Here is a 45,814-nt window from a genome sequence, read left to right as displayed (position 1 = left end):
GGCCCGTGCCGGTGGGCCTCCCGCTCCGCCGTACCGCCTCCCGTGGCGGTGAGGGCGGTGAGGTGCGGCGGGGTCAGTAGGGCAGGGGCCGGTTCTCGCGGGCCCACGCGCGTTCGGCCTCGCTGCGGGGCGGGGGCGGGGCGATGCCGTCCGTCATCCACAGGTCCTGGGGCGTCTCGTCGATGTGGAACTCGCAGTACAGGCCGCGCTCGGCGGTGTGGGGCGCGAGGAGGGCGGCGAGGCTCTCACGGGTGTGCCGGCGCGCCTGCGGGTCCGCGTTGTGGCGGGCGATGTGCTCGACCACGATGCGCACCGCGCTGTCGGCCGGTTCGCCGCCGACGTGGAAGGAGTCGGCGGCGATCTCGTGGAAGAGGGTCATGACGTAGAACCTCGGCAGCCCGATACGGGTGTAGAACCCCGTGACGTCGCCGGCCAGTCGACGCTTCTGCTCGGGGGTGTAGGTGCCGGGAGGGTGGTAGACGTGCCACAGCGGCATGGGGTGTGCTCCTCGGTGTCGGTGTCGGTGTCGGTGCGTGCTGGTGTCGGTGCGCGTCGGTGCGTGCCGGCCCCGGTGCGCCGGTCCCGGCGCGGGGGTCAGCGGCCGATGCGCACGGTGAGGCCCTCCACCGGCCCGGACAGGGCGGCCTTGACGGCCCGGGTGGCGTCGTCGACGAGGACCTCGCTCTCGCCGCGCGCCAGGGCGTCCAGCACGATCCGGGCGACCTCGGCCGGCGGGACCTTCTCGACCGGGAGGGCCGCGACCATGTCGGTGTCCGCGAAGCCCAGGTGCACGCCGAGGACCTGGGTGTGCTGGGCGGCGAGCTCCAGACGCAGGGAGTTGGTCAGCGACCACAGTGCCGCCTTGGACGCCCCGTAGGCCCCGGCGCCCGCGCCCCAGGACAGCAGCGAGTGGATGTCCACCATCGCGCCGCCGCCGCGCGCGGCCAGCACCGGCGCGAACGCCCGGGCGACGCGCAGCGGGCCGAGGACGTTGGTCTCGAAGGTGGCCCGGACCTCCTCCAGGTCACCGGTCAGCAGCGGCCCCGGGTACAGGACGCCGGCGTTGTTGAAGACGATGTCGACGTCGTCGGCGGTGGCGGCCGCGGCGGCCACCGAGGCGTCGTCGGTCACGTCCAGGGCGAGGACCTCCACCCGCGGGTCGCCGCCGGCGCCGGGGGCGGGGGTGCGGGCGGTGGCGTAGACCTTCCCCGCGCCGCGCGCCAGCAGCTCCGAGACGAACGCCCGGCCCAGGCCGCGCAGGCCCCCGGTCACCAGGACGGTGGAGCCTTCGATCACGGTCATGCGCATCTCCTCGCTCTCGGGGCGGCACCGGCCGTGACTGGCGGCGCCGCAGCGTTTAGATTATTACCATCATCTAAACGGGATGGGAAAGTGGACCCCGGGAACACCACCCGGGAGCACCGCCCGGGAGCACCGCCCGGAGCACCGCCCGGGAACACCACCGCCGTCCGACACGAGGAAGGGAGCCGCGGCATGCCCCGCGTCTCACGCGCCGAGGCCGAACGCAGCCGCCGCCGCGTCATCGACCACACCGCCCGCCTGATCCGGGAGAAGGGCCCCGACCAGGTCAGCGTCCCCGAGGCGATGGCCGCCGCCGGACTCACCCACGGCGGCTTCTACCGGCACTTCGCCTCCAAGGACGACCTCCTCGCCCAAGCCCTCGCCGCCGCCTTCACCGAACGCCGCGAAGCCATGGAACGACTCGCCGACCAGCCCGCCAACCAGCCCGCCGACCGGCCCGGCGACGACCGCACCCCCCGCGCCGAGTTCCTCGACCGCTACCTGTCCGAACCCCACCGCGACCACCCCGGCCACGGCTGCGCCGCCGCCGCACTGGCCGCCGACGCCGCCCGCACCGAACCCGGCTCCCCCCTGCGCACCGCCTACACCGCCGGACTGCGCGAACTCGTCGACGCCCTGGCCGCACTGCCCGAAGGCGCCGGACGGCAGGAGACCCTTGCCGACCTGTCCACCATGGTCGGAGCGCTGCTGCTCGCCCGCGCCAGCGACGACACCGCACTGTCCGAGGAGTTCCTGGCCGCCGCCCGCCACCGCCTGGCCGACGGGGCGGACCGCGGGGACGGGGCGGACGGGGGCGGCGACGGGGCACCGCGGACCGCATAGGGTCCGTACGTGACCGGGCGGACCCGGACGGAACCAGCGGAAGGACGGACCGTGCCGATCAGAGGCGTGATCTTCGACGTCGACGACACCCTGTTCGACTACTCGGGCTCGGAACAGGCAGGCATCCTCGCCCACCTGCACCACCTCGACCTGCTGCACCGCGTCCCCGACCCGCAGAGCGCCGTGACGCTGTGGCGCGAGGTCATGCAGGAGCAGTACGCCCGCTTCCTGGCCGGCGAACTGACCTTCGCCGGACAACAGCGCGAACGCGCCCGCCAGTTCCTCGCCCGCCTCGGCGAGGACACCACCACCATGCCCGACGAGACCGCCGCCGCCTGGTTCGCCGGCTACACCGCCCACCGCAACGCCGCCTGGACCGCCTTCCCCGACGCCGCCCCCACCCTCGCCGCCCTCGCCCCCACCCACCGCCTCGGGGTCGTCTCCAACGCCCCGATCGACCAGCAACGCCCCAAACTCCACGCCACCGGGCTGCTGCACCACTTCGACGACACCGCCCTCGTCGGCTCCGACCGGCCCGGCGAGGCCAAACCCGACCCCGCCATCTTCTGGACCGGCTGCGCCCGCCTCGGCCTGCCCCCGCACGAAGTCGCCTACGTCGGCGACAACTACGACCTCGACGCCCTCGGCGCCCGCAACGCCGGCCTGCACCCCTTCTGGCTCGACCGCACCGCCACCCGCACCGACCCGGCCGACGACGGCATCCACGTCCTGCACACCCTCACCGCCCTGCCCGCCGCCCTCCACCCCTGAGCCGGGCCGCCCCCGCACACAGAAAGTCGGCCGGGCCGACTTCTGGCGCACGCAGGAGGAGAAGCGGGGTCGGGCGAGCGCACGGAAAGTCGGCGGGGTCGACTTTTGGCGCGTGCGGGAGGTGGGGCGGGGCTGGTGGCCCAGGCCCGGCCCCGGTGCCGGTGCTCGTCGGCGGTGCCGGGCGAGCGCGCGGGAAGTCGGCCGGGCCGACTTCCCGCTCCTCGGGGCGTGTTGGCCGTTGGCCGCTCACGGGCCGTTCGCCGGTCGGTCCGCTGCCTGTGCATCTGGCACGGCCACTGCCTCGCACGGAAAGTCGGCGGGGCCGACTTCCCACTGCCCGGCCCGTTTTCCGGGAATCGCCGGCTGAGCCGCCCCGCTGGCGGGGCCGACTTCCCACGTGCGGGGCCGCAACGCCACGCGGTACCCCAACTGCGGGGACCGTTCGCCGAGCGCCGGAAGTCGGCCCGGCCGACTTCCGGCGTCGAGGCATGGAGCGGAGCCGAATCCCTCGTCCGCGACCTGGGCCCCGGCTGACGGCGATTCCCGTGCCGACCAGTCCGGCCCTCGTCAGCAGGCCCGCGCCTCCCGCGGCTGTCGCGGGTTGTGGGGGAGTGGGAAGTCGGCGGGGTCGACTTCCCACTCCCCGGGCCGCGTTGGCCGCAGGCTGCTCGCTGATGGGGAGGCGTGAGCGCATCGGAAGTCGACGGGGCCGACTTCCGCCGTCGAGGAAGGGCTTGAACTCGAAGCTCTCGTCGGGCGCCTGGCCTTGGGCTGCTGGCGATTCCCTGGCCGAGCTGCCCGATTGCCGCTGGTCGGCCTGTCTCCCCTGGGGCTTTCCCTTCGGCCCGTGCCGCGCGCCGGCTCTGCCCGTCGGCCGGGCCGACTTCCGGTGTTGAGGCCGGGTTGGGACCTGATGCCCTCGTTCGCCGCTTGGGCCGTGGGCGGATGGCGATTCCCAGTGCCGAGCTGCCCGGTGCTCGCTGGCAGGCCCGCGTCTCCCGCGGCTGTCGCGGGTTGTGGGGGAGTGGGAAGTCGGCGGGGTCGACTTCCCACTCCCCGGGCCGTGTTGGCCGCAGGCTGTTCGCTGGCGGGGAGGGGTGAGCGCGCGGGAAGTCGGTGGGGCCGACTTCTCGCGCGGGGAGATGGGGCTCGGGGGGGTCCGAAGCTCGTTCACCATCCGGGCCCGTGCTGCGTGCGGTTGTTGCGGGGGAGTGGGAAGTCGATGGGGCCGACTTCCCACTCCCCGGGGCGTGTTGGCTACCGGCCGTTCGCTGGTGGGGTCAGTCGGTGAGGCCGAACATGGTGCGGCAGTCGGCGCTCAGGCCGGTGACGGTGACCGGGGTGCGGGCGTGTTCGGCCCAGGCCTCGGGGCTCAGGCGCAGGCGTTCGGAGACCACCACCCGCCCGTCCAGGACGTCGCGGTCGATGCCGTCGCCGCGGTAGCCGAGCTTGCGCGAGACGGCCAGGGAGGAGTGGTTGTCGGTGAAGGAGAGCGAGGTCGCCGAGCGCGCGCCCAGCTCCGCGAAGGCCAGGTGGAGCATCGCGGCCCGCATCTCGGTGCCCAGGCCCTTGCCCTGGTGCTCCAGGCCGAGCCAGGAACCGGAGACGATCTCGCGCCGCACGCCGAACTCCTTGGCGCGCATGTCCTGGATCCCCACCGGGCGCCCCTCGTGGAAGGCGACCAGGTCCAGCGCCCAGTGCTGCGCGCTCCAGCGGCCCAGCCGTGCCCAGTGCGACTGCATCACGTGCCGGGCGCGTTCGGCCGGGGGCAGCTCGCCCCACGGCGTCAGGAACGGACGGTCCTGGGGCAGGTGGACGCCGCGCGCGGCGACGTCCGCCACCTCGGCGAGTTCGTCCTCGGTGGGCAGGCGCAGCTCCAGGCGGGGCGAGGTCACGCGCAGCCCCCGCAGGGGCCAGTGGTCGGTGATCATCGAACCAGTGTGCCCAGCGGGCGCGCGACCCGCACCGCCATTTCCACCCGGCTCGCCGCCCCCCGCGTCCCGCCCCGGCTCGCCACCAGCGCATCCCGCCCCCCGCTCGCCACCAGCGCATCCCGCCCGCGTGTTCCGCCCCGCTTTACACCGTCCGGGCGACACCGTCAGTGACCCGACTTGACGCACAGTCACCTAAGGTCATGTTATGAGTGCACGAAGTGATGCTCTGCTCGTCGGAGAACCGCCACCCCCGCACCGCCTGCCCACCCTCACCGCCCTGCGCTTCGCCGCCGCCCTCGCCGTCTTCCTCTTCCACGCCTTCCTCATCACCGACCCGCTGCGCCCGCGGGCCCCGCTCGGCTTCTTTGCCGACCCCCGCCTCGCCGCCGCCCTCGCCCACATCACCTCCAAGGCCGGCTACGCCGGGGTCTCGTTCTTCTTCGTCCTCAGCGGCTTCGTCCTGACCTGGTCCGCGCGGGACGGCGAGCGCCCCGCCGCGTTCTGGCGCCGGCGCCTGGCCCGGATCTACCCCAGCCACCTGGCGATGTGGGCCGCCGCCGCCCTCCTGTTCGCCTGGGCCTGCCCGGTGCGGGTCTGGCTGCCCAACCTCCTGCTCGTGCACGCCTACTCGCCCGACCCGAACATCAACTCGGGTATGAACATGCCCAGTTGGTCGCTGTGCTGCGAGGTCCTGTTCTACCTGCTGTTCCCGCTCCTGCACCGCGCCGTACGGTGTCTGCCCGATCGCGCCCTGCGCCCGGCCCTGGCCGCCGTCCTGCTGGTGGCCGCGGCCGTCGCGGGAGCCGACGCCGCCCTGCTGCCGTCCTACCCCCGCATCCCCCAACTCCCGGTGTCGCTCGACCAGTTGTGGTTCGGCTACCTCTTCCCGCCGGCCCGGCTGCCGGAGTTCGTCCTGGGCATGCTGCTGGCCCGGGCCGTCGCCGCCGGTCTCGCCCCGCGCATCCCCCTCGCCCCCGCCGCCCTCCTGGTCGCGCCCGCCTACGCGCTCACCCTCGCCGTCCCCTCGCCCTACGACTTCGTCCTGCCGATGGCCCTGCCGATCGCCCTGGTCATCTGCGCCGCCGCCCACCGCGACCTGCACCGCGGCGGCCCGCGCCCCGCGCCGCGCCGCCTGGCCCAGTGGCTGGGCGGCGTCTCCTTCGGCTTCTACCTCTGCCAGGGCGTCGTCCTCTTCCACGGCCGCCCCCTCGTCCTCGGCGACCGCACCTACCCGACCCCGATCGCGGTCCTGCTGACGCTCGCCGCGTTCGCCGCGACCCTGGCCGCCGGGGCCCTCGTCCACACCCTGGTCGAACGCCCGGCGGTACGGCGCCTCGCCCGCCGCCGTGGCACGGCGGGGGGCGAGGTGGATAGGCTCCGCCCATGTCGAGCCGGCACCGATCGAGGGGATTCGCCGCCGCCCAGCTCTCGATCGTCGACGAGCTGAGCATCCTCCCGTTTCCCGAGCGGGAGGTCCGGCCGGGGACGGACCGTCGATGGGGTGGGCCCGGACACCATGTGGCAGTGCTCGGGGAGAGCCGGGACTTCTGGGAGGACCGCAGCGAAGAGATCGTCGAGGCGGCCGAACGGGAGCTGGAAGCCGATCTCCACGCGCTGACGGCCGTTCTGGCCGACCGCTGGGGAGATCCGGCGACGGTCGAACTGTGGCCGTATCTCGGGTTCGACGACCCGGATCCCGAATCGGCGGCTCCGGAGCCGCTGGGCTTCCTGTGCAACGTCGCCGGCACCATGCGCGTGTGGTGGCTGCCGTCCGGCGGCCGTTGGCTCGCGCTGGCCGTCGGCCAGGCCGATCCGGAGTTCCCGTTCGAGCTGCTGGCCGCCGTCGGTGAGGAGTCCTCGCTTCCGCGCTGAGCCGCGGCGTGCAGGGCCGCCGTTCCGGCGGGCCGCCCGGCGGTGCCCGGTGGCGGCAGGTGGCGGCAGGTGCCTGTGCCGGTGGCGGCCGGTGCGGGTGCGGGGGCCGTCAGCGGCCGGAGGCGGGGCGGTCCAGGGCGGCGACCTCGCGGACGGCGTCGGCGATGGCGCGGAAGTCCTTCTTCAGGATCGCGCCGTGGTTGCTGGGGACCTTCGCGCTGATCTCTATGTGCCGGTTGCGCTCGGTCACCGCGGGCAGGGCCGCGCGGATGATCTCCTGCTCCTCGCCCTTGCTGCCCAGGGACACCCCCGAGGCGACCACGTACCGGGTCGGGACGGTGACGGCGTCCAGCACCGGGCCCAGTGCGCCGGCGCTGCCGATCCTGCCGAGTTCGATGTTGCAGTCGGACATCTGCCGGTGGGTCATCCGCGGGGTCAGGCCGGTGGGGCGCATCAGCGCCATGAGCGGCGCCCACTGCCGGAACTGCCTGCGGATGCGCTGCTCCATCTCCTCGGTGAGCCAGTCGTAGGGCTGCGCGCCGTCGACCAGGACGGCGCCGATGGTGCGCCGCGGGTTGCGCGAGGCCTGGTGCGCGCCGAGGAACGCCCCGTAGGACCAGCCCACCAGCAGGGCCCGCTCGACGCCGCGGGCGGTGAGGACGGCGTCGATGTCCCGGACGGCGGCCTCGAAGGAGTAGTCCGCGGAGCGCTTCGACCTGCGGCCGCGGGCCCGCTCGTCGTAGGTGATGTGCCGGAACCGCGGGCCGAGTTCGGTGATGACGCGGCGCCAGTGGCCCTGGGTGGCGAACTGGCCGTTGAGGTAGAGCACGGGCAGGCCCGGGCCGCCGGTGTCGGTGACGGCGAGGGCGGTGTCGTCGACCGGCAGCATGCCGGTCCACGCGCTCGGACGGGTGGTGGGTGTCGCGTTGCCGGTCATGGTGTCCCCCTGGAACTGGATGGTGTCGGCCCGGGCGGGGCCGGGGTCAGAGGCTGCGGGCGGTGATGTCGCCGTGGGAGGTGGTGGCGCGGATGTCGAGCACGGTGGTGCCGTCGTTGCGCAGGGCGTTGGCGATGCGGCCGTGGCCGGTGCCGGCGTCCAGGGCGGCCGGGACGCCGGCGGCGGCGCCGACGGTGATGCTCCCGGCCTGGGTGGTCAGCTCGACGGTGCCGCGCCGGGCCTCGGTGATCCGGATGTCGCCGCGGGTGGTGGCGATCCGGGCGGGCCCGGTGAGCCGGCCGACCTCGACGTCGCCGTCGACGGCGGTCAGGTCCAGGCTCGCGGCCTCGTCGACCTTGGTGGTGCGGTACGCGCCGTCGAAGGCGACGTCGCCGAGGCGGCCGACGACGCGCAGTTCGGCGGCGGCGGCCCTGCCCCGGACGGCGGAGCCGGCCGGCAGCTGGACGGTGACCTCCAGGGAGCCGGTGGGGCCCAGGAACTGGTTCCCGGCCGCGGCGGTGGTGATCCGCAGGACGCCGTCGGCGAAGGCGACGTCGGTGCGCTCGGCGGCCTGGACGTCGCGGTTCTTGCCGGCCTCGGCGGGCCGGACCTCGACGGTGGTGTCGCCGCGCTCGGCGGCGATGAACCGGACGCGCCCGCCGGGGATGTCCAGGACGACGGTGATCGGGGCGGAGGTGTCGAACTTCTGCATGGTGCGCTCCTGGGTGGATGCGGGGGTGGGTGCGGGCTCGGCCCGGTTCCGGGCCTGCCCCGTCGGTGTTTCCGACGTTGGAAACGCTACGTTGCTTTCAAGATCTCGGCAACTAGTTCGTTGCGTCAAAACAGCGTTGCAGCAGGTGAATGACGGGAAACTGTTGCAACGGATGTGTCAATGAATGCAACGGCGACCGTTGCGACCATTGCAATGGGTGAAAGGTGAACGCTATGGTGGGGCCGACCGGTGACCCCACCGGCAAGCACGCCGCGAACCGTGCGGCGACGACCACCGAGGAGAACGCGATGCCCGGAGGCAGGCTCACCCAGCAGGAACGCCGACAGATCGCGCTGGGGCTGGCCGACAGCCTCCCCTACGCCGAGATCGCCCGGCGCCTGGAACGCCCCACCTCCACCGTCACCCGCGAGGTGATGCGCAACGGCGGCCCCCTCGCCTACCGCGCCGACCTCGCCCACCGCGCCACCGAGCACCGCGCCCAGCGGCGCCGGCCCGCCACCCCCGGCGCACAGCAGTCCGGTCCGCAGCCCCACGGGCGCGACAGCGAGGCCGTGGCCGCCTACGAGGAACAGCTCACCACCGTCCTGATGGGCTCGGGCCTCAACCGGATGGGCGCCCGGGTGATCACCTGCCTGTCCACCACCGACGCGGGCAGCCTCACCGCCGCCGAACTCGCCCAGCGCCTGCAGGTCAGCCCGGCCTCCGTCTCCAAGGCGATCGCCTTCCTGGAGAGCCAGAGCCTGGTGCGCCGCGAACGCGACGAACGCCGCCGCGACCGCTACATCGTCGACGACGAGCTCTACTACCAGGCCGTCATCGCCAGCGCCCGCGCCAACGACCGGGTCATCGAAGCCGCCCGCCAGGGCGTCACCGTCCTCGGCCCCGGCACCCCCGCCGCCGTCCGCCTGGAGAACATCGCCCGCTTCCTCGACTTCATCAGCGAGAGCATCGTGCGCGCCGCCGACCAGGCCCGCGAAGTCCTCCACACCAAGCCGGCCTCCACCGCGGGCAGGGAACCGGAGTAGGAAGCCGGAGTGGGAAGTCGGCGGGCTCGACTTCCCACTCCGCGGCCGTGAGGGTCAGGCCGCCCGGCGCACGGCGGCCTTCTCGATCGTCCGGATCCGCCGCCACGTGTACACCCACGCGTCGATGTCCCGCACCCCGCAGATCTGCAGGTAGTGCCGCACCTTCTCCATCTGCGGAAGCACCGAGGCGTTGAGCATGTCGGAGATCGTGCTGCGCCGCAGGACCTTGCCGTACGCCGTGTGCCGCTGCCGGTGAAGCCTCTCGCTGCGCTCCTCCAGCCGGCGCAGCGACGGCTCGCCGGCCCAGACCCTGACGTCCTCCAGGCCCGCGACGAACTCCCGCACGGTGGAGAACAGCACGGGGTCGGGTTCCCCCGCGGCCGGGACCGGCACGCGCCAGTCGGGGGCGGGACGCTCGTCGGCGGGGGGCTCGGTGGCGGGGGGTTCGGCGGCGGGGGGTTCGGCGGGGGCGCGCCGAGCGAAGGTGCGGGCTGCCGAGGCCGCATCGCGCAGGAGCAGCGCGTGCTGCTGGTCGCGACTGCTCACGCCCATGCCGTCCAGCAGTGCCTTCAGTGCCTGCTCCGAGGGAAGAAGCCTCCCCGTGAGCATGCTGCTCACGGCGCTGACCGACAGATCGCTCCCTCTGGCGATCGAGCTCAGGGACGGCAGGCCTGCCAGTAGGCGCTGGTGCTGCAGCTCGGCGACGAGCCGGGCGCGGGCGGGAGGGATCCCCGTGCGATCCGGCGTGCTCATCGCCGCCCCCGGGCGGCCGTGCCGGAGGCCTCCACCGCGGCGGTGACGACGACGGTCACCAGCGCCTCGACGGTGTACCCGAGGACGATCAGGGCGATGACGCCGGCCAGGGCGACCGCGAGGAACGCGGCGGACGGCGCGGCGCGCCGCAGGTCGTGGCTCCCGGCGTACTGGGCGGGCGGCGGTGTGCGCCGCACCGCGCAACGGAACTCGAACAGCACAGTGATCCCTTTCTGAACTCTCAACCCGGACGTGGGGATTGCCGTCCCCTGGGCCGCCCGGCGGGCGGCTGGGTCAGATCATGCGCGGGCCGCGAAGGCCGGTGCAAGTTCGTGTCCGCGGGCGCTGCCGGAAGCAACACGGCTTCGGAAGAGGTGATGTGACGGGCTTTCGGGACACCTTCGGACACCGCCGCGCCGGCACCGGGGCCCGCGCGTCCGGGGCCGTCCGAAGCCGTCCGCGTACCTGCGGGCGCAGTCGCGGGATCGCGCCTGCTCAGGGCGTTCGGGCGTCCGAAGGCGTCCGGGAGTGTCCGAAGTCGTCCGGCCGGCTTGGTCGGAGCCCCGCCGGCTGCCACAGTGCAACCCGAGAGCCCTTCCCCTCAACCCGGACGGTCTCCCCGGGCGGAGCGCTGTTGCCGCAGTCCCGCCGTGACGCGGATCACATCGAAGAAGGCCTGCCCCGTAACGGGAGCAGGCCTTCTTTCCGTTCCCCGGGGGCGGCGGCTCAGGGGGTGAGGACCAGTCGGCCGCGCAGGTGGCCGGCCTCCAGGCGGCGGTGGGCGTGGGCGGCGCTGGTCAGGGGGAGGGTGTCGGCGACCCGCAGGGTGAGGCGGCCGTCGGCGGCGAGGGCGCAGAGGCGGGCGAGGGCGGGGCCGTCGGCGGTGATCCACACGTTGGCGACCCGGATGCCGCGCAGGGCCGCCGGGGCGCTGCCGGCCGCGACCGCGACGAAGGCGCCGCGACCGCGCACCGCGCCCAGCGCCCGCACGCCCAGCAGGGCGGCGTCGATCGCGCCGTCGACCCCGCCGGGCACCGCCTCCCGTACGGCGGCGGCCGCATCGGGCGCCGTGCGCGGCACGAACCACTCGGCGCCCAGCCCGCGCACCAGCGGCTCGTCGCCCTCCCCGGCCAGTGCGACCACCCGCAGGCCGCGCAGGACGGCCAGTTCGACGGCGAAGCCGCCGACCGCGCCCGCGGCGCCGGTGACCAGGACGGTGGAGCCGGCCGGAAGGTCGAGCAGGTCCAGGGCCTGCAGCGCGGTGAGGCCGTTCAGCGGCAGCGTCGCGGCCTGCGCGAGGGTGGCGCCCGCCGGGGCGGGGGCCAGGGTGTCCGCGTCCAGGACGACCTGGTCGGCGTAGGTGCCGAGGTCGGTGTCCAGGCGGTCGCGCAGGCCCACCACCGGCTGCCCGGGGGCGAATCGCGTCACACCGGGGCCGACGGCGTCCACCGTCCCGGCCACGTCCCAGCCGATCCCGGTCACCGCCCGGGGCGCCATCAGCCCGGCCCCGGCGAGCACCCCGGAACGGGTGACCGCGTCCACCGGGTTGACCCCGGCAGCCGCCACCCGCACCCGCACCTGCCCGCGGCCCGGCTGCGGCAGCGCCACCTCCACCAGCTCCAGCACCTCGGGACCACCGAACCCCCGCACCACCACGGCACGCATCGCACCCACACCCCTCGCGCCTCGGCTCGCGCCGTCGGCTCATCCATCGGCAACCCCACCCAACCTAAGGAGAGTTACTCTCCACGGGGAAGGACGCACCCGAAGGTGCGTACCGTACGGAAAGGAGAGTGGGCCGGTGCCCACCACGACCGCCGCCCAGCGCCGCGCCGCCGAGGCCGCCGACTACGACGCCTACCTCGCCGAGTGCCCGGCCCGCCAACTCCTCGACCGGATCGGCGACAAGTGGGCCAGCCTCGTCGTCAACGCCCTCGCCGACGGACCGCTGCGCTACAGCGGCCTGCGCCGGCGCCTGGCCGGGGTGAGCGAGAAGATGCTCACCCAGACCCTGCGCGCCCTGGAACGCGACGGCCTGGTCGGGCGCACCGTCACCGCCGGGGTGCCGGCCCGCGTCGACTACGCGCTCACCGCGCTCGGGCGCGACCTGCTGCCGCTCATGCGGCAGATCAAGGCCTGGGCCGAGTGCCACATGCCGCAGGTGCTCACGGCGCGCGCCGCGTACGACGCCGGGCACCAGGCACCGGACTGACCCGAACGCCGCCCCCGGCCGGTGAGGGAGGCGGACCGGGGCGCAACCTCCGGTGGGCAGGCTCGTTGGGTCTACAGGTCGAACCGACCGGCCGGGGCGGGAGCGTGCCACCCCCGGCCCTGACGGATGGGGATGTCATGACCGACGCCGACGCCGACACCGCCGCGGGCTCCGCGGTCCGCAGCGGCAGCCCGGACTCCGCGGTGGACCGGGTGGCCGACTTCTACGGCGCCTACATCGACGCCGTCTCCGACGGCACCGACGACCTGGGCGACCAGCTGCGCTCCCACTACCTCACCGAGGACTTCCGTCAGCGGCTGGCGGCCTGGGAGGAGGCCAACCACGCCGACGGCGTGCTGCGCGCCCAGGACGTGCCCACCCGCTGGGAGGTGCTCTACCACGACTCGGGCGCCGGGCACCTGTTCACCACCGTCACCCTGACCTGGGGTACCGGCCCCGACGCCGGGCACACCCGGCTGGCGGTGCAGAGCGACCTGAGTACCAAGCTGATCTCGGACATCGAGGACGCCTGATCCGCCGTCACGCCACCCGCCGTCCCGCCGCCTCCGCCCTCGCGGGGGTCACGCCAGGGCCGCGGCCAGGCGCTCGGGCAGGGTGGCGTACGGGCGGCAGTCGACCACGGGCAGCGCGTGGGCGCGGGCCTGGTCGGCGAGCCAGGTGCTGTAGCGGGCGCTGACGGCGGCGCGCTCGGGCTGCGGGCCCGAACCGGGCTCGCGGTCGGCGTAGTTGGCGCCGATGCGCCGCGGGTCGTCCTCGTGCAGGAAGACCGCGCGCACGCGCCGGCCCTGCCCGGCGGCCTCGGCAACGGCGCGGGCGGCGGCGGCCGGGGTGAGGTAGTCGCCCTCCACGATCGCGGGCACGTCCACGGTGAGCCGGTTGCGCACGACGCCCAGCAGCGCGTCGTCCAGGGCGCGGGCGGTGGCGATCTGGAGCTCCAGGACGCGGTCGGCGGGCAGCGCGTCGGGGTCGGGCACGGTGGCGAAGTGGTGCAGGCCGGGGTGGCCGGCGGGGGTGGTGGCGGCCTGGAGGGCGGCCACGACGTCGTCGAACTCGACCACGAACGCGCCGTGCCGGGCGGACAGGCGGGCGGCGGCGCGGCTCTTGCCGAGGCCGGACGCGCCGCCGATCAGCAGGACGTCCCACGGGCTTTCGTCGGTATGCATACCGGCACGGTAAGCGGTCCGGGGTGCGGGTGGGCTCTGTGGGGTGGGGGAGGCGGCCCGGCGGGCGCCTCCCGGCCCGGCCCCCGGCGCCCGGCAGCCGGCCCCGGCCCGGTCCGTGGTCCGCCGCCCGTGCAACCCCGCTGCGGGCGGCGGCAGCGGCGAAGGCGGCGATGGCGAAGGCGGTGGCGAAGACGGCGGTGGCGAGGGCGGCGGTGGCGAGGGCGGCGGTGGCCGTCGGGTCAGGCCCGGTGGTGGGTGGCGGAGCGGCGCACCGCCCAGGGCAGGACGAACCACAGCACGGCGAAGACCAGCGCGATGGCGCAGGTGATCGGCACCGCCGGCACGGTGCCGAGGACGACGTCGAGGACCAGCAGCACGGCGCCGGTCAGCGCGCAGGCGAGCAGCAGCAGGCCCACCTGGGCGATGCGGGCGGAGACGTCGACGATCCGCGCCTTGCCGGGGTGGCGGTACAGGCCGCGGTGCAGGGCGACGGGGGTGGCCAGGACGGCCGAGGAGACGACCGACAGCAGCAGGGTGACGATGTAGATGTCCTGCTGGGCGTCGGTGAGTTGGGGGAAGCGCGGGGTGAAGGCGACGCCGAGCAGGAACGCGAAGACGATCTGCACGCCGGTCTGGAGCACCCGCAGTTCCTGGAGCATCTCCACCAGGCGCCGGGCGGCCCGCACCTCCGGGTTCCGCCAGCCGGGCGGGGGAGCGGAGGAGTGCCGGTGGTGCGGCGGCGGGGCGTCGGGCGGGGGAGTCTCGCTGGCCATGCGTCAGCTTCTCACGGTCCGCCGTCACCGCCCCGCTCCGTACGGCCCGCGTCCCCGGTGCCCCCGGCGCCGCTTCCACCGGTGCGGCTTCCACCCGCGTCCCCGGTGCCGTCCAGGCGGTGCTGCCAGGCGGTGAGCAGGCCCTGCAGGGCGGCGGCCTCCTCGGTGCTCAGGTGCGCCAGCAGGCGGTGCTCGTTGCGCAGGTGGGCGGTGAACGCCTCGTCGAACAGGCGCCGGCCGGCGTCGGTGAGGGCGACCACGCGCCCGCGCCGGTCGTCCATGGCGGGGCGGCGGGTGACCAGCCCGGCGCGCTCCAGCCGGTCGATCCGCTTGGTCATCGCGCCGGTGGTCACCATCGTGTGCGCGGCCAGCTCGCCCGGGGCCCGCTCGTACGGGGCGCCGGCGCGGCGCAGCGCGGCGAGCACGTCGAACTCGCCCTCGCCCAGGCCGTAGCGCTGGTAGACGAGGGTCAGCTCGGCGGTCAGGCGGGCGGCGAGGCGGTGCAGGCGCCCGATGACGGCCAGCGGGGAGACGTCGAGGTCGGGGCGCTCGCGCCGCCACGCGGCCTGGATCTGGGCGACGTGGTCCGGGGACCGCTCCTCGTGCCGGTCCTCGTACCGCTCCTCGTGCCGGTCCTCGTGCTGGTCGGGCTCCATGGACGCCACCCTACGCCAGTAGCTTCCCAGGAAGCTATATTGCCTTCCATGGAAGCCACCAAACGCTGGGTGCTGCTCACCGCCCTCGCCCCCGTCGCCTGGGGCGCCAACTACTGGGTCACCCACGCCCACCTGCCCGCCGACCGCCCCCTGTGGGGCGCCGCCCTGCGCGCCCTGCCCGCCGGACTGCTGCTGCTCGCCCTCGCCCGCCGCCGCCCGCACGGCGCCTGGTGGTGGCGCAGCGCCCTGCTCGGCCTGCTCAACACCGCCGCCTTCTTCGTCCTGCTCTACCTCGCCTCCCAACTGCTGCCCACCAGCGCCGCCGCCACCCTCATGGCCGCCTCCCCGCTGGCCCTGCTGCTCACCGCCTGGGCGCTGGCCGGGCAGCGGCCGCGCCGCGCGCACCTGGCGGGGTCGGTGGTGGGCCTGGCCGGGGTCGCCCTCGCACTGGCCGGAACGGGGGAGGGGATCGGCTGGGCCGGGCTGGCGGCCTCCGCGGCCGCGATGCTCGTCTCCTCCGTCGGCTACGTGCTGGCCGCCCGCTGGCGCGAGGGCGCCGACCCGCTCACCGCCACCGCCTGGCAGCTGACCGCCGGCGGCCTGGTGCTGCTGCCGCTCGCCGCCGTCGCCGAGGGCGCGCCCCCACCGGCGGACGGGCCCACCCTGCTCGCCTTCGGCTACACCACCGTGGTCGCCACCGCGCTCGCCTTCACCTGCTGGTTCGCCGGGCTGCGCCACCTGCCGGCCGGCACGGTGGGCCTGCTCGGACTGCTCAACCCGCTCACCGGCGTGCTGCTGGGCACCGCGCTGGACGGCGACCCCTTCGGGGTGCGCCAGGGCGCGGGGCTGGCGCTGGTGCTCGCCGGCATCCTGCTCGGACGCCCGCGCGCCGGCGCGGCCGCCGAACCCGCCGCCGAGCCCGGCCCCGCCGCCCGCTTGCCTTCCGGCCGGGGCGCGTGATCCGATGGCGCGAGCATCGCGTGCCGGTGACGGACTGCGTCAGGCATGGAGGTGCGGAACCGAAGGGACCGCCACCCGTGGCCTCCCCCTCCACCGGCCGTACGGCCGCCCTCAGCCTGCAACTCTCCCGCGCGCACCAGGACTTGCGCCGACGCCTCGCCGACCTGCGCACCAACCTCGGCCGGCCCCGCCGCCCCGACGGCGACGGCAACGAACTCCTCACCCACTGCCTGGCCTTCTGCACCGCCCTGACCAACCACCACCAGGGCGAGGACACCGGCCTGTTCGCCCAACTCCTGCGCGAACGCCCCGACCTGGCACCGACCATCGGCAAACTCGTCGAGGACCACGGCTTCATCACCCACATCCTCGCCCGGGTGCGCCACCTCGCCGACCGGGCCGCCGGGCAGTCCGACGCCGGCGTCCAGGGCGCCACCGGCGCCGACCTGGAGGCGATCGGACGCGAACTCGACGGACTCGCCGCCATCATGGACTCCCACTTCGCGTACGAGGAACGGGCCATCGGCGCCGCCCTGGACGCCGGGGTGCGCGACGACGGCTGGTCGGAGCCGGTGCTGCGCTTCCGGGCGCCGTAGGACCCGGCGCCGTAAAACCCGGCACCGTAAAACCCGTCGCACCGGCCGGCCCGCCTTCCCTACACTCGCCACGCGGCCGCGCCCCGACGCGCGGCCCGCCGCGACAACGCGACGACCGCGACGACGAACGGGACGAGAGAGGGGGCGGGCGGCCATGCCGAAGCAGAGCGCCGCCGCCCCCTCTCCCGCGTCGCGGTACGAGGTGATCCTGGTGTCCTCGGCCTTCCGGTGCCCGCTGCGCGGCCGGCACCGGAGCAGTGCCGCCACCGTCTGACACCGGCCTGTCCGGCCGTAACCCCATTCCGTGGTCATGAATCCGACGATCCGTCGGCACTGCTGGAATCGCGCGCCCACCCCATGAGCGGAACCGCCTCGAAAGGCACCCGGGCCATGCGCACCCACACCACCACCACCCGCAGCACCACCCGCGGCACCACCACCGCCACCGGCACCACCGCCGCCGCGACCGCCGGCATCGCGGCCGTCCGCAACCTCGGCATCCTCGCCCACGTCGACGCCGGCAAGACCACCGTCACCGAGCGGATCCTCTACCTCACCGGCACCACCCACAAGCGCGGCGAGGTCCACGACGGCACCACCGTCACCGACTTCGACCCCCAGGAGCGCGACCGCGGCATCACCATCTTCGCCGCCGCCGTCAGCTGCGCCTGGGCCGGGCACCGGATCAACCTCATCGACACCCCCGGCCACGTCGACTTCGCCGACGAGGTCGAGCGCTCCCTGCGGGTGCTCGACGGCGCGGTGGCGGTGTTCGACGCGGTCGCCGGCGTCGAGCCGCAGAGTGAGTCGGTGTGGCGCCAGGCCGAACGCCACGGCGTGCCGCGCATCGCCTTCGTCAACAAGCTCGACCGCGCCGGCGCCGACCTGGACGCCGCCGTCGCCGCCATCCGCGAACGCCTGCATCCGCGCCCGCTGGCCGTCCACGTGCCCATCGGCGCCGAGGAGTCGTTCACCGGCGTCGTCGACCTGGTCGGCCAGCGCGCCCTCACCTGGGACGAGGACGGCACCCTGCACGAAGGCCCGGTCCCGGCCAGCCTCGAAGCCGTGGCGGCCGAGCGCCGCCGCGCCCTGGAGGAGGCGGTGGCCGAACTGCACCCCGAAGCCCTGGAGGAGTTCTGCGCCCGCGCCACCCTGGGCGCCGACACCCTCACCGCGGCCCTGCGCGACCTCACCCGCACCGGCGAGGTGGTCGTGGTGCTGTGCGGCTCCGCCTACCGCAACCGCGGCATCGAACCGCTCCTGGACGCCGCCGTCGCCTACCTGCCCTCCCCGCTCGACGTCCCGCCCACCCGCTCCGCCGACCGCGCCCAGCAGCGCGACCCCGACCCCGAACAGCCCCTGACCGCCCTGGCGTTCAAGGTCACCTCCGCCCCGACCGGGCGCCTGACCCACCTGCGCCTGTACGCCGGAACCCTCCACAAGGGAGCCACCGTGCTCGACACCGCCACCGGCCGCCGCGAGCGCGTCGCCCGCATCCTCACCGTCCTGGCCGACCGCCACACCGAGACCGACACGGCCCGCGCCGGCGACATCGTCGCCGTCGTCGGCCCCAAGCACACCCGCGTCGGCGCCACCCTGTGCGACGCCGACCACCCCATCGTCCTGGAGGCCCCCGTGAGCGCCGAACCGGTCGTCACCGTCGCCGTCGAGGCCCGCCGCGCCGCCGACACCGACAAGCTCGCCGCCGCCCTCGCCCGCCTGGCCGAGGAGGATCCCTCGCTGCGCGTGGCCACCGACCCGGAGACCGGCCAGCGCACCCTGTCCGGCCTGGGCGAACTGCACCTGGAGGTCGCGGTGGAGAAGGTCCGGCGCGACGCCGGCGTCGAAGCGGTCGTCGGGCGCCCGCGCGTCGCGCTGCGCGAGGCCCTCACCGAGGGCGTCACCGGCTTCACCTACCGGCACGCCAAACAGGACGGCGGCGCCGGGCAGTTCGCCCACCTCGTCCTCGACGTCCACCCCCTGCCGGCGGGCACCGAGGGGGAGTTCGCGTTCACCTCCACCGTCACCGGCGGACGGGTGCCGCGCGAGTACGTGCAGGCCGTCGAGGCCGGCTGCCGCGACGCCCTGGCCGAGGGCCCGCTCGGCGGGCACCCGGTCACCGGCGTCGCCGTCACCCTCACCGACGGGGCCACCCACCCCAAGGACTCCTCCGAGCTCGCCTTCCGCACCGCCGCCCGCCTCGGCCTGCGCGAGGCCCTGCGCGCCTCGCGGATGCACCTGCTGGAACCGCTGGCCGAAGTGAGCGTCACCGTGCCCGAGGACGCCCTTGGAACCGTCCTGGGCGACCTCGCCGCCCGCCGCGGCCACGTCCGCTCCACCGAACCCGGCCACGGCGCCACCGCCCGGGTCGGCGCGCTGGTGCCGCTGGCCGAACTGTTCGGCTACGCGGGCCGCCTGCGCGGCCGCACCCAGGGCCGCGGCACCTTCACCACCCGCCCGGCCGGCTACGCCCCCGCGCCCACGCCGGCCGGCTGAGCGGCACGGACCGGCCGAGCGGCGCGGGCCGACTGAGCGGCGCCGGCCGGCTGTGCGGCGTCGCCCGGCCCTCCCCGTACCGGGAGGGCCGGACGGCGTCCGCTACAGCGCCCCGGCGTCGGCCGCCGCCCACGCCGACGGGTACAGCGGACGCCAGCCCAGCTCCCGGCGCGCCGCCGCCGTGGACACCTGTCCCTCCCACGGGTCGAACGGCTCGGCCGGCTCGGCCGCCTCGGACGGTGAACTGCCGGGGTGCGTCCGACCGTTGAGCGCGTACAGGTCCCAGGCCGTCAGCGGCGCGTCGTCGCCGACGTTGTACGTGCGCCCCTCGATGCCGGGCGTCACCACCGCGCGCCACAGCGCCCGCGCCACGTCCGCGTGGTGCACCACCGCCAGGCGCTGGTGCGCGGGCCAGTTCGCCGCCCAGTGCAGCGACTGCGCCAGGTGCGGATCGCCCTGCCCGTAAACGAACGCCAACCGGGCCACCACCAGAGGCAGTTCGTCCCCCAGGGCGCGCAGCCCCGCCTCGGCCTGCGCCTTGGACGCCGCGTACACCCCCCATGCCGGATCCGGTGCGAGCCGGTCGCCCTCCACGGCGGGGCGCCCCAGCCCCCGCCCGTACACCAGGTTCGTACTGGTGTGGACGAACCGCCGCACCCCGGCCTTCGCGGCCTCCCGCCCCAGGGCGACGGCCGCGTCCCGGTTGACCGCCCACGCCGCCTCGTCCGGCACCCCGCGCAGCGCCGCCGCCACGTTCAGCACCACCTCGGCGCCCTCCAGCGCCCGCGCCCGGTCCGCCTCCTCGCACAGGTCGCCGACCACCACCTCCACCCCGTCCAGGGCCCGCGCCTTCGCGGCGTCCCGCACCAGCACCCGCACCGAGGACCCGTCCGCCTCCGCCCACCGCACCAGCCGCGGCACCAGCCTGCTGCCCACCGAACCCGTCGCGCCCGTCACCAGGATCGTCGCCATCGTCCGCCTCCTCCAGGAGAGTTGATCACCTTCGACACCCACCACCCTGCCCGCGCCCCGAGCGGTGCGGCAGAGACCTCCCGATCCAGGGACCGCCGATCCCTGGCTGGGGCCGCGTGCCCTCGGCCCTGGCGCTCGCACGGCCCCGGGCGCAGGGCCGGCCGGGCCCGGGTGAAAAGCGGTCGCGCTCCCGGCGGGCGCGCCGTAGCGTGCGCGCGTGGACGACGAGAATCCGAAGGAAGTGGTCCGGCGCGGGTACGACGTGCTGTCGGAGCACTACGAGCGGGCGTTCGGCAGCGGGACGAAGTACGGACCGTGGATCGAGGAGCTGCTCGGCCGGCTCCCCGGGGCCGCGGCCGTCCTGGACATCGGGTGCGGCACCGGGGTTCCCGTGGCCCGGTCCCTGGTCGAGGCGGGCCACCGGGTGACGGGGGTCGACATCAGCGAGGTCCAGGTCCGCAGGGCCCGGCAGCTCGTGCCGGGCGCCGACTTCATCCGGGCCGATGCCACGACCGTGGAGCTTCCCCGGGGCCGCTTCGACGCCGTCGTCTGCCTGTACACCCTGATCCATGTGCCGGTGGAGGAACAACCGGCCCTGCTGGAGCGGATCGCCCACTGGCTGCGGCCGGGAGGCTGGTTCCTGAGCACCACCGGGCACCGGGCCTGGACCGGCACCGACGAGAACTGGCTCGGCGGCGGGGCCGCGATGTGGTGGAGCCACGCCGACGCCGCCACCAACCGCGGGTGGCTCGTGAGCGCCGGCTTCGACGTGGTCCACGAGGAGTTCGTGCCCGAGGGCGACAGCGGCCACGTCCTGTTCCGGGCCCGGCGCCGCGGACACCCACCGCGCGCCGACGGGTGACGGAGTCCGCGAGCGGGGGACCGCCGGTCCCTGGTGGCGGCGGGCTCCGGCGGGCCATGCTGGGGGCATGATCGACCGAGCGGCACTGGCCGACTTCCTCACCCGTACCCGGGCCCGGCTCGCCCCCGCCGACCTGGGGCTGCCGCCCGGGGTCCGGCGGCGCACACCGGGGCTGCGCCGGGAGGAGGTGGCGCAGGTGGCGGGGCTGTCGGTGGACTACTACGCGCGCCTGGAGCAGCGGCGCGGCCCGCAGCCCTCGCCGCAGCTGCTCGCGGCGCTGGCGCGGGCGCTGCGGCTGAGCGAGGACGAGCGCGACCACCTGTTCCGCCTCGCCGGGCACGAGCCGCCGCGCCGGCACGGGCCGCTCGGGCACGTGCGGCCGGGGCTGCTGCTGATCCTGGACCGGCTGCACGACACGCCCGCCCAGGTCGTCTCCGACCTCGGCGACGTCCTCGCGCAGAACCCGATGGCCACCGCCGTCTTCGGCGACGTCACCGCCCTGGCGCCCGAGCGGCGCAACCTGCTGCTGCGCTGGTTCACCGAACCGGGCGTCCGGGCGCTGTTCCCGCCCGAGGACCACGAGGACCTCGCCCGCGCCCACGTCGCCTCCCTGCGCGCCGCCCGCACCGCCCGCCCCGGGGACCGGCGCGCCGCCGAACTGCTGGAGCAACTCCTCGCCAGCGGCGAGGAGTTCACCTCATTCTGGGAGCGCCACGAGGTCGCCCGGCGGCGCAGCGGCCGCAAGCGGGTGCTGCACCCGGTGGTGGGGCCGCTGGAGCTGGAGTGCGAGGTGCTGGCCGCCGGCGGCGAGGACCAGCTGCTGCTGGTGCACACCGCCGCGCCGGGCGGCGAGTCGGCCTCCCGTCTGGAGCTGCTGCGCGTCGTCGGCGCCCCGGCGCCCGCCTGACCGCGCCCGCCCGACCGCGCCCGGGCCGCCGGGGCGGGACCGCCGGGCGGGACCGCCGGTCGGGGCAGCCGGGACCCGCTGCGGCGCGATCCGGGGCGGGGCCCGTAGGCTGGGCCGGGCCGTCGACGGTACAGACCGTCACCAGTAGGGCGGAACGCGACAGAAGCGGGCAGGCAGGGGCACATGCAGTTCGACGACCAGGGCGACCTCGACACCTCGCAGGTGGACGACCGGCGCGGCATCCCGGGCGGGAAGATCGCCATCGGGGGCGGGGCCGTGGGCCTGATCGCGGTGCTGTTCGCCGTCGTCCTCGGGGTCGACCCGCAGCTGCTGGGCCTGTCCTCCGGCTCCGGCTCCTCCTCCAACTCCTCCGGCGTGCGCACCGCCGGCGAGGCGCAGCAGGCCTGCAAGACCGGGGCGGACGCCAACAAGCGCCAGGACTGCCGGATCGTGGCGGTCACCAACAGCCTCCAGGAGTTCTGGCGCACCGAGCTGCCGCGCGCCGCCAAGGTCCCGTACAAGAACGCCGAGACGGTGCTGTTCACCGGCCAGGTCTCCACCGCCTGCGGGGCGGCGACCTCGGCGGTGGGCCCGTTCTACTGCCCCGGCGACAAGAAGGCCTACGTCGACCTGGGCTTCTTCAACGAGCTGTCCGCCCGCTTCGGCGCCAAGGGCGGCCCGTTCGCCGAGTCCTACGTCGTCGCCCACGAGTACGGCCACCACATCCAGAACCTCACCGGCGCCATGCAGAAGGTCGGCAACGACCGCCAGGGCGCCACCAGCGGCTCGGTGCGCCTGGAGCTGCAGGCCGACTGCTACGCCGGGGTGTGGGCGCACCACGCGACGACCACCCCGCAGCCCTCCACCGGCCGTCCGCTGATCGCCTCGCTCACCGACCAGGACATCGCCCAGGGCCTGGACGCGGCGGCGGCGGTCGGCGACGACCGGATCCAGCAGCAGGCCACCGGGCGGATCAACCCGGAGGCCTGGACGCACGGTTCCGCCGAGCAGCGCAAGGCCTGGTTCACCACCGGCTACCGCAGCGGCGACTTCGCCCAGTGCGACACCTTCTCGGCCGCGAAGCTGTAGCGGCACTCGAACGGGGGACCGGCTGTCAGAAGCCGCCGGCAGCCCGCCGTCCGCCTGCCGGCCGTCAGAAGCCGCCGGCAGCCCGCCCGCCGGCCCCTGTCCGGCCGCCGCCCGCCCAGTCCCAGCCCGCGATCGCCTCGCGCAGCAGCCGGGCGCCGGCGGGCAGGCGGGCCCGCGCGTCCCAGAACAGGGTCAGGGAGCGCCGGCAGTCGGGGCTGTCGACGCCGACCCACACCAGCGGCAGGCGGGTGGCGGTGCGCCGGGCGACGGCGGGCACCAGGCCGATGCCCAGGCCCGCGCTGATCAGTTCGGCGATGGCGCCGGCCTCGTCGCTCTCGCAGACGATCCGCGGCACCAGCCCGCGGGCGGCGAACAGCCGGTCCAGCAGGCGGCGTTGCCAGTGGCCGGGGCGGGCGGCGATGAACGGGCGTTCGGCGAGCTCCTCGACGCCCACCGAGGTGCGGCCGGCCAGCGGGTCGCCCACCGGGACGGCCAGCCCCACCTCCTCGTCCAGCAGCGGCACCGACTCCAGGCCCTCGGCGGCGACGGGCTGGGAGAAGACGGCGAGGTCGACGTCCTGGGCCCGCAGTCGCCGCGCCGCCTCCTGCGCGGACAGCTGGTGCAGCTCGATCTCCACCCCCGGGTGGCCGCGCTTGAACGCCGCCAGCGGCCCGCTGAAGGCCAGGAACGTCTCCGAGGCCAGGCGCACCGTGCCCAGTCCCTGCCCGGCGGCCTCCGCCACCGCCCGTCGGCCCGCCTCCAGTTCACCGAGCGAACGCTCCGCGTAGCCGCGGAACAGGTGCCCGGCCGCGTTCAGCCGCAGCCGCCCGCCCCGCTCGAACAGCGGGGTGCCCAGCTCGGCCTCCAGCCGGGCGATGGAGCGGCTCAACGACGGCTGGGCGACGCGCAGTTCCTCGGCGGCCCGGCTCAGGTGCTCCAGCCGCGCCACCGCCAGGAACTGCGCGAGCGTGTTCAGGTCCACCGGCGCCCCCATGCCCGAGGCGTCATAACGCCATAGCAATATTGATCTTAGACAGGATAACCGGACGGTCATAGCGTCATGGGCGGGGCCGCGCACCGGCACACAGCGCGGCCCGGCAACGGTTCGAGGAAGGACGCCCATGGCCATCGCCGCCGACAGGACCCCACCGGAGCCGAGGGCCCGGTCCGCCGCGGGGGAGCGGACCGGGCCCGCCGGACGGACCCTGCGCGCCCTGGCCGCCGCCCACACCGCCGCCGTCTTCGGCCAGCCCGTCTTCGCCGGCGTCTACCTCAGCGGCGACTACGACGCCCTCTCCTGGCACGCCGCCGGCGCCAACGCCGTCACCTCCCTCGGCTACCTCCAGCTGATCGCCGCCCTCGTGGTGTGGATCCGGCTGCGCCGCGGCTGGCCGGCGGCCGCCACCCTCGCCGTCGTCGCGGCCGAGACCGTCCAGTACTTCGCCGGACGCGACGGCGCCCTGTGGCTGCACCTGCCCCTGGGCGTGGCCACCATCGCCGCCACCGTCGTCCTCACCATCGCCCTGTGGAGCACCCCGCTGCCCGCCCGCCGCCCCGCCCGCCGGGAGGGCGACCGTGACTGAACCCCGCCCCGGCCGCCCGCTCGGCATGACCCGCCGTCAGATCATCGGCATCGGCGGCGCGTTCGGCCTGCTCACCACCACCGGCCTCGCCACCGCCGCCACCCTCGCCCGCCGCCCCGCCACCACCGGCGCCCAACTGCGCAGCACCGCCGCCCTGCCACCCCCCTACCGGGTGCCGCTGCCGCTGCCCGCCGTCGCCAAGCCCCTGTCCACCGACGGCGGAGCCGACCGCTACGAGATCGTCCAGCGCGAGACCGACGCCGAGATCCTGCCCGGCCTCACCACCCGGCTGTGGACGTACGGCGGCACCTTCCCCGGCCCCACCATCGAGGCCCGCCGCGGCCGGCCCGTCACCGTCACCCACCGCAACGAACTGCCGGTACCCACCGTCGTCCACCTCCACGGCGGGCACACCCCCGCCGACTCCGACGGCTACCCCACCGACCTCGTCCTGCCCGCCGGCTGGCCCGAGACCCCCCACGTCATGCCCGGCATGCAGGGCGCGGACGGCATGCCGGGCATGGGCGGCGCCATGACCGACCCCCGCGCCGTCACCAGCCGCCGCACACGCGACTACACCTTCCCCAACGACCAGCGCCCCACCCTGCTCTGGTACCACGACCACCGCATGGACTTCACCGCCCCCGCCCTGTGGCGCGGCCTCGCGGGCCTGCACATCGTGCGCGACGACGCCGAGGAAGCCCTCGGCCTGCCCGCCGGCCCCCGCGAGATCCCCCTGATGATCACCGACCGCGCCTTCACCGCCGACGGCGCCCTGACCTACCCCTCCCTCGACCCCACCCTGCGCGAGCGCCCCGGCGTCACCGAACCCCACCTCGCCGGCGTCCTCGGCGACGTCGTCCTCGTCAACGGCGCCCCCTGGCCCGTCCACGAGACCGACGCCGCCCGCCACCGCCTGCGCCTGCTCAACGCCTCCAACGCCCGCCACTACGAGATCGAGGCCCGCACCGAGGACGGCCGCCGCCTCGACCTCGTCCAGGTCGGCGCCGACCAGGGCCTGCTCGCCACCCCCGTCACCCACCAGTCCCTGCCCCTGGCCCCCGCCGAACGCCACGACCTCGTCGTCGACTTCGCCGCCGCCCCCGTCGGCTCCCTGGTCCGCCTCGTCAACCGCCTCGGCACCGGCCGCACCCGCGACATCATGGCCTTCCGCATCACCCGCCGCCCCGCCGCCGACGACAGCCGCATCCCACCCGTCCTGTCGACCGACCTGCCCGAATGGAGCCGCCAGGACGCCGTGCGCACCCGCGACTTCGCCTTCCGCGCCGGCCGCATGAACGGCGGCCACGGCTGGCTGATCGGCGGCCGCCCCTTCGACCCCGCCCGCACCGACGTCACCGTCCCCCTCGGCGACACCGAGATCTGGCGCCTGATCGCCGACGTCCACCACCCCGTCCACCTCCACCTGGTGGGCTTCCGCATCCTCACCCGCGGCGGCAGGCCCCCGCTGCCCCACGACGCCGGCCTCAAGGACACCGTCTCGCTGCGCCCGGGGGAGTCCGCCGAGATCATCACCCGCTTCGACGGCTACCGCGGCCGCTACCTCTTCCACTGCCACAACGCCGAGCACGAGGACATGGGGATGATGGCCAACCTGGAAGTCGTCTGAGCGTCCGGCCCGGGCCCGCCCGCCCGAAGGCGTCCGGCCCGCGCGCCTTGACCTGCCCATTGCGCGGGCCGCACCCACCGGGCGCACGGGCGGGTGCCGGGGCCCGCGGGGTGCGGGGCGGGGCCGGCCGGGGCCGGTCGGGGCCGGTCGGGACACGGCGAACGCAACCGGAATGCAGCCTTCCGTCCGGTTCGGGGTGAAGTGCCGGACCTTCACCGCTCTCCCACCGGATGATCACTCTGCTGCCGTGATCCCGACCCCCGCCGTACGGGGCGGTCCACTCCAATTCCCTTCGCACACCCCCGAGCTGCGAAAGGCCACCACGCCGATGACCCGCCCCGCCGACCACCCCACGCCCGACCGGATGCTGCGCGAGGCCGCCGCCCGCCTGGACCGGCGCCGCTTCCTGACCGTCACCTCGGCCGCCGCCGCGCTCGCCTTCGGCGTCAACCTGCCCTCCGCGCACGCCGCCGACAACGAGATCGCCCCGCGCGCCATCGGCGACAACCCCTTCACCCTCGGCGTGGCCTCCGGCGACGCCACCCCCGAGGCCGTCGTGCTGTGGACCCGCCTGGCCCCGCGCCCCCTGGAGCCCGGCGCCGGCCTGCCGCCCACCGGCTCGGTCAAGGTCGCCTGGGAGATCGCCCGCGACGAGAAGTTCCGCCGCGTCGAGCGCCGCGGCACCGCCCGCGCCCACGCCGAGTTCAACTACGCCCTCCACGTCGACGTCGACGACCTCGACGCCGGACGCGAGTACTGGTACCGCTTCACCGTCGGCTCCTGGTCCAGCCCCGTCGGCCGCACCCGCACCGCCCCGCCGCGCGGCCGGAAGCTCGACAGCGCCCGCATCGCCCTCGTCTCCTGCCAGGCCTACGAGGACGGCTACTTCACCGCCTACCGCCACCTCGCGAACGAGGACCTGGACGCCGTCTTCCACGTCGGCGACTACATCTACGAATACGGCATCGACGCCACCGGCGGCGACCGCAAGTACACCGACCGCACCCTCGCGGCCCACTTCAACCACGAGACCACCACCCTGGAGGACTACCGGCTGCGCTACTCCCTCTACAAGAACGACCCCGACCTCCAGGCCGCGCACGCCGCCCACCCCTGGTACGTCACCTGGGACGACCACGAGGTGGAGAACAACTACGCCGCCGGCATCCCGGAGAAGAACCAGGACCCGGCCCCCTTCGTCGCCCGCCGCGCCGCCGCCTACCGCGCCTACTGGGAGAACCAGCCGCTGCGCATGCCCCAGCCGCACGGCACCGAACTGACCCTCTACCGGCGCGTCCACTTCGGCCAGCTCGCCCAGTTCGACATCCTCGACACCCGCCAGTACCGCGACGACCAGGCCAACGGCGACGGCTGGCAGTACCCCACCCCGGAGTCCGACGCCGCCGGACGCACCCTGATGGGCGCCACCCAGGAACGCTGGTTCGCCGAGGGCCTGCGCCGCTCCAGGGCCACCTGGAACGTCGTGCCCCAGCAGGTCGTCTTCTCCCGCCGCAAGAACACCACCGCCGAGCGCTCCAAGCTCTCCATGGACGCCTGGGACGGCTACCCGGCCGCCCGCGAGCGCTTCCTGCAGGCCGTCGACCGCTCCGGCGTCAAGAACCTCGTACTGCTCACCGGCGACGTGCACGTGGCCTACGCCCTGGACGTCAAGCGCAACTTCGACGACCCCGGCTCCCGCACCGTGGGCGTGGAGTTCGTCGGCACCTCGATCAGCAGCGACGGCGACGGCGAGGAGAAGCCCTCCAACTGGAACAACCTCATGTCGGCCAACCCGCACATGAAGTTCTACGACGGGCGCCGCGGCTACACCGTCCTCACCCTGGACCGCCACCGCGTCCGCGCCGACTACCGGGTGGTCTCCCACATCACCCGCCCCGGCGGCACCCTGTCCACCGCCGCCTCCTTCACCACCGAGGCCGGCAACCCGGGCATCCGCCCCGCCTGACACCTTGTCGAACGCCCCGGCCCCGCCGCTTCGAGGGAGGCGGCGGGGCCGGGTGCTCAGGTGCCGTGGACGAGGCGGCCGAGGACGGCCGCGGCCTGCTCCGGGTGCTGCTCCAGCCAGGTGCCCACGTGGTCCCGGACGGCCTGCGCGACGCAGGCACGCACGGTGTCGTCGCCGAGCACGTCCCAGGTGGAGCCGTGGAACTCGGGAGCGTCGAGCTTCACCGACACGACCGCCGTCAGGCCCGCGCAGACCTGCTCGGCGGTCAGGACGGGGTCCGGCGCGGCCGACAGGAGCCCCTTGCGCGCACACGCGTCGAGCGCGGCCGCCACCCCGTCCCGGAAGCCCGCCTCGTGCGTGCCACCGCGCGGCGTGGGCCGGCCGTTGGCGAAACTCCGGATCCTCTCCTCGCCGCGACCGCGCCACCGCCAGGCCGCTTCCACCGTCCCCGCCATCCGCGGGTCCTCGCCCTCGAAGCCGATGATGTCCGTGGAAGCGGGTGCCGCGTCCCGGTCGTCGAGGAGGGCGACGAAGTCCCGTGTCCCGCCGGGGAAGCGCAACCGGACCGACCGCGGCTCGCCCGGGCCGCGCCGGTCGGTCAGCGAGATGTCCAGGACCCGGTTCAGCAGGGCCAATTCCCTGAAGCGGTCCGCCAGTTCACCGAACGAGCACTCGGCCGCACCGAAGATCCCGGTGTCCGGCCAGAAGGTGATGACGGTCCCGCTGCCGGTCGCCGGGCCCGCCTCGGTGGGCGGGGCGACCGCGACACCGCGCTCGAACACCTGCTCCCAGCGGACCCCCTCGCGCCGCACCTCGGCGGTCAGCCGGCTCGACAGGGCGTTGGTGACGGTGGGCCCGACGCCGTTGTAGCCGAGCATCACGTCGTGGCGGCCGCCGCGGATCCCCGCTCCGGCGTGCATACGGGTCAGCAGGGCTCCGAGGCCGGGCTCGCCGGCAGCCCCCTCGTCGTGGACGGGAACGCCCGGGCCGTCGTCCGCGACGCACACGCCACCGTCGGACCCGAGCGTGATCTCGACGCGGCCGGCGCGGCCCGCCAGGACCTCCTTCACCGCCCGGTCGGCGACCTCGAACACCATCTGGTGCAGGCCGCGTTCACCGGTCGAGCCGATGTACATCCCGGGCCGCCTGCGAATGGCTTCCCACCCCTCCAGCACCTGGATGCGGGCGGCGTCGTAACTGCTGGATTCCTGGCACACGGTGTCCCCTCCGAAGGTGTCCCGGCAGAACTCCACAGCCTAGGCGAATTTCGGAATAACACCAGGTCAGAGCCCTCTTGATGAGGGCGTGGACGGCCGCGTGGGCGCCTGCCGGCAGGCGCCCGCCCCAGGGATCCCGGACGGCCACCGCGGTGCGGCCAGGGCGCCGTTGAGGCCGCGCACGAGGCCAGTTCGGGCACCACCGAGGGTCGCCGATTCACTCTTTTTCCGTGCGCCGCACACCACCGGGTGCCACGGCCGACGGCTGCACCGCCTCGCCGCCGCGCCATCGGCGGGGCGGCGGGGCCGCTCACCGCCGGGACGCCTCGTAGGCCTCGCGGACGGTCGAGGGGACGCGTCCGCGGTCGTTGACGAGGAAGCCGTGGGTGCGGGCCCAGCGGCGGATCGGCTCGTCCTGCGGCCGGGGGTCGGGCTCGCGGGAGGCGGCGGGCCTGCCGGGGCCGGTCCAATCTCCCGTGGGGGCTCCCTCCAGCCAGTCCGCCGCATGGTGGAAGAACGCGGACAGCGAGGCGTACACGCCCTCCTCGGGGCAGTACGCCTCCGCCCACGTGCCGACGGTTCCGGTGGCCGTGTCCAGGAACGTCCCGTAGAGGCCGTCGCGCTCCGCGGCGACCGGCACCCAGGTACGGCGCCAGAACGGGCAGTCGGGGTCCTCGGACGGCTCCGCCTCCTCCAGGGCCGTCCGGCTGAGGTGGACCCGCTGGATGTCCGTCAGGCCGAGCAGGATGTGGCCGCCGGGCAGGGGCACGGCGCAGGCCCGCGTCACCAGGCACGAGGGCATGTCGGGCTGCGTGCCGGCGTCGATGCCGTTCACCAGCAGCCACTGCCGCAACTCCTGCGGCAGCGTCAGGCCCATGCGCCGTTCGGCCCGGTCGACGTCCTCCCGGCTCGCCGGGCCGCCGAGGGCGGCGAAGACCGCCGGGTCGTGCCGCTCCAGCCACCCCGTCACCCGGCCCCACGCCCGCCGTACGTCGTCTCCCGGCCCGTACGCCGCCCCGTGCACCGGAGTTCCGGCCGTGTGCGATTCCTGCTGGTCATCCATGGGACGACCGTACGCGGGGCCACCGACAGGGCCGGTCGGACGCCCGACCGGGGAGGTTTCGGCATCGATCGGCCGGTTTGTGATCACGGTTCGGCGACCTTCCGTCGGCCGGTGAATAAATCGGTCCTCCCGGCTCCCCGGCAGCGGTAGGTTTCCCGACGCACATATTCGTGACCGTCACGGGGGATTTCACCATTTCCACTCAGTCTGCCGAGCTGCCCGAGAGCGCTGCGCCCACCGAGCCCGCCTCCGAGGCCCCGGCACCCGGCCCGGGCCTGCCCGGCTACGGCGAGGGGCAGCTCAGCTGCGGGCACTGCGGATCCGTCCCGGCCGTGGACGCGACCTTCCGCGGGCACCTGGGCCTCATCATCATCCTGAAGTACCTGAAGACCCGGGGGCCGTTCTGCCGCAGCTGCGGCATCGCCACCCACCGCGAGATGACCTCCGACAGCCTCTGGCAGGGCTGGTGGGGCATCCCCTCGATGATCGTCAACCCGATCATCATGCTGATCAACATCCCGCAGCGCCTGAAGGTCGACAAGCTGGCGGAGCCGCTGCCCGGCGCGCCCCGCCCGCCGATGGACCCCGGCAAGCCGGTGTACCTGCGGCCCACGATCCTCGGCGTGCTCATCCCGGCGCTGCTGATCACGGTGATCTACCTCGTCGCGAAGCGCGACCCCGAGTTCGCCAAGGCCGGCGACTGCATCCACAACAACAACCCGATCGCCGCCGCCCTGCCCGGCCTCGTCGACAAGAACCCCGACGTCGAAGTGGTGCCCTGCTCCGACCCCAAGGCCGAGGCCCGCGTCGTGGGCCGCGAGGAGGACACCGACGACGGCGAGGCCGCGTGCAGGAAGTTCCCCACCGCCGACGGCTACTTCACCTACAAGCGCAGCAGCACCAAGTACACCCTCTGCCTGCAGAGCCTGGAGACCCCGAAGCAGACGAGGCCGACCACGATCTTCGGCCCCGTGACCCCGTGACCCCGTGACCCCGTAGTCCTTCCTCGGCCGGTTCCCGGGCCGGCCCGACCGCAACGACCGCGCGCACAACGGGCGTTCGCGGCAGAGGTCAGGCGGCCGGGGCGGGCGTGGGGACGATCCAGAGCTCGGACGGGCCGTTGATGATGACGGACTCCAACCGGGCCGGCGCCGCCCTGGACGGGTCCAGGACGGCGCCCGGGTAGGCGCCGAAGAGCCCCTCCAGGGCCACTTCGGCCTCCAGGCGGGCCAGCGGCGCGCCCAGGCAGAAGTGCGGCCCGTGGCCGAAGGACAGGTGCTCCTTGTCGGGGCGCGTCGGGTCGAAGTCGTCCGGCCGCTGCGGGTGGACCTCCGGGTCCCGGCCGGCCGCGCCGAAGCCGAGCAGGATCGGCTCGCCCCGCCGGACGACCACGCCCTCGCCGAGGTCGATGTCCTCCAGCGGGTAGCGCAGCGGGATGTGCATCACCGGGCTCTCGTGGCGCAGGGTCTCCTCGATGACGTCCCCCCAGCCGAGGCCGCCCTCGCGGACCCGGGCCAGGTGGCCGGGGTGGGTGAGGAGCGCCTGGACGGCGCTGGTGATGAGGTTGACCGCGGTCTCGTACCCGGCGCCCAGCATCAGGAAGAGGATGTCGCGGGACTCCTCCTCGCTGCGGCCCGTCCCGTCGCCGGTGTCGACGGCGGCCACGTCGGTGGCGAGGTCGGGCCCGGGGGAGCGCCGTTTGAGCTCCAGCAGGTCGGTCAGCACCACGTTGATCGCCGCCCGGGAGGCGGTCATCCGCTCGGCCGTGGCCGTCGTCGTCAGCAGGGCGTCCATCGACGTGCCGATCCGCGGCCGCATGTCGGCGGGCACGCCGAAGAGGTCGCAGATCACCGTCATGGTCAGCGGGAGCGACAGGGCCCGGCGGACGTCCACGGCCTCGCCGGGACCCAGGCCGCGGAACGCGCCGACGAGGGCGGCGGTCGTCGCCTCGATCCGGGGCCGCAGCCCGGACACCCGGCGGGGCGAGAAGGAGGGCGCCATCTGCCGTCGTGCCGAGCGGTGTTCGCGGCCGTAGAGGTTGAAGAAGTTCTGCTGGAACGCGATCGGCCCCATCGGCCACCCCTCGGGCACCGAGGCCAGGCCGGGCCAGTGCCTGCGCGGGTCGCGGGAGATCCGGGGATCGCCGGTCAGGGCGCGGATCACCGAGCTGCGGGTCACGGACCAGGCGATGATGCCGCCGGGGAGTTCGACCCGTACGGCGGGTCCGGCGGCGCGCAACTCCGCGTTCTGCTGGTGGACGCGCCGGGCGGTCATGTCCAGCACCGGGCAGCGGCTGTCGTCTGGAGCCATGGCATTGCTCCTCACGAGCTCTCAGGAACTCAGGAACTCTCGGGACCTGTCGGGCCCGCCCCGGTGGACGGTGGTGCCCCGCGGCGGGGCCGGCCTGTCCGGGGCCGGTGCTCCGTTGCGGATCGGGGCCTGTGCTCCGTTGTAGAGGGGCGCGGCACGGCCGTCAACGGGGCATCGGCCCGTCCGGCGCACCGCCCCGGCGCACCCCCGGCTCACCCCCGGCGCACCTTCGAATCCCGCCCGCCCCGCTCCCGCAGAGCCCGGTGGGTGAGCACCGCCCCCGCCGCGGACAGCACCGCCAGGACGACCCCCAGGACGTGCAGGGCCCCGGTGAACCCGGCCGCCAGCGCCTCCCGCCGGGCCGGGTCCACCTGCCCCTGGACGGCCCGCGCGGCGAGCCGGGCCGCCTCGCCGCCCGGCAGGCCGGGCAGGTGAGCGGCGGTCAGCGTGGTGAGCAGCGCGGCCGCGCCCGAGACCGCGACCGACTCGCCGGTGATCCGCATCGTGTTGAAGACGCCGGCCGCGGCCCCGGCGCGCTCGACCGGCACCGTGCCCACCGCCGCGTCGTCCATCACCCCGAACGCCAGCCCCACCCCGGCCCCGAACGGCAGCAGCGGTACCGTCAGCGCCGCCCACCCCGCGCCGCCGCGCACCGTGACCAGCAGCAGGGCGCCCAGCGCGATCAGCGCCGAGGCACCGGTCAGCACCGTACGGACGGAGAACGCCGCGGCCAGGCGCCCGGCCGGCAGCGGCAGCAGCAGGACGGGCACCGTCAGCGGCAGCAGGAGCAGACCACTGGTCAGCACGGAACGCCCGCCCACCCCCTGGAGGTAGGCGGGCAGGTAGACCAGCAGCACCACGAAGCCGAGGGTCACGGTGAACGGCTGGCACACGACCGCGAGGAACTCGGGCCGCCGGAACAGCCGGACGTCGAACATCGCCCGCGGCCCCCGGCGCAGCTCCACCACCGCGAAGGCCGCCACCAGCAGGGCCGCGCCGGCCAGCGGCAGCAGGGTGCCCGGCGCGGTCCAGCCGGTGCCGGTGGCCCGGACCAGGGCGAACGACAGCGCGGCGAGCCCCGCGGTGAAGCAGCCGAGCCCGCCCAGGTCGATCGGCGCGCGGCCCGGTGCCCGGGACTCCGGCGCCCGGACGGCGCACAGGTACGCGGGCACGGCCAGCGCCGCGACCAGCAGGAACACCGCCCGCCAGCCGCCCGCCTGCACCAGCGCGCCGGCCGCCGGGGGCCCCACCGCCAGGCCCGTGCCGAAGGACGTGCCGAGCACGCCGAAGGCCACCCGGCGCCGCCGCCCGGACGTCGAGTGGGCCAGCACCGCCGAGCCCGCCGCCAGGACGGCCGCCGCCCCGCAGCCCTGCACCGCGCGGGCCGCGTCCACCAGCGCCATCGACGGCGCGAGCGCGACCACCAGGGACAGCGCGCCGACCAGCGCGATCCCCGCCAGCAGCACCCGGCGCCGGCCGAGCCGGTCGGCGAGGGCGCCGGCGGCCAGCGGCAGCGCGGCGAAGGTGATGTTGAAGGCGTTCGGCATCCACTGGGCGGCGTCGGGCGAGGCGTCGAGGCGGGCGGCCATGTCGGGCAGCGCGACGGCGGCGCCGGTCACCGAGAACGGCAGCATCACGCCGGCGCAGCCGACCGCGGCGACGGTGGCCCGGTAGCGGTCCCGGCCGACGCCCGCCGCCGCCGGGAGGCTGCTCGCGGAGGTGGGAGGGCTCGCGGAGGTGGGAGGGCTCGCGGAGGTGGGAGGGCTCGCGGAGGTGGTCATGCGCCGATCGTCGGCGGGCCGTGCGAGCGGCGGGAAGGGAGTCCCGTTCCCTGGGTCCGACAGGGCCACCCTGCGGGCCCCGCACCCCCGAACGGCACCCCCCGGCGCCCCCATACTGGAACGCATGGCCGACCCGAACCCGCTCGCCGGCAGCCTCGGCGAGTACCTGCGCACCCGCCGCGCCCTGCTCACCCCCGAGGACGCCGGGCTGCCGCCGACCGGCCGCCGGCGGGTGCCGGGACTGCGGCGCGAGGAGGTCGCGGAACTGGTCGGGCTCAGCACCGACTACTACGTACGCCTCGAACAGGGCCGCGCCGACCGGCCCTCCGACGAGGTGCTGGACGCCATCGGACGGGCGCTGCGGCTCGGCCCCGCCGAACGCGCCCACTTGTACGACCTGGCCCGCCCGCCGCGCCGGGCGGCGGGCGGGGCGGCGGGGCGTTCGGCGGGGCGGGCGGTGGGCCGGACGGCGGGGCGCTCGGAGGCGCTGCGCCCGGCGCTGTGGCGGGTGGTCGAGGCGATGGCGGACACCCCCGCCCTGGTCATGAACGACCGCAACGACGTGCTGGCCTGGAACCGGATGGCCGCCGCGCTGATCGCCGACTTCCCCCGTCTGCCGCCGCGCGAACGGAACATGGCCCGCCGGCTCTTCCTCGACCCGGACGCGCGCGAGGTCCACCTCGACTGGGCGGAGGCCGCCCGCACCACCGTCGGCATCCTGCGGATGGCCGCCGGGCGGCGGCCGCACGATCCCGAACTCGTCCGCCTGCTCGGTGAACTCTCCCTCGGCAGCCAGGAGTTCCGCACCCTGTGGGCCGGGCGCCATGTGCACGAGAAGAGCCACGGCCGCAAGCGCTTCCACCATCCGGCCGTCGGGGAGGTCGCCCTCGACTACGAGACCTTCCGTGCCCCCGGCACCGCGCACCACCTGCTGGTCGTCTACACGGCCGCGCCCGGCAGCCGGGCCGAGGAGGCGCTCGGCCTCCTCGGCGCGCTCACGGCCGAACCGGTCGCCCGGCACTGAGCGGGCCGCCCGGCTCGTTCACCCGTACGGCGCTGAACCACCCGTCACCGGGCCGGCGCTGAACCACCCGTCACCGGGCCGACGCCGGGCCGCCCGTCACCCGGCCTCACCCATGGCCGCCCGGGCGGTGGACGCTCAGGTCGCCGTAGGCCCGCAGGGCGCCGGCCGGGTCGCCGGGCTGGTCCCGCAGAACGGCGTCCAGGAAGGCGAGGGTGGCCGCGGCGACGACGCGCGGGCTCTCGGTGCGGCCCAGGGAGCCGACGAGCGAGGGCACGGGCGGCAGGTACAGGGGGCCGTCCATGAAGGTGAGATGTGCGGCGCCGGGGACGGTGAGCCGGTAGCTCGTCGCGGTGCTGGAGTCGAGTGCCTCGGTGAGGCGGGGCAGGTAGCGCGGGTCGGTTCCCGGGGTGAGGGCCTGGGTGAGTGCGAGCGTGGGCCGGTCGAGGGCGGGTGTGGTGGGGCCGTGGGGGTAGCCGTCCAGGTCGAGGACGGCGGCGAAGCGGCGGTCCTGCCGGGCCGCCTGCAGGGCGGCGGCGCCGCCCATGGAGTGGCCGCTCACCGCGACCCGGCCGGTGTCCAGGCGTCCGGTCAGGGGGTCGGCGATCCCGCCCCGGTCCAGGGTGTCCAGCTGGGTGAGGACGAAGCCGAGGTCGGCGGCCCGCACCGCCGTCCAGCCGGCCGCCAGCTCGTCGTCCTTGTCCCGGTCGCCGCTGGAGGCGGTCTCGGTGGTGACCGTCCGGCCGTCGGCGAGGACGACGGCGGCGGAGTCGTACGGGTGGTCGAGGGCGGCGACCACGTAGCCGTGGCTGGCCAGTTCCTCCGCCCAGGCGGTGTTCTGGGTGCGCACCCCGCCCGACCCGGGGGAGAACAGCACGACCGGGAACCGTTCGCCACCGCCGGCCACCGGGGCGTCGAAGACCGAACGGCTGCGGGCCCGCGGAACACCGTCGACCAGGAAGCCCGGCAGGCCGACGCCGCGGGCGAGGGCCTCGGAGACGGTGCGCGCCTCGCGCTCGGTGCGTCCCAGGTACTGGGCCCGCCGCGTGCCCGCGGGGCTCTTCCGCGCCGGGTACCAGAGCTGGACCACGACGGTGCGCAGGTCGTTCGGATCGGCGGTGAAGGTCTCGGGGCGGCGCGGGTCGGTCCACTGCAGCACACGGGTGCCGACCGCGAAGGCGCCCGACGGTTCGGGGAACACGGGCACGGGAAAGGCCCAGGCGGCCACCGGGCCGGTGGCGATCAGGCCGGCGCAGGCCACCGATCCCGGCAGCGCCAGCCACCAGCGGGCCCGCCACGCCGGCCGGCCGGTACGGCGCCGGCGCCGCAGCAGGGGGGAGAGGGCGAACGGCGCCGCGAGGGCGGCGCCGGCCAGGACCGGCAGCAGCTGCCAGCGGATCCCCGTCACGGCCAGCGCGAGCGCGGACGGTACGAGGAGCGCCCCCGCCGCGATCGTCACGCGCGGGCGGGCGGCGGGGGGAAGCCAGCGCGCCGCCACCAGCGCGACGGCACCCAGCAGGGCGAGGATCTCCAGGGGGGACATGGGCAGTCCCGCGATGTTCTCGGTCACCCGGCCATGCTCGGCGCCGGGCGTGCGCCGCCGCATCGATCACGGGTCGCCGCCGTGGGCGACCGGGGTCGCAAACCGCGCAACATCCCCGTACGACCGCGGCAGCAGTCGAGCACGCCGGATCGGCGGCCGCACTGCGACCACGGGAGGTATCGGGACTCCTCCTGCGGGCGTATCCCGGCCCGGCGCGATCAGACGGTGGACGCATGTGCCGCGCGGGCCGGCGGCCTACCGTGAACAGGGCCGCGGTACGCGTACCGGGCAGCGGTCCGTGCCGGGGCGGCGGTGGCCCCGGCCGGGGCCACCATGACGCCGAATCGACAGGGACGTGCGATGAACGAGGCGGCCGCGGAACCCGGCCACGCCCACCGGGACCGGGTGCCTGTGCGGGCGCCCGTGCCTGTGCGGGCGAGGGTGCGGACGTGGTGGGCGGGCACGGCCCCACGACTGACGCAGTACGCCGACCTCGCCCGCGTACGAGCGGCGCGACCGGTGAAAGCCGCCGCACGCTGGGGCTCCCGGCTGCCGCCCGCGGTACGGGACGCGCTGCTGCCGGCGCTCCTGCTCCTCAACGCCGCGACCACGCGCCCGCCGCACGAGCTGCCGGTGGCCGTGGCGCTCACCGCCGCCCTCGCGCTGCCCCTGCTGTGGCGGCGCCGGGTCCCGCGCACGGTGTTCGCCGCGGTGGCGGCCGCGGCCCTCGTCCAGTGGCTGGCGGGAGTCCAACTGCCCGCTGACGTCGCCCTGTTGGTGGCCCTCTACACGGTGGCCGCCACCTCGGGCCGGCGCGGCACGCTCGTCGCCGGCGCCCTCGTGGAGGCGGGCGCCCTGCTGGCCTGCCTGCGCTGGGCGACGGAAGGCGCGTTCCTGACCCCGTTCGTCGCGGTCACCGCCATGGTCGTCGCCGCCGCCGTCCTCGGCGTGAACGTGCGCACCACGCGTGCCTACCTCGCGGCCCTGGAGGAACGGGCCGCCCGCCTGGAGCACGAACAGGAACAGCAGGCGCGACTGGCCGTCGCCGAGGAAAGGACGCGCATCACCCGGGAGATGCACGACATCGTCACCCATAACCTGTCCGTCATGGTCGCGCTCACCGACGCCGCCGTCTACGCCCAGCACCGGTCGCCCGACAGGGCCACCACCGCGATGCTCCAGATCTCCGAGACGGGCCGCCAGGCCCTGACCGACATGCGGCGCTCGCTGGGCGTCCTGCGCGCCGACGAACCGGACGCGCAGCGCCACCCGCTGCCCGGCATCGCCCAACTGGAGGCCCTCGCCGACCAGATGTGCGCCGCCGGACTGCCCACCCGCCTCGACGTCCGCGGCGGCCACGCCGACATCCCCGCCACCGCCCAACTCACCGTCTACCGACTGGTACAGGAAGCCTTGACCAACACCCTCAAGCACACACCCGCCGGCACCCGCGCCACGGTCCGCATCCACTGCTCGACCGCGGCCGTCACCGTGGACGTCACCGACAGCGGCCCCCGCCCGCCACAACCCGCCACTGCCACCGCCGCACCGTCCGGCCACGGCATCCCCGGCATGCGCGAGCGCTCGGCCGCCTACGGGGGGACGCTGCGGGCCGGACCGCTCCCGGGCGGCGGCTGGGGAGTCCACACCCGCCTGCTGCTCGACAGCGGCGAAGCGGCGCCCGCATGACGATCCGCATCCTGATCGCCGACGACGAAGCGCTGCTCCGCATGGCCTTCGCCACCGTCCTGGAGGCCCAGCCCGACATGGCACCGGTCGGCGAGGCCGCCGACGGCGCCCAGGCCGTACGCCTCGCCCGGGAACTGCGCCCCGACGTCGTCCTCATGGACGTCCGGATGCCCGGGACCGACGGGATCGAGGCGACCCGGCAGGTCGTCGCGGCCTCCCCGCACAGCAGGGTGCTCATCCTCACCACCTTCGACCTGGACGAGTACGCCTTCGCCGGACTCAACGCCGGAGCCTCGGGCTTCCTGCTGAAGAACGCCCGGCCCGAGGAACTGCTCACCGCGATCCGCAACGTCGCCGCGGGCGACGCGGTGATCTCCCCGCGGATCACCCGCCGCCTGCTGGAGAACCTCCGCCCGCACATCCCCGACGGCCGCAACCCCGAGCACGACGAGCGGCTGGGCCGGCTCAGCGCCCGCGAACGCGAGGTGCTCGTCCAGGTGGGCCGCGGCCTGTCCAACGCGGAGATCGCGGCCACCCTGTACCTCGCGGAGGCGACCGTGAAGTCCCACCTGGGGCGCATCCTGCAGAAACTCGAACTCCGCGACCGGATCCAGGCCGTGGTCCTCGCCTACGAAAGCCGCCTCGTCCACCCGGCCTGACCCACCACCCCGCCGCCCCGCGGGTTGGGGGGGGGGGTTCGCCCGGTCCGCCTCCCCCCGCGGCGTGGACGTCCTCGATGTCGTCGGCGAGCGCGTACCCGCATCGCGGGAAGTGCGCACAGCCGGTCATCGCCGGAAAGGGCGCTTTGCGCGATGGCCGGCCGGCCGTCCGTCTCCAGCCGGAGTTCGGCGAATTGCGTGTCCGGGCTCATGCGGCGAGCCGCCGCCTTCACCGTTACTGTACGAATCGGTAATGGGCCCGCGACAGCAGAAAGTATGCGGGGCCGGACTCTTGTGAGCCAGGGCTCCGGAGTGTGAGACTGCAAGAAAAGAAATAACCTGCCGAGGAGGTGGGTATTGTGGCGCTGCAGGCGAGTTGGGTCCACGGGAACGCCATGGTGGTGGAGAATCCCGAGAACCTCAGCCGCAACGGACACTTCGGGTGGGGCTCCGACGTGGACATCACACCCGGGAAGACCAGCTGGTTCCACATCGCCGTACCGACGCCGGTGATCGTCAACGACGTCCGGACGAACCTGGTCAGGGTCTTCGTCCTGTTCAAGACCGACGTCGGATTCGGCCGGCTCACCCGGGTGCACGTCTGGGACGCCTCCGGAGGGCCCATCCAGCAATTCGAGGACCTCGCCGGCGAAGGCGAACACCGCACCGGGCTGGACGGTCAGAACACGTTCAACCTCGACCAGCCCCATTCCGTGGCCTTCGGTATCGGAATCTCGTTCTTCGTCGTCGCGGCGATCGGGTTCGACACGCCGATCGCCCCCTCGCGTCTGATCCTCGGAACGGCGGGTGGTGATTTCACGACCTGACCGCCAGCCATTCCAGCAGCCGCTCAGGGCATCGCGGTCGAACGCCGCCGGATTCGACCACGAGTCCTGGCGTCAGTTGCTCACGGTGTCCCCGGACAGCGAAGGAAGTCGGCTGCGAACCGGCGGCCCCGACGGAGCGCCCGGCAGCCTCTTCACCGCACGTCGCGATGCTCCTGGAACCGTCCCGGGCCAGGACGCCAGGGCCTGCGGTTCAGACTTCGCCGAACTCGCCGCTGCGGACAGCAGCGACGAACGACGCCCAGGCCTCGGATGGGAAGACCAGAGTCGGCCCCTGGGGGTCCTTGGAGTCACGGACCCTGCCCGGGTGCGCGTCATCCACTTCGATGCAGCCGCCCCCGCCATTGCTGTAGGTGCTCTTGCGCCACTTGGCGCCCGTTGGGTCATGCATGGTCCAGTTCCTTCCGTTCCTCCCGGATCATGGCCGAACTGTCCGGCTGGCTGAGCGCGTTGACCTGGAGTCGATCGTATCCATCGACCCATCGGGCCACCATCTCGGCATCTTGTTCCAGGTGTCTCCGTTGAGGCGTCTCCGTGGACCCGACCAGCGCCCGGTTGGGGAGGGTCAGGAGCGTGCGACAGGACCGATCCTTCGCCGACTGTTCACGGACGACGTCGACCTGATCGGCACCTCTGACGACTTGGGCGTGAGCAAGCCGGACCTCGCCTTCTTCGAGCGCGTCGCCGAGGTGACACCCGCCGAGCCGCACGAGATCCTCTACGTCGGTGACCGGCTCGACAGCGACGTGCTCCCCGCCCGAGCAGCGGAGATGCGGACAGCGTTGATCCGGCGCGGGCCGTGGGGCTGGATCCAGCAGCACGATCCGGCCGCAGGGCAGGCGACGTTCCGAATCGACTCGCTGGCGGAACTTCCGCATCTGATCGCCGAGTTCAACGCCGGAGCGAGCCGAGCGTTGCCGACCAGGGCCGGGGAGTCGGCGTATCCGTCGGGAGCGGGCTCGGTCATGCGCTTCCAGTACCGGTCGTCGGCCGTGCCGCCGTCGCAGGCACCTCTGGCAGGATGGCGCCGACCCGCCCCACCGAGATCATGAGGTACGAGTGAGCAGCGAGTGGACCGTCCACGGCAGCCGTCCCGTCTACACCAGCCCGTGGGTGCGGCTCGACCTGGTCGACGTCGAGCCGCTCGGAAGGGACCGGTACGAGCACCACCTGGTGCGATTCGCACCGGTTGCCGCCGTCGTAGTGATCAACGATCGGGACGAGGTGCTGATGATGTGGCGGCACCGCTTCGCGACGGGTACCTGGAGCTGGGAGATCCCCAGCGGCATCGTTGAGGACGGAGAATCCCTCGAGGCCGCAGCGGTCCGCGAGGTGTTCGAGGAAACCGGCTGGCAGGTGGACGAGGTCGAGGCACTCGCCTACACCCAGCCCATCGGCGGCATGAGCAACGCCGAGCACCACGTGTTCCTTGCCCACGGCGCCACCTATGTCGCACCGCCGGCGGACACCCATGAGGCCGACCGGATCGAGTGGATCCCGATCTCCCGGATCCAGGACATGATCGACCGGCGGGAGATCGTGGCAGGCGTCGCGGTCACCGGGCTGCTCCAACTGCTCGCCCGGCGTCCCTAGTTCGGCAGGGCCAGCATCTCGCGGAGATCAACAACCAGCGGCAGGCGGGCCGCCCGCGGCGGCACCGCCGCCACGACCTCCCGCGCGCACCAGTCGTGTCAGCGCACCACGGGGATCGCCCCGGAGCGCCAGTCGGCCAGCCGCTTGCGGATGCTCGCCACCATCGGCAGCCCGTCCGTCTCGGCCGGGGTGAACCAGGCCACCTCGTGGGACTCGTCGGACACCCGCAGCTTCCCGCTGACCGGGCGTGCGAGCAGGCAGATGGAGAACTCCTGGCGGACCTCGCCGTCGTCGTAGGCGAAGACGTGGCGGGGGTCGGTGTAGGTGCCGACGATCCCGGTGATCTCGACGTCGATGCCGGTCTCCTCGTACGTCTCGCGGATGCCGCACCCGGCGAGCGACTCGCCGATGTCCATCTTTCCGCCGGGCAGGGCCCACATCCCGTTGTCGCTGCGCCGCTGGAGCAGGACACGGCCCGCATCGTCGACCACGACCACGGATGCGGCCGGGACCAGCGAGTTGGCGGCCGGGGCGTTCGGGTCGTCCTCGTAATCACGCCTGGGCATGATCCACCACCTCTGCTGCCGGGGCCGTCCATACGTCACGGCCGTTCGCCCACAAATCCTCGATGTGACCGGCGAAGCGATCGAACACCCCGTCGTCCTGGGCCCGCCTGAGGTGCATCATTGGGGCATCGTGGCCGATCCTACCCGGCAGGAGCGGCGTGACGATCATGTCGTCGTCGAAACGGAACACGCTGAGTGAGACGTGTGCGGTCTCGTGTCGAGCCTCGATCGACGTGTCACGCAGCTTGGCAAGCTCGGACAAGGTGACCTCGATCCGGGTCGTCAAACTCAGGGGGACGTCCTCCTCCAACTCGCGCTGACGGGTGACCGGGTGACCGGGCACGCCGAGGATGAAGCGGACCCTGACGCCAGCCGCCAGCTTCTGCCGAAGCAGACTGCCGAAATTCGCATGCTCCAGCCACAGGAAGTAGTTGGTGTACCCGGCGAATGTCAGCTCCCGGGTTGCCCCCCTTATCAGATGACGCCACAGAGTGGCCGGTGCTGCGGACCGGTACGGGTACATCTGCACCAGCTCCCGGTCCGGGCCCGACTTCACGAGCTGCTGTACGGATGGCCAGAGCACGGCTTCCTCCTCGCCGAGGGCCCGGCTGGCCGCTGAGCGGTGTCGGGCGTGGGGTTCGCGCGAGGGGTTCGCGAGCCACCGGTCGACGGTCTTGGGGTCGACGCCGCACACACGCGCGAGCTTGGACGAGGTCATGTTGGCACGGGTCATTGCGTCACGGAGTGGGCTGTTCACCGGTTGGCCTTCCACGTTAGGGACGTTTCAAGGTCTACCAGCCAGATGTCCCAAACGTCCCGCAAAGGCGGTATGACGTCCCGTCGGACTGCCCGAGGATTCGAGCGTGACCAATGGTGCGCCGCCTGCCTATTCCCGGCTCCAGGCCACTTGCTACAGCAACTACGTTGACAGGAAAGCAAGTTGGTCAGGGGTGGTCACGTGCAATACGCCTACCAGGCTTGGACCGGGCCTCGCTCGGTGTGGCGATTTCAGTACGTGTGATCGAGCCTTAACGCCAACCATTGGGTGGTGCCGTATCAGACAGGTGCGGCGTGATGCCGCACTTCTTTCGCATGTCCCCACTCCGCCCCTTCGAGGTACCCCCATGCTCAAAACCCACCAGCCCCGCGTTTTCGTCGCGCGCCTTGACTCGCGGACCGAATCCACGCCCCTGGCGCGGTACCTGTTGCGCGCCTACCTGGCGGGCATGCCTTCCGGCGAGCGCTACCGCGACACCGCCGAGTTGCTCCTCGGCGAGTTGTTCGCCAACGCCGTCCAGCACTCCGACGCCCCCGACGATTGCCACATCGAGGTCCGCTTCACCGTCACCGGCTCCCGTCTGCGGCTGGAAGTCCACGACGCCGGCACCGACCACCCCACCCTCCACACCCCGACCCCCGACGACGAACACGGCCGAGGCCTGCTCCTCGTCGACCGGCTCGCCGAACGCTGGGGCAGCGCCAACCGCCCCGGCGGCATCGGCAAGTACGTCTGGGCCCTCGTCGCCCCCGCGTCCGCCCTCGTCACCGCCTGAAAGCCCAGAACCCCCCATGCACCTCACCACCCTCGCCGGCCACGCCCTCTCCCGCGGCCGCACCCCCGCCGACACCTACGCCCTCCTCGCCCGCCGCACCCACAAACCCGTCCCCTCCGCCCGCGCGGTCTGCCTCGCCCTCACCATTCCCCTCGCCGAGACGATCCGCCGCCTCGACGAGTGCCACGACGCCCTCCTCGCCAACCCCCGCCCCGGTTCCGAGACCGACACCGGCGAACTCCTCGAAGCCCTCGGCGTCTTCGACGTCCCCGTCTCCCTCACGGACACCGAACTCGCCGTCGTCGACCTCTTCCTGCTCGCCATCGACGCCATGGGCGGCATCCGACCCGGCCACCAGCACGGCCTGCACCGCTGGTTCACCACCGGAAACCTCACCGCGGCCTACCTCTCCCTCGCCGCCGCCCGACCCGTGCCCCGCACCGGCGACCCCACCCTGTACTGGACCACCCTCGTTACCGCCGGCGAACTCCTCACCACCACCCCCAACCCCGACACCCGCATCAAGTACGCCCTCACCCACTGCCGCACCCAAGCGGCCCGTATCTGAACCCCCACCCCGCACAGGAAGTCGGACCCGCCGACTTCCTGTGCAGCGTGGCAGGAGCCGGGCGCGTTCACCGTCGCGCATCCGCGAGCAGCGCCGGAGCTCGGCTCTGTCGGTGATCTTGGATGGTCGGGCTCAGGTGCCAAGGGCTCGCCAGGACTTCGGCCGGGGGATGTCGTTCTCGTCCGGGTAGGTCTGGAAGGCGGTCTCGATAACGAGGTTTCGTCCCGGTGACATGTGCGGCGAACCCCTTCCAGCTGATGATGTGCCCGCGGCGGACGTGACGAGCCGTCGTGTCGTGCAGGGAGACGATCGCCGAGGCGGAGGAAGGCAGGCTGCCGTCGTCGGCAGCGAGGATCCTGGCCCTGGGCCGGGTGGGGTTCTTGCCCGGACGGACCGGGCGTCCGTCGCGCGGGTACCAGCCCGCGAAGCCCCGTTGCACCACAGCCCGTCCAGCCGGTCTCCGGCCCGCATGGCGGTCGTGCCGACGGGGTTGCTCGACCGCGCGATCCGAGCGCTCGGAGAAGGGACTTGCTCACCGGAGCCGGGGTGCAGCGACAACTGGCGCCTCAACAACTGCACGGTCTTCGATCGGCCCCGAGCATGCCCGCTGATCACGTCGGTCCCGGCGCGTCCGGTCCCGGCGCCCTCGGTCAGGTCCTCGGGTCAGGCACCCGACCGAGGGTCCGGGCGGATCAGCGGATCAGCGGATCAGCGGAGCCGCCGGGGGCGCCGGATCAGGAGACGCGCTTCAGCTGCCAGGCGTTGTTGTTGAGGCTCGGGTTCGACCAGGCGACGCAGCTGCTGGTGTAGTAGGAGCTGGTCTGGACCCAGCCCGCGGGCGGGTAGGTGGTGGAGCAGGCCTGGACCACGGTGCCGACGGGCAGTCCGGTGAGCTGCTTGATCTGCTTGATGTTCGGGCTGAAGCTCCCCGTGCCGCAACTGCTGCTGTAGCCCCAGTTCACGTCGACGAAGCCGGCCGGGGTGACCACGCTTGCGCACGAGGTCGTGACGTCACCCGGGGCGGCCTGGGCGGGCGCGGCGGCCAGGGCGAGCATCGCGGCGGTAGCGGCGACGGCCATACAGGTGGTACGAAGGCGAATCATGGGTGAGGCTCCTTCTGGTCGGGGGTGGCCGGTCAGGCCGTGGAGCCATTCCTATGGTTTGATCACCGGTTTCGGATAGCGACTTTCAGGCCTAAAGATCCAGCGCGCAGAGCGGCGGCCAGGACGCGCGGGAAGGCTGGAGAACGGGACACGCGGGGAAGGCGGGGGCGGGGGCGGGGCGGTTCCGGGCCCCCCACCCCCCCTGGGTCACGCCCTCACCCCTCCGGCCCCCTCGGTAGGGAGGAAA

General features: G+C 74.3%; 47 protein-coding genes. 25 read left to right on the top strand and 22 right to left on the bottom strand.

The features are described from left to right. Positions 1–73 precede the first annotated feature (73 nt). Together ACFVGO_RS25645 and ACFVGO_RS25640 are read right to left on the bottom strand one after the other, a co-directional pair. The gene (locus tag ACFVGO_RS25645) at positions 74–496 is read right to left on the bottom strand and encodes a tautomerase family protein (protein WP_380634287.1); all 423 of its coding nucleotides are present in this window, start codon (positions 494–496) and stop codon (positions 74–76) included. Positions 497–594: 98 nt separating this feature from the next. Beyond that, positions 595–1,302 (bottom strand): SDR family oxidoreductase, encoded by a 708-nt coding sequence (locus ACFVGO_RS25640; protein WP_380634285.1) that lies wholly within the window; start codon positions 1,300–1,302, stop codon positions 595–597. A 192-nt stretch (positions 1,303–1,494) separates the two neighbouring features. On the opposite strand from ACFVGO_RS25640, the gene ACFVGO_RS25635 reads away from it, so the two are divergent. Further along, positions 1,495–2,145, top strand: a complete 651-nt coding sequence (locus ACFVGO_RS25635) for a helix-turn-helix domain-containing protein (RefSeq protein ID WP_380634282.1) — start codon at positions 1,495–1,497, stop codon at positions 2,143–2,145. A gap of 51 nt (positions 2,146–2,196) precedes the next feature. Then, on the top strand, positions 2,197–2,916 hold the full coding sequence (locus ACFVGO_RS25630; RefSeq protein ID WP_380634279.1) for an HAD family hydrolase: 720 nt from the start codon (positions 2,197–2,199) through the stop codon (positions 2,914–2,916). A 1,280-nt stretch (positions 2,917–4,196) separates the two neighbouring features. Here ACFVGO_RS25630 and ACFVGO_RS25625 read toward each other — a convergent pair. After that, complete coding sequence (locus tag ACFVGO_RS25625; RefSeq protein WP_359906385.1) at positions 4,197–4,847, bottom strand: GNAT family N-acetyltransferase; 651 nt, start codon at positions 4,845–4,847, stop codon at positions 4,197–4,199. Between the two features lie 208 nt (positions 4,848–5,055). Between ACFVGO_RS25625 and ACFVGO_RS25620 the strand changes: the two genes are divergently transcribed. Next, complete coding sequence (locus tag ACFVGO_RS25620; RefSeq protein ID WP_380634276.1) at positions 5,056–6,297, top strand: acyltransferase family protein; 1,242 nt, start codon at positions 5,056–5,058, stop codon at positions 6,295–6,297. Positions 6,298–6,374: 77 nt separating this feature from the next. Then, positions 6,375–6,722 carry a hypothetical protein gene (locus tag ACFVGO_RS25615; protein WP_359906391.1) on the top strand — a complete coding sequence of 116 codons (348 nt, stop codon included), beginning with the start codon at positions 6,375–6,377 and terminating at the stop codon, positions 6,720–6,722. Between the two features lie 109 nt (positions 6,723–6,831). Here the strand turns inward: ACFVGO_RS25615 and ACFVGO_RS25610 are convergent, their stop codons facing one another. Further along, complete coding sequence (locus ACFVGO_RS25610) at positions 6,832–7,659, bottom strand: alpha/beta fold hydrolase (RefSeq protein WP_380634274.1); 828 nt, start codon at positions 7,657–7,659, stop codon at positions 6,832–6,834. Between the two features lie 46 nt (positions 7,660–7,705). Continuing rightward, positions 7,706–8,371 carry a DUF4097 family beta strand repeat-containing protein gene (locus ACFVGO_RS25605; RefSeq protein ID WP_380351802.1) on the bottom strand — a complete coding sequence of 222 codons (666 nt, stop codon included), beginning with the start codon at positions 8,369–8,371 and terminating at the stop codon, positions 7,706–7,708. A gap of 308 nt (positions 8,372–8,679) precedes the next feature. Here ACFVGO_RS25605 and ACFVGO_RS25600 point away from each other — a divergent pair, with 308 nt between their 5' ends. Next, positions 8,680–9,417 (top strand): helix-turn-helix domain-containing protein, encoded by a 738-nt coding sequence (locus ACFVGO_RS25600; protein WP_380634297.1) that lies wholly within the window; start codon positions 8,680–8,682, stop codon positions 9,415–9,417. A gap of 54 nt (positions 9,418–9,471) precedes the next feature. Here the strand turns inward: ACFVGO_RS25600 and ACFVGO_RS25595 are convergent, their stop codons facing one another. The 3 genes from ACFVGO_RS25595 to ACFVGO_RS25585 all read right to left on the bottom strand — a co-directional run bounded on the left by ACFVGO_RS25595 (position 9,472) and on the right by ACFVGO_RS25585 (position 11,835). After that, positions 9,472–10,170, bottom strand: a complete 699-nt coding sequence (locus ACFVGO_RS25595) for a hypothetical protein (RefSeq protein WP_380351804.1) — start codon at positions 10,168–10,170, stop codon at positions 9,472–9,474. Further along, entirely contained in the window at positions 10,167–10,391 is a 225-nt protein-coding gene (locus ACFVGO_RS25590) for a hypothetical protein (RefSeq protein WP_359906403.1), read from the bottom strand. The genes ACFVGO_RS25595 and ACFVGO_RS25590 overlap by 4 nt, the downstream gene beginning before the upstream one ends. A gap of 505 nt (positions 10,392–10,896) precedes the next feature. Beyond that, complete coding sequence (locus ACFVGO_RS25585) at positions 10,897–11,835, bottom strand: NADP-dependent oxidoreductase (protein ID WP_380634271.1); 939 nt, start codon at positions 11,833–11,835, stop codon at positions 10,897–10,899. 136 nt (positions 11,836–11,971) lie between these two features. Between ACFVGO_RS25585 and ACFVGO_RS25580 the strand changes: the two genes are divergently transcribed. Beyond that, the gene (locus ACFVGO_RS25580) at positions 11,972–12,382 is read left to right on the top strand and encodes a helix-turn-helix domain-containing protein (protein WP_359906406.1); all 411 of its coding nucleotides are present in this window, start codon (positions 11,972–11,974) and stop codon (positions 12,380–12,382) included. A gap of 137 nt (positions 12,383–12,519) precedes the next feature. Then, on the top strand, positions 12,520–12,915 hold the full coding sequence (locus ACFVGO_RS25575) for a hypothetical protein (protein ID WP_359906409.1): 396 nt from the start codon (positions 12,520–12,522) through the stop codon (positions 12,913–12,915). Positions 12,916–12,963: 48 nt separating this feature from the next. On the opposite strand, the gene ACFVGO_RS25570 is transcribed toward ACFVGO_RS25575, so the two are convergent. From ACFVGO_RS25570 to ACFVGO_RS25560, 3 genes are all read right to left on the bottom strand, one after another. Continuing rightward, a complete protein-coding gene (locus ACFVGO_RS25570) occupies positions 12,964–13,566 on the bottom strand; it encodes an AAA family ATPase (RefSeq protein ID WP_380351807.1) in 603 nt (200 codons plus the stop codon). Between the two features lie 239 nt (positions 13,567–13,805). Next, complete coding sequence (locus tag ACFVGO_RS25565; RefSeq protein ID WP_359906414.1) at positions 13,806–14,339, bottom strand: DUF6328 family protein; 534 nt, start codon at positions 14,337–14,339, stop codon at positions 13,806–13,808. Positions 14,340–14,350: 11 nt separating this feature from the next. Further along, positions 14,351–14,995 (bottom strand): MarR family winged helix-turn-helix transcriptional regulator, encoded by a 645-nt coding sequence (locus ACFVGO_RS25560; protein ID WP_380634267.1) that lies wholly within the window; start codon positions 14,993–14,995, stop codon positions 14,351–14,353. A 48-nt stretch (positions 14,996–15,043) separates the two neighbouring features. Between ACFVGO_RS25560 and ACFVGO_RS25555 the strand changes: the two genes are divergently transcribed. From ACFVGO_RS25555 to fusA, 3 genes are all read left to right on the top strand, one after another. After that, complete coding sequence (locus ACFVGO_RS25555) at positions 15,044–15,955, top strand: DMT family transporter (RefSeq protein WP_380634265.1); 912 nt, start codon at positions 15,044–15,046, stop codon at positions 15,953–15,955. Positions 15,956–16,032: 77 nt separating this feature from the next. Further along, a complete protein-coding gene (locus ACFVGO_RS25550) occupies positions 16,033–16,551 on the top strand; it encodes a hemerythrin domain-containing protein (protein WP_380634263.1) in 519 nt (172 codons plus the stop codon). Between the two features lie 390 nt (positions 16,552–16,941). Next, positions 16,942–19,047, top strand: coding sequence for an elongation factor G (fusA, locus tag ACFVGO_RS25545; protein ID WP_380634261.1), 2,106 nt, complete (start codon positions 16,942–16,944; stop codon positions 19,045–19,047). A 102-nt stretch (positions 19,048–19,149) separates the two neighbouring features. Here fusA and ACFVGO_RS25540 read toward each other — a convergent pair whose 3' ends face one another. After that, positions 19,150–20,019: an NAD(P)-dependent oxidoreductase gene (locus ACFVGO_RS25540; protein ID WP_359906429.1), complete on the bottom strand. Its 870-nt coding sequence runs from the start codon at positions 20,017–20,019 to the stop codon at positions 19,150–19,152. Positions 20,020–20,236: 217 nt separating this feature from the next. Here ACFVGO_RS25540 and ACFVGO_RS25535 point away from each other — a divergent pair, with 217 nt between their 5' ends. From ACFVGO_RS25535 to ACFVGO_RS25525, 3 genes are all read left to right on the top strand, one after another. After that, positions 20,237–20,881, top strand: coding sequence for a class I SAM-dependent methyltransferase (locus ACFVGO_RS25535; RefSeq protein ID WP_380634259.1), 645 nt, complete (start codon positions 20,237–20,239; stop codon positions 20,879–20,881). Between the two features lie 70 nt (positions 20,882–20,951). After that, positions 20,952–21,788 carry a helix-turn-helix transcriptional regulator gene (locus ACFVGO_RS25530; RefSeq protein ID WP_380634295.1) on the top strand — a complete coding sequence of 279 codons (837 nt, stop codon included), beginning with the start codon at positions 20,952–20,954 and terminating at the stop codon, positions 21,786–21,788. A 183-nt stretch (positions 21,789–21,971) separates the two neighbouring features. Continuing rightward, positions 21,972–22,877 (top strand): neutral zinc metallopeptidase, encoded by a 906-nt coding sequence (locus tag ACFVGO_RS25525; RefSeq protein WP_359906435.1) that lies wholly within the window; start codon positions 21,972–21,974, stop codon positions 22,875–22,877. Positions 22,878–22,941: 64 nt separating this feature from the next. Here the strand turns inward: ACFVGO_RS25525 and ACFVGO_RS25520 are convergent, their stop codons facing one another. Further along, positions 22,942–23,931: a LysR family transcriptional regulator gene (locus ACFVGO_RS25520; RefSeq protein WP_380634257.1), complete on the bottom strand. Its 990-nt coding sequence runs from the start codon at positions 23,929–23,931 to the stop codon at positions 22,942–22,944. Between the two features lie 67 nt (positions 23,932–23,998). On the opposite strand from ACFVGO_RS25520, the gene ACFVGO_RS25515 reads away from it, so the two are divergent. The 3 genes from ACFVGO_RS25515 to ACFVGO_RS25505 all read left to right on the top strand — a co-directional run bounded on the left by ACFVGO_RS25515 (position 23,999) and on the right by ACFVGO_RS25505 (position 28,056). Next, positions 23,999–24,460: a hypothetical protein gene (locus ACFVGO_RS25515; RefSeq protein ID WP_380634256.1), complete on the top strand. Its 462-nt coding sequence runs from the start codon at positions 23,999–24,001 to the stop codon at positions 24,458–24,460. After that, on the top strand, positions 24,453–26,090 hold the full coding sequence (locus tag ACFVGO_RS25510; RefSeq protein WP_380634255.1) for a multicopper oxidase family protein: 1,638 nt from the start codon (positions 24,453–24,455) through the stop codon (positions 26,088–26,090). Before ACFVGO_RS25515 ends, ACFVGO_RS25510 begins: the two co-directional genes overlap by 8 nt. Before the next feature lie 328 nt (positions 26,091–26,418). Then, positions 26,419–28,056: an alkaline phosphatase D family protein gene (locus tag ACFVGO_RS25505; RefSeq protein WP_359906447.1), complete on the top strand. Its 1,638-nt coding sequence runs from the start codon at positions 26,419–26,421 to the stop codon at positions 28,054–28,056. Between the two features lie 56 nt (positions 28,057–28,112). On the opposite strand, the gene ACFVGO_RS25500 is transcribed toward ACFVGO_RS25505, so the two are convergent. Both ACFVGO_RS25500 and ACFVGO_RS25495 read right to left on the bottom strand, forming a co-directional pair. Further along, on the bottom strand, positions 28,113–29,273 hold the full coding sequence (locus ACFVGO_RS25500) for an ATP-binding protein (RefSeq protein ID WP_380634254.1): 1,161 nt from the start codon (positions 29,271–29,273) through the stop codon (positions 28,113–28,115). Between the two features lie 310 nt (positions 29,274–29,583). After that, positions 29,584–30,336 (bottom strand): histone-like nucleoid-structuring protein Lsr2, encoded by a 753-nt coding sequence (locus ACFVGO_RS25495; protein WP_380634252.1) that lies wholly within the window; start codon positions 30,334–30,336, stop codon positions 29,584–29,586. Between the two features lie 170 nt (positions 30,337–30,506). Between ACFVGO_RS25495 and ACFVGO_RS25490 the strand changes: the two genes are divergently transcribed. Then, on the top strand, positions 30,507–31,319 hold the full coding sequence (locus ACFVGO_RS25490; protein WP_380634250.1) for a hypothetical protein: 813 nt from the start codon (positions 30,507–30,509) through the stop codon (positions 31,317–31,319). Positions 31,320–31,407: 88 nt separating this feature from the next. On the opposite strand, the gene ACFVGO_RS25485 is transcribed toward ACFVGO_RS25490, so the two are convergent. After that, positions 31,408–32,646, bottom strand: a complete 1,239-nt coding sequence (locus ACFVGO_RS25485) for a cytochrome P450 (protein WP_380351831.1) — start codon at positions 32,644–32,646, stop codon at positions 31,408–31,410. Between the two features lie 212 nt (positions 32,647–32,858). Next, positions 32,859–34,427 (bottom strand): MFS transporter, encoded by a 1,569-nt coding sequence (locus ACFVGO_RS25480; RefSeq protein ID WP_380634247.1) that lies wholly within the window; start codon positions 34,425–34,427, stop codon positions 32,859–32,861. A gap of 124 nt (positions 34,428–34,551) precedes the next feature. Here ACFVGO_RS25480 and ACFVGO_RS25475 point away from each other — a divergent pair, with 124 nt between their 5' ends. Next, positions 34,552–35,451 (top strand): helix-turn-helix transcriptional regulator, encoded by a 900-nt coding sequence (locus ACFVGO_RS25475; RefSeq protein WP_380634245.1) that lies wholly within the window; start codon positions 34,552–34,554, stop codon positions 35,449–35,451. Between the two features lie 106 nt (positions 35,452–35,557). On the opposite strand, the gene ACFVGO_RS25470 is transcribed toward ACFVGO_RS25475, so the two are convergent. After that, on the bottom strand, positions 35,558–37,054 hold the full coding sequence (locus ACFVGO_RS25470; protein ID WP_380351835.1) for an alpha/beta hydrolase family protein: 1,497 nt from the start codon (positions 37,052–37,054) through the stop codon (positions 35,558–35,560). 456 nt (positions 37,055–37,510) lie between these two features. Here ACFVGO_RS25470 and ACFVGO_RS25465 point away from each other — a divergent pair, with 456 nt between their 5' ends. From ACFVGO_RS25465 to ACFVGO_RS25455, 3 genes are all read left to right on the top strand, one after another. Further along, positions 37,511–38,680 carry a sensor histidine kinase gene (locus ACFVGO_RS25465; protein WP_380634243.1) on the top strand — a complete coding sequence of 390 codons (1,170 nt, stop codon included), beginning with the start codon at positions 37,511–37,513 and terminating at the stop codon, positions 38,678–38,680. Then, entirely contained in the window at positions 38,677–39,339 is a 663-nt protein-coding gene (locus ACFVGO_RS25460; protein WP_380634241.1) for a response regulator, read from the top strand. The genes ACFVGO_RS25465 and ACFVGO_RS25460 overlap by 4 nt, the downstream gene beginning before the upstream one ends. A 359-nt stretch (positions 39,340–39,698) precedes the next feature. Beyond that, entirely contained in the window at positions 39,699–40,166 is a 468-nt protein-coding gene (locus tag ACFVGO_RS25455) for a DUF6623 family protein (protein ID WP_359915445.1), read from the top strand. 211 nt (positions 40,167–40,377) lie between these two features. Here the strand turns inward: ACFVGO_RS25455 and ACFVGO_RS25450 are convergent, their stop codons facing one another. Continuing rightward, positions 40,378–40,575, bottom strand: a complete 198-nt coding sequence (locus ACFVGO_RS25450) for a DUF397 domain-containing protein (protein ID WP_359915447.1) — start codon at positions 40,573–40,575, stop codon at positions 40,378–40,380. Here ACFVGO_RS25450 and ACFVGO_RS25445 point away from each other — a divergent pair. Together ACFVGO_RS25445 and ACFVGO_RS25440 are read left to right on the top strand one after the other, a co-directional pair. After that, entirely contained in the window at positions 40,574–41,236 is a 663-nt protein-coding gene (locus tag ACFVGO_RS25445) for an HAD family hydrolase (RefSeq protein ID WP_380634238.1), read from the top strand. The two genes, ACFVGO_RS25450 and ACFVGO_RS25445, sit on opposite strands and share 2 nt — an antisense overlap. A gap of 7 nt (positions 41,237–41,243) precedes the next feature. Next, positions 41,244–41,777 carry an NUDIX hydrolase gene (locus tag ACFVGO_RS25440; protein WP_359915450.1) on the top strand — a complete coding sequence of 178 codons (534 nt, stop codon included), beginning with the start codon at positions 41,244–41,246 and terminating at the stop codon, positions 41,775–41,777. A 98-nt stretch (positions 41,778–41,875) separates the two neighbouring features. Here ACFVGO_RS25440 and ACFVGO_RS25435 read toward each other — a convergent pair whose 3' ends face one another. Then, positions 41,876–42,343 (bottom strand): NUDIX hydrolase, encoded by a 468-nt coding sequence (locus ACFVGO_RS25435; protein WP_380351841.1) that lies wholly within the window; start codon positions 42,341–42,343, stop codon positions 41,876–41,878. After that, positions 42,330–43,076 (bottom strand): XRE family transcriptional regulator, encoded by a 747-nt coding sequence (locus ACFVGO_RS25430; protein ID WP_359915454.1) that lies wholly within the window; start codon positions 43,074–43,076, stop codon positions 42,330–42,332. The genes ACFVGO_RS25435 and ACFVGO_RS25430 overlap by 14 nt, the downstream gene beginning before the upstream one ends. A gap of 391 nt (positions 43,077–43,467) precedes the next feature. On the opposite strand from ACFVGO_RS25430, the gene ACFVGO_RS25425 reads away from it, so the two are divergent. Together ACFVGO_RS25425 and ACFVGO_RS25420 are read left to right on the top strand one after the other, a co-directional pair. Next, positions 43,468–43,896 (top strand): ATP-binding protein, encoded by a 429-nt coding sequence (locus ACFVGO_RS25425; protein WP_380634234.1) that lies wholly within the window; start codon positions 43,468–43,470, stop codon positions 43,894–43,896. 16 nt (positions 43,897–43,912) lie between these two features. Beyond that, positions 43,913–44,464, top strand: coding sequence for a hypothetical protein (locus ACFVGO_RS25420; RefSeq protein WP_380634232.1), 552 nt, complete (start codon positions 43,913–43,915; stop codon positions 44,462–44,464). Positions 44,465–45,198: 734 nt separating this feature from the next. On the opposite strand, the gene ACFVGO_RS25415 is transcribed toward ACFVGO_RS25420, so the two are convergent. Then, positions 45,199–45,567, bottom strand: coding sequence for a hypothetical protein (locus ACFVGO_RS25415; protein WP_359915459.1), 369 nt, complete (start codon positions 45,565–45,567; stop codon positions 45,199–45,201). Between the last annotated feature and the right edge of the window lie 247 nt (positions 45,568–45,814).

This window comes from Kitasatospora sp. NPDC057738 (assembly GCF_042798815.1).
In the GTDB taxonomy this organism is placed as follows: domain Bacteria; phylum Actinomycetota; class Actinomycetes; order Streptomycetales; family Streptomycetaceae; genus Kitasatospora; species Kitasatospora lactacystinica.
This window is presented reverse-complemented; position numbering and strand designations above follow the sequence as displayed.

Excerpts from the sequence above, each read along its gene's own strand:
- ACFVGO_RS25450 (WP_359915447.1), bottom strand. The coding sequence starts at position 40,575 with ATGCATGACCCAACGGGCGCCAAGTGGCGCAAGAGCACCTACAGCAAT.
- ACFVGO_RS25540 (WP_359906429.1), bottom strand. The coding sequence starts at position 20,019 with ATGGCGACGATCCTGGTGACGGGCGCGACGGGTTCGGTGGGCAGCAGG.
- ACFVGO_RS25485 (WP_380351831.1), bottom strand. The coding sequence starts at position 32,646 with ATGGCTCCAGACGACAGCCGCTGCCCGGTGCTGGACATGACCGCCCGG.
- ACFVGO_RS25640 (WP_380634285.1), bottom strand. The coding sequence starts at position 1,302 with ATGACCGTGATCGAAGGCTCCACCGTCCTGGTGACCGGGGGCCTGCGC.
- ACFVGO_RS25495 (WP_380634252.1), bottom strand. The coding sequence starts at position 30,336 with ATGGATGACCAGCAGGAATCGCACACGGCCGGAACTCCGGTGCACGGG.
- ACFVGO_RS25575 (WP_359906409.1), top strand. The coding sequence starts at position 12,520 with ATGACCGACGCCGACGCCGACACCGCCGCGGGCTCCGCGGTCCGCAGC.
- ACFVGO_RS25610 (WP_380634274.1), bottom strand. The coding sequence starts at position 7,659 with ATGACCGGCAACGCGACACCCACCACCCGTCCGAGCGCGTGGACCGGC.
- ACFVGO_RS25570 (WP_380351807.1), bottom strand. The coding sequence starts at position 13,566 with ATGCATACCGACGAAAGCCCGTGGGACGTCCTGCTGATCGGCGGCGCG.
- ACFVGO_RS25585 (WP_380634271.1), bottom strand. The coding sequence starts at position 11,835 with ATGCGTGCCGTGGTGGTGCGGGGGTTCGGTGGTCCCGAGGTGCTGGAG.
- ACFVGO_RS25445 (WP_380634238.1), top strand. The coding sequence starts at position 40,574 with ATGGTCCAGTTCCTTCCGTTCCTCCCGGATCATGGCCGAACTGTCCGG.
- ACFVGO_RS25595 (WP_380351804.1), bottom strand. The coding sequence starts at position 10,170 with ATGAGCACGCCGGATCGCACGGGGATCCCTCCCGCCCGCGCCCGGCTC.
- ACFVGO_RS25430 (WP_359915454.1), bottom strand. The coding sequence starts at position 43,076 with ATGACCCGTGCCAACATGACCTCGTCCAAGCTCGCGCGTGTGTGCGGC.
- ACFVGO_RS25425 (WP_380634234.1), top strand. The coding sequence starts at position 43,468 with ATGCTCAAAACCCACCAGCCCCGCGTTTTCGTCGCGCGCCTTGACTCG.
- ACFVGO_RS25565 (WP_359906414.1), bottom strand. The coding sequence starts at position 14,339 with ATGGCCAGCGAGACTCCCCCGCCCGACGCCCCGCCGCCGCACCACCGG.
- ACFVGO_RS25625 (WP_359906385.1), bottom strand. The coding sequence starts at position 4,847 with ATGATCACCGACCACTGGCCCCTGCGGGGGCTGCGCGTGACCTCGCCC.
- ACFVGO_RS25600 (WP_380634297.1), top strand. The coding sequence starts at position 8,680 with ATGCCCGGAGGCAGGCTCACCCAGCAGGAACGCCGACAGATCGCGCTG.
- ACFVGO_RS25435 (WP_380351841.1), bottom strand. The coding sequence starts at position 42,343 with ATGCCCAGGCGTGATTACGAGGACGACCCGAACGCCCCGGCCGCCAAC.
- ACFVGO_RS25470 (WP_380351835.1), bottom strand. The coding sequence starts at position 37,054 with ATGCGGCGGCGCACGCCCGGCGCCGAGCATGGCCGGGTGACCGAGAAC.
- ACFVGO_RS25520 (WP_380634257.1), bottom strand. The coding sequence starts at position 23,931 with ATGACCGTCCGGTTATCCTGTCTAAGATCAATATTGCTATGGCGTTAT.
- ACFVGO_RS25415 (WP_359915459.1), bottom strand. The coding sequence starts at position 45,567 with ATGATTCGCCTTCGTACCACCTGTATGGCCGTCGCCGCTACCGCCGCG.
- ACFVGO_RS25560 (WP_380634267.1), bottom strand. The coding sequence starts at position 14,995 with ATGGAGCCCGACCAGCACGAGGACCGGCACGAGGAGCGGTACGAGGAC.
- ACFVGO_RS25635 (WP_380634282.1), top strand. The coding sequence starts at position 1,495 with ATGCCCCGCGTCTCACGCGCCGAGGCCGAACGCAGCCGCCGCCGCGTC.
- ACFVGO_RS25555 (WP_380634265.1), top strand. The coding sequence starts at position 15,044 with ATGGAAGCCACCAAACGCTGGGTGCTGCTCACCGCCCTCGCCCCCGTC.
- ACFVGO_RS25525 (WP_359906435.1), top strand. The coding sequence starts at position 21,972 with ATGCAGTTCGACGACCAGGGCGACCTCGACACCTCGCAGGTGGACGAC.
- ACFVGO_RS25420 (WP_380634232.1), top strand. The coding sequence starts at position 43,913 with ATGCACCTCACCACCCTCGCCGGCCACGCCCTCTCCCGCGGCCGCACC.
- ACFVGO_RS25505 (WP_359906447.1), top strand. The coding sequence starts at position 26,419 with ATGACCCGCCCCGCCGACCACCCCACGCCCGACCGGATGCTGCGCGAG.
- ACFVGO_RS25460 (WP_380634241.1), top strand. The coding sequence starts at position 38,677 with ATGACGATCCGCATCCTGATCGCCGACGACGAAGCGCTGCTCCGCATG.
- ACFVGO_RS25480 (WP_380634247.1), bottom strand. The coding sequence starts at position 34,427 with ATGACCACCTCCGCGAGCCCTCCCACCTCCGCGAGCCCTCCCACCTCC.
- fusA (WP_380634261.1), top strand. The coding sequence starts at position 16,942 with ATGCGCACCCACACCACCACCACCCGCAGCACCACCCGCGGCACCACC.
- ACFVGO_RS25475 (WP_380634245.1), top strand. The coding sequence starts at position 34,552 with ATGGCCGACCCGAACCCGCTCGCCGGCAGCCTCGGCGAGTACCTGCGC.
- ACFVGO_RS25515 (WP_380634256.1), top strand. The coding sequence starts at position 23,999 with ATGGCCATCGCCGCCGACAGGACCCCACCGGAGCCGAGGGCCCGGTCC.
- ACFVGO_RS25605 (WP_380351802.1), bottom strand. The coding sequence starts at position 8,371 with ATGCAGAAGTTCGACACCTCCGCCCCGATCACCGTCGTCCTGGACATC.
- ACFVGO_RS25620 (WP_380634276.1), top strand. The coding sequence starts at position 5,056 with ATGAGTGCACGAAGTGATGCTCTGCTCGTCGGAGAACCGCCACCCCCG.
- ACFVGO_RS25645 (WP_380634287.1), bottom strand. The coding sequence starts at position 496 with ATGCCGCTGTGGCACGTCTACCACCCTCCCGGCACCTACACCCCCGAG.